Raw genomic sequence first — 56,050 nt, forward strand, 5'->3', positions numbered from 1 at the left:
CGATTTCGAGATGCCGATGAAGCTGTTCATGATGCCCCAGACGGTGCCGAACAGACCGACGAAGGGCGAGGTCGCGCCGATGGTCGCAAGCAGGCCCATGCCGACGCGAATGCGGCGGCCTTCGGCACGCACGATCTCGGCAAAGCTCGATGCCGCGCGTTCCTTGATGCCGGCGTCGCTGGAGATGCCGGCCGACAGCCGCCCTTCCCGCATCGCCGCGGCGATCAGGGTCGACAGCACGCTGCCCTTGGCGCCGAGCGCGAACTGCGCTTCAGCAAGCGAGCGCACATCGCTGATCTTGGCGAGCGCGGCGCGCAACTTGCGCTGCACGACGGTAAGCTCGATCATCTTGGCGATGAACACCGTCCAGGTCACCAGCGATGCAAAGGCAAGACCGATCATCACCGCCTTCACGACGATGTCGGCATTCCAGAACATCACCCAGGGCGACAGTTCCTTCAGTCCGGCGATGGTCGCCGATTTCTTGCCGTCGCCCTCGGCGGGCGCTGCACTGACGTCTTGAGTTCCCTGCGAGGCAACCGACGCGGCGGCGGAGGGTGACTGCGCCGGCGTCGCCGCCTCTGCCGGTGGTTGCGGCGCGGCGGGAGCAGTCTGTTGCGCGACAGGCGCAGATGGAGCGGGAGCGGCGGGCGCCATCTGCTGCTGCGCCGACGACGGTGCTGCAAACGAGACCAGCGTCAGCACGGAGAGTGCAAGGAGTGTCGCGCGGGTAGTTAGGATGTTCATACTTCGGCCCAGTGGCGTATCAAGTTGTGATAGATGCCGGTCAATTTGACCGTTTCGGGATCGTCTCGCCCAAGCCGCTCCACCAAGGCCTGGATAGCGGTGTCCAGATCGAAGATCAGACTGCGAGCGTGCGCCTCCCGTACCATGCTCTGGAGCCAGAAGAAAGACGCAACCCGCGCGCCCCGCGTCACCGGCGTGACCAGATGCAAACTAGAAGCAGGATAAAGAACGAGGTCGCCGGCCGGCAGCTTCACTTCATGCGAGCCGTAGAGATCTTCGATGACGAGCTCGCCGCCATCATATTCATCCGGCTCCGATAAAAACAGCGTGACCGAGAGGTCGGTGCGTATCCGCAAGCCGGTGAGATGGTCTCCCCTCACCGCGTTGTCGACATGCAGACCGAAATGATGACCGTCGGTGGCGACGTAACGGTTGAACAAAGGTGGAAAGATTCTAAGTGGGATCGCCGCCGAGATGAAGCGCGCACTGGCCGAAAGCGCCGACAGCACGCGGCTGCCGAGTTGGCGTGCAACCTCGCTATCCGGCGGCAACTGCTCGTTGCGCTTCACCAGCGCCGATGCGGCGCCTGCCGTCGAACGTCCATCCTCCCAGGCGCTGGCATCCATGATGCGACGGAAGTCAGCCACATCGGTCTTGCTCAGCACATTCGGAACGCAAATCAGCATGCCCTGTCGTTTCAGAACCGTGCCGATACGACGAGATAGGCGGCGCGACCTGGCGCCTCGAGCACGAACGGAGCCGGGCTCTGATACAACGCGTCGTAATAAAGCTTGTTGAAGATGTTGTTCACGAACAGTTTGACTCTCCAGTTCTTGTTGAGCTTCGCCTCCGCGAACGCATCGAAGCGCCAGTAGCTCGGCAATTGCGTGCCCTGGTTCGCCGCGAGGAACGTGCCGCCATAGATTTTGGAACGGTAGACCGCCTGCCCACCGATCTCCCACATGTCCGTGAGCTGGTACTTCGTCAGCAGGCTGAACGATTGATGCGCGACGTTGGCGAGCGGCAGGCCGACATTGGTGGTGTAGAGAATCGTGTTCGCGGGCGGAACGAGCGATTTCGTCACCTCGGACTGCATCAGCACCAGTCCGCCGAACACGCTCCATTTGTCCGTGATCTTGCCGCCAAGGCCGAGGTCGATGCCGCGGATGCGGTAGGCAGCGCCGGCACTGATGCAGGGCACGGTGCCGCTTGTGTTCGCGGGATAGGGACAGGATGCGGTGGCGGTCGCCGGCGTGATATTGACCGATTCACGCGCGTTATCCTTTTCGGTCTGGAATAGCGCCGCCGTCACCAGCAAGTGCCGATCGAACAACTCCCATTTGGTGCCGAGTTCGATCGCCGTGTTCTTCTCGGGACCGAAGATCTGATTAGTGTTACCGTTCAGCACCGGCGAGAGGCCGCCATACGCTGTGCTGGTCCCGTCGAACTCCGCGCCGACAGGATTCGAAGAGGTGGCGTAGGCCGCATAGACACTCGCGATCGGAAGCGGCTTGAGCAGGATGCCCAAATTGAAGTTCGGCAGACCGAACTCGCCCGACTGCGTCCCGAACACGTTGGGCACGCCGTTCACCGTGCCGAAGCCGCTCGTGTTGATCTTGTAATCATCGTAGCGGATGCCGCCGTTGAGGATGACGAGATCGTGGTAGTTGACGGTGTCGAGCAGGTAGCCGCTGGTAGTGTCGATTCCGATCTTGGTTGGGAGACCCGCAAGCGTCGGGGTCGTGCCGAACGGCAGGAATGTGTATTGCGGGTTGAACACGCTGACACCCGTGACCGAGCCCGTGCCCGAGAACGGCGCGCCAATGGCTTCCGAACTCAAGCCGGTATACTTGTCGATGCTGGAGCGCTCCTGCGACACTTCAACACCGACGAGCGCCGTATGGCGCCAGCCGCCAGTGTCGAATTTGTAGGTGGCCTCGGTCTGGTTGGCCAGCGTATCGGTGGTCTGATAGCGGCTCTGCGGATTGGCCGACAACGTCGAGAAAATGAGCGGATTCCTGAGGACCGGCGCCTCAGGCAGCGTGCCGATGTAATTCAACAGCGAGCGCGAGGCCCTGGTCTTGTTGCTGAGCGTAAGATCCGGCGTGACCTGCACCTCGGCGTTGATGGTGCCGATATCCTGCTTCACCTGCGAGAAGTCGCGATCGGTGAAGCCGTACCAATTGTTGCGGTTGACGCCGAAATCCGGGAACGGGCCGCCTGCCTTGCTCGCGGTGCTCGGCCGGAAATAGGGCACGCCGAAATCCGGCAGGCCGTGAATATCGGTGTGAATGTAGCCTGCAGTCACCTTCACCGCATCGATCGGCGTCCACTTCGCCGCAACGAACCCGCCGCCGCGGTCATCGGACACGTAGTCACGGCCGGCAACGCCCGCGTCCTGGAACAGGCCGCCCGCGCGCACGGCAAGCGTCGGGCTGATCACCTGGTTGACGTCGAGCGTGACGCGCTTGGTGCGATCGGTGCCGAACGTCGTATCCATGTTGTAGAAGCTGCCCTCCGTCGTCGCCTGCTTGGTGACGATGTTGATGGCGCCGCCGGTGGTGCCTCGGCCGGCAAATGAAGAGCCGGGGCCGCGCAGGATTTCGACCTGCTCGGTGAAGAAGTTCTCGCGGACGCTGACGCCGGCGTCGCGCACGCTATCGATGAATATGTCGTTGCGTGCATCAAAGCCGCGGATGAAGAAGCGGTCGCCGAAGGCGTTGCCGCCCTCGCCCGTGCCGAGCGTGACACCGGCGGTGCTCAGCACGGCCTGCCGCAACGTGGTGGCGTTCTTGTCGTCCAGCACTTGCCTGGAGAGCACCGTGATCGTCTTCGGCGTATTCAGGATCGGCTCGGGAAACTTTCCTGACGCCTGCACGCGATCGACCTTGTAAGGCGCGGCAGGATCCGCATAGGGATCGCGATCGGCATTGAGCCCACCGGCGTTGGGATAAGGCACGGCCGCAACCCGCGTCTGCTGCGTGCGACGCGACGCGCGCCTGAGTGCGGTGCGGGCGCGGACCTGATCCGGTGTCGGCTTGGTGTTGGCCGTCCGCGGCCGCGCCACGGGCGCTTCCACGTTCACCGGCGGCAAATCGGGCTGTTGCGCTTCGGCGCCGGAAAACGATGCGACCGCGATCAGGCCCGCAACCGTCGACACTTTCTTGCCCGAGTAGCCCTCAAGCCGTTCGCCGGCCGAGTTGATCGCCACCTCGAAACGCAGCGACCTCGGCGTCTTTATGTTGCTCATCACTCGCCCCCGCGATGAATTCTGATTTATGCGCTTTGATACGCGACGATGGGCGGGTGGTATCGGCGACGAAATTTCGGGTCAACGCGAATGCGTCGATCGCTCGTTTGAATCGATCCAGATCAGAACGCTTCTAATCTGATTATTTCAAACTATTCTAATAACGATTCTAAAGAGCAGGAAAACCGCTGCGAAATCAATCACCCACAGTTCGGCGGTAAACGAAGCTTAATCGGCGCTCGGCGGCTTCATCAGCGAGAACAATTCGTCCACCGTCCGCTGTGCGACCTGACGCACGCGATCGGTGTTCTCGCCTGCAATATTGACTCCATTCACCACCGCTTTGATCTCGTCGCGGAAATCGGTGATGAAACGCAGCGGATCCTTCTGCTCGTTGGCAACGCGCGCGATCAATCCCGTGATCAGTATCTGGCAGGCCATCATGCGTCCGTTCAGCTCGTCCATCGCTCACCCCGATTTCGCTCGCGGGCTGCGATATGACCGACATCGAGTCCGGATTCAACCGGGAGAGAAACTCCCTCTCCCGCTTGCGGGCGAGGTGAAGTGCTTTATTTCACCGCAACGTCCGGGCCTTCGCCGAGCGACTTGATGCGATCCTTGAGGTCCCGCAGCGTCTGAAGGCTGGCCTCGATCCGCTGATCGGGAATGTCGCGCAGCACGTCGGTTGCGATCGCATCGCGCAGGCTGTCGAGATCGTCGACCAGCTGCCGGCCGCGATCGGTGAGGAACAGGCGGTTGGCGCGGCGGTCCTTCGGATCAGGCCGGCGCTCGAGCAGCCCGTGCTCGACCAGTCGGTCAAGCAGTCGCACCAGCGAGATTGGCTGCAGTTCGAGCACATCGGCGAGATCGACCTGCGACAGCCCCTCCTGCTCCCGCAGCCGGAACAGCACGATCCATTGCGCGCGCGTGGTGCCACGCGTCTTCGCACGATGGTCGATATAGTTACGCAACAGGCGTGAACTCTCGACAAGCTGCGAAACAAGCTGGCGTTTCAGATCGAGCGACATGTCGGTTTCAACGGACGGATCGAGGCTTCAGGAACGCGCTCCTAAACCTTTCCAAATGTTTAGGATTCTCAAGTGTTAGTGTGTGTACGCATTAAGTGCTGACGCATTATATGGTTTCCCCGGAACGGTTTTAAACACCTATAATTGTCTCCGAACCCATGAGCGCGCATGTCCAAGTCACGAACGATAGGCTGGCTCTTGCTGGTCGCCGCCGTCGGCGCCGCGGGGTATTTTGGCTGGCAGCGCTATGGCGTGGGGCACACCAAAGCTGACGGGCAAAAGACTGCCGCCGTTGCCCGTCCGCCCGTCCCGGTTCGGATTGCACGCGTCGAAACCGCCGATTTCCCGGTCTATTTGACCGGCCTCGGCACCGTGCAGGGCTTCAACACCGTCCAGGTCCGCACCCGCGTCGACGGACAGATCATGAAGATCGCCTTCCAGGAAGGCCAGCTGGTCAACAAGGGCGACGTCCTGGTGGAGATCGATCCGCGCCCGTATCAGGCCGCGCTCGACCAGGCCACGGCCAAGAAGCAGCAGGACGAGGCGAATCTCGCCAATGCCAAGCTCGATCTGCAGCGCTACACCCGGCTCGGCGAGTTCGCCACGCGCCAGCAGACCGACACCCAGCGCTCCATGGTCGCGCAATTGACGGCGCAGATCGCCGCAGACGATGCGGCGATCACGAATGCGCAGACGCAGCTCGATTACGCGACCGTCAAGGCGCCGATCACGGGGATCGCCGGCCTGCGCCAGGTCGATGTCGGGAACATCGTCAATGCCGCGACCCAGACCGGCATCGTTTCGATCGCCCAGATCGAGCCGATCGCGGTGATTTTCACCGCGCCCGAGGACCAACTGCCTGACATCAAGGCGGCGCTGGCGGCCTCCCCGCCGAAGACCATCGCCTACTCCACTGACGGCAAGCGCCTCCTGTCCACCGGCGTTCTCGCGCTGATCAACAACCAGGTCGATACGACCAGCGGAACCATCCGCCTGAAGGCGGTGTTCGAGAACAAGGACCACGCGCTGTGGCCGGGCCAATCGGTATCGACGCGGCTCCTGGTGCGGACGCTGAAGGATGCGACCGTGGTTCCCGACGATGCCGTCCAGCATGGCACGGACGGGCTTTACGCGTATACTGTCAGCCAGGAGAACAAGGCGGAGCTGCACCGGATCAAGGTCAGCTACTCGATCGACGGCAAATCCGTGGTCGATGAGGGGTTATCGCCAGGCCAGCAGGTGATTACCTCAGGCCAATACAAAGTCTCGCCCGGCGTGCTCGTCAGCACCGCGGTCGCGAGCTCGGATGCGACGCAATCCAAGGTGAAGCCGGAATGAGCTACGGCATTTCCGCTCCCTTCATCCGCTACCCCATCGGCACCTCGCTGCTGATGGCGGGCATTCTTTTTGTCGGCCTCGTGGCGTATCCGCTGCTGCCCGTCGCACCGCTGCCGCAGGTCGACTTCCCGACCATCCAGATCACCGCGAATTTGCCCGGCGGCAGCCCGGAAACCATGGCGACCTCGGTGGCGCAGCCGCTGGAACGCCAATTCGCGCAGATCCCCGGCGTCGCCCAGATGACCTCGACGAGCTATCTCGGCACCGCATCGATCACCATCCAGTTCGATCTCAATCGCAGTATCGATGGCGCCGCCAACGACGTACAGGCCGCCATCAACGCGGCGAGCGGCCAATTGCCGAAGAACCTGCCGTCGCCGCCGACCTACCGAAAGGTCAACCCGGCGGACTCCCCGATCATGCTGCTGTCGGCGACCTCGGAGACGCTGCCGCTGACCGAGGTGAGCGATGCCGTCGACGCGCAGCTTGCGCAGCAGATCAGCCAGATCTCCGGCGTGGCCCAGGTCATCATCGGCGGTCAACAGAAGCCGTCGGTACGGGTCCAGATCGATCCGGCCAAGCTGGTGGCAAAGGGCCTGTCGCTGGAGGACGTGCGCGCCGCCATCACCAGCGCCACGGTCGACAGTCCCAAGGGCAATATCGACGGCGACACCCGCGCCTATACGATCTACGCCAACGACCAGCTCCTGAAGGCCGCCCCCTGGAACGACGTCATCATCGCCTACCGCAATGGCGGCCCGTTGCGAATCCGCGATATCGGCCAGGCCGTCGCCGGCCCGGAAGACGCCAAGCAGGCGGCCTGGGCCAACGGCCAGCGCGGCGTGTTCCTGGTCATCTTCAAGCAACCCGGCGCCAACGTCATCGACACCGTCGACAAGATCAAGGCAACCCTGCCGCGGCTGGTCGCCGCGATCCCGCCGGCGATCAAGATCGACGTCATCAGCGACCGCACCACCACGATCCGCGCCGCGGTCGAGGACGTGCAATTCACGCTGCTGCTCACGATCGGGCTGGTCGTGATGGTGATCTTCGTGTTCCTGCGCAGCTTCTGGGCCACGGTCATCCCGACTGTGACCGTGCCGCTCGCCCTGCTCGGCGCCTGTGCACTGATGTGGGTGTTCGGCTACACGCTGGACAACCTGTCCCTGATGGCGCTGACCATCGCCGTGGGTTTCGTGGTCGACGACGCCATCGTGATGCTGGAGAACATCACGCGCTATATCGAGGAAGGCGAGAAGCCGATGGCGGCCGCCTTCAAGGGCGCGAGCGAGATCGGGTTCACGATCGTCTCGATCAGCATCTCGCTGGTCGCGGTGCTGATCCCGCTGCTCCTGATGGGAGGCATCATCGGGCGCCTGTTCCGCGAATTCGCGGTCGTGCTGGCGATGACGATCTTCGTCTCGATGTTCGTGTCGCTGACGCTGACGCCGATGATGGCCTCGCGCTTCCTGCGGGCCCATGGCGAGACCAAGCACGGCCGGTTCTACCAGATGAGCGAGCGTGGCTTCGACGCCATGCTGCGGGGTTATCAAAACGTGCTCGACCTCGCATTGCGCTGGAAGTTCACGACGCTGATGATCTTCTTCGCGACGCTCGGCCTGTCGGTCTACCTGTTTGTGGTCATCCCGAAGGGCTTCTTCCCGCAGCAGGACGTCGGCCTGATCACCGCGACCTCGGAAGCCAACCAGGACATTTCCTTCGTCGACATGAAGCGCAAGCAGGAGGCGCTCGGCAAGATCGTGCTCGCCGACCCTGACGTCGCGACGGTGGCCATGGCCATCGGCGGCAGCGGCCGGGCGGGCAACAACGGCGCCATGTACATCACGCTGAAGCCGCGCGACCAGCGCTCCGCCAACGCGCAGCAGATCATCGCACGCCTGCGGCCGAAGCTCGAGCAGGTCGAAGGTGCCAGATTGTTCATGCAGGCGGCGCAGGACGTCCGCCTCGGCGGCCGGCCGACCCGCACCCAGTTCGAATTCACGCTGCAGGACGCCAATCTCGCCGAGCTGAACGAATGGGCGCCGAAGATTCTCGCGAAGATGCAGACATTGCCGGAACTGCGCGACGTCGCGACCGACCAGCAGACCAACGGCACCACGCTCGAACTGAAGATCAACCGCGACACCGCCTCGCGCTACGGCATCCAGCCGCAGCTCATCGACGACACGCTGTATGACGCGTTCGGCCAGCGTCAGGTGACGCAATATTTCACCCAGCTCAACAGCTATCACGTGATCCTGGAAGTGCTGCCCGAACTGCAGGCCGGTATCGACACGCTGAACAAGATCTATCTGAAGTCACCGCTAACCGGCGAGCAGGTGCCGCTGTCGACCTTTGCGACCTGGACCAGCGTGCCGGTGCGGCCGCTGTCGATCAGCCACCAGGGCCAATTCCCGGCGATCACCATCAGCTTCAATCTGGCGCAGGGCGTGGCGCTGGGACAAGCGACCAATTCGGTGCAGAAGGCGATGGTCGAGATGGGTGCGCCGCCGACGCTGAATTCGAGCTTCCAGGGCACCGCGCAGGCGTTCCAGCAATCGCTGAGCACTGTGCCGCTATTGATCCTCGCCGCGCTCGTGGTCGTCTACCTGATCCTCGGCATCCTCTACGAGAGCTACATCCATCCGATCACCATCCTGTCGACGCTGCCCTCGGCCGGCGTCGGCGCACTCGCGATCCTGATGGCGGCCGGCTTCGACTTCAGCCTGATCGCGCTGATCGGCATCATCCTCTTGATCGGCATCGTCAAGAAGAACGGCATCATGATGGTCGACTTCGCGATCGCGGCCGAGCGCGACGATCACCTGGAGCCCGAGGCCGCGATCCGGCAGGCAGCGCTGCTGCGCTTCCGCCCGATCATGATGACGACGATGGCGGCGCTGCTCGGCGGCGTGCCCTTGATGCTCGGCACCGGCACAGGATCGGAAATCCGCCAGCCGCTCGGCTACGCCATGGTCGGCGGCCTGATCGTGAGCCAGGCGCTGACACTGTTCACGACGCCGGTGGTCTACCTCTATCTCGACAAGCTCTCCAATATGTTCGCGGGCTGGAGCAGCTCGACCGATGAAGAGGACGAGGAGGAGCATCGGCGCGAAGAAGAGCGTTCCGTCAAGGAAGCCGCGGAGTGAGCTGTTCGTAGCCCGTAGGATGGGTAGAGCGAAGCGAAACCCATTGGTTGCCGCCCGCGAAGAAGATGATGGGTTTCGCTTCGCTCTACCCATCCTACAAGGTCGCATCAGCCGCCGAGATATGCCTTCTGCACCTGCGGGTCCTGCGCCAGCGACGCGGCCGTGCCTGACAGCACGCTCCTGCCCACCTGCAGCACGGTGGCGAAGTCGGAAACTTCCAGCGCGAGCTCGATCGATTGCTCCGCAAGCAGGATCGTCAGCCCCTCGCGGTGCAGCCGGCCGAACGTCTCGTACATCGACTCCACCACGGCCGGCGCCAAGCCGAGCGACGGCTCATCCAGCATCAGAAGTTTCGGATCGCTCATCAGCGCGCGGGCGACGGCGAGCATCTGCCGTTCGCCGCCGGACATGGTGCCGGCGCGCTGGCTGCGGCGCTCCTTCAAGCGCGGGAAGATCTCATAGACGCGCTCCAGCAACGTCCTGATGCGCGTCTTGTCTTGCAGCGGCGTGGCGCCAAGCAGAAGGTTGTTCTCGACGCTCTGCTGCACGAACAGCCGCCAGCCTTCCGGCGACAAAGCAAGGCCCTTGCGCACGATCGCGAACGCGCTCTGGCCTGCGATCGCCTCGCCGTTGAAGTGGATGCTGCCGGCATGCACCGGGATCAGGCCAGCGATCGCGTTCAGCGTCGTGGTCTTGCCGCCGCCGTTTGAGCCGAGCAGCGCGACCACGCTGCCCGCGGGCACTTCCAGCGAGACGTCGGAGACGCCGATCAGGTCGCCGTAGCGCACTTCGAGATGTTCGAGGCTCAAGATCGGCCCGGTCATGTCGCCGGCCCGCCCATCAACTCGATCGGGGTGTGGCCGGCGGCAGCCTTGGCGGCGCGGGTGCCGAGATAGGCCGCGATGACGGCCGGGTTGGACGTCACCTCGCGCGGGCTGCCGCGCGCGATCTCCTTGCCCTGGTGGAACACCATCACCCGGCTCGCCAGCGACATGATCACTTCCATGATGTGCTCGACGATCACGAGCGTGATGCCGGAGCGATGGATATCGCGCACCAGCTCGATCGCAAGCTGCACCTCGCGCTGCGTCAGCCCTGCCATCGCCTCGTCGAGCAGGAGCACTTTGGGTTCGGTTGCAAGCGCCCGCGCGATCTCCAGCCGCTTGCGGCCGGGCGTGCCGAGCGAGCGCGCCGGCGCATCCGCAAGCCGCATCATGCCGACCTGCTCCAGCACTGAGCGGGCTTTGGTCTCGGCCTCGAGGCGATGCGGCGTGCGCAGGAAGGCGCCGATCATCACGTTCTCCAGCACCGTCATGCCCTCGAAGGTCTGCGGCACCTGGAAGGTGCGGGCCAAGCCGAGCCGTGCGCGCGCCTCCGGCGACAGCTGCGTGATGTCGTGGTTCTCGAACAGCACTTGGCCCGATGTCAGCGCGAGATCGCCGGTGAGGCAATTGAAGAAGGTGGATTTGCCGGCGCCATTCGGCCCGATCAGGCCGAGGATATCGCCCTGCCCCAGCGTGACGCTGGCCGCATCGACCGCCTTGAAGCTGCCAAAAGCCTTGGTGACCCCGCGCGCTTCAAGAAGCATGGCCGGCCTCTTGCGCGATGCTTTCATCCATCGGCTTGGCCCGCCGCTTCGCCCAGAGACGATTGATCAGCGCCAGGATGCCGCCGGGTTGGAAACGCGCGATCAGCACGATGATGGCGCCATAGACGACGAAAGTCAGGCCGGCGCCCTTGCCGCCCAAGAGGCTGTTGGAGATTTCCTCGAGCGGCACCAGGATTGCAGCGCCGACGAATGGGCCGAACAATAGTCCGGCGCCGCCGAGCGCCGCCATGATCAGGATCTTCACCGAGATCAGGATGCCGAGCCCGGACTCCGGATCGACGAAGCCGAACATCATCGCATAGAGCGCGCCGGCGACGCTGGTGAGCCCTGCGCTCAGCATGTAGGCGTAAAGTTTGATGCGGCTCGCAGGCGCGCCCAGCGAACGCGCCGCGCGCTCGGAATCCTTGATCGCGCGCAGATAGAAACCCATCCTGCTGCGCGTCATCCACCAGGTGATGCCGAGCGTGATGATCAGGACCGCCAGGAACAGATAGTAATAGGGCAGCGCGGAGATGAAGGAGAGATCGAACACGTTGCGCGGCACGGTCGGGCCGCTCAGGCCGACGGCGGCGCCGAGATATTCGGTGTTGGTAACGATCAGCCGCGCGAGCTCGGCGACCGCGATCGTCGCCATGCTGAAATAGTGGCCCGACAGCCGCAGCGTCGGCCGGCCGATCACGGCCGCGATCAGCACGGCAAAGACGATGCCGGCGGGAATTCCGACCAGAGGCGACAGCGCGAAATGCGTATACGCGCCCATCGCGGCGTAGGCCCCGCAGCCGAAGAACACGACGTGGCCGACCGAAATCTGGCCGGCGTAGCCGCCGACGATGTTCCACGCCGAGGCTGCGATCGCATAGAGCAGGACCAGCGCGCCGAGCCGTTGCTGGAACGGCGTCGTGAACACCAGCGGATAAGCGACCACCAGCGCAAGCGCGATCAGGAGCCAGAGCGTGCGCCGCATCACGTCTTGCCCATCAGGCCCTGTGGCCTGAACCAGAGGAAGCCGAGGAACAGCGAGTACACCACGATGTCCTTGTAAACGGCGCCGATCAGATAGCCCGATAGCGACTCGATCACGCCGATCAGCAGCCCCGCGATCAGCGCGCCGGGCACGCTGCCGAAGCCGCCGAGCGAGACCGTGACGAAGGCGACGATGCCGAGCGTCTCGCCGACCGTCGGCACGATGTAGAAGAAGGTTGCGATCAGCGCGCCGGCAAGGCCGGTGGCGCCGGCCGCGATCGCCCAGGCGATCGCCTGCATGCTGTCGGGCCGGATGCCCATGAGCTGCGCGGCCGTCGCATCCTCCGCGACCGCCAGCATCCGCGAGCCGAGCGTGGTGCGCGTCAGCAGAAGATGCAGGGCGAGTGTCACCACCAGCGCGACCACGCCGGCCAGCAGGCGCGAGGCCTGGATGCGGATGCCGAAGATGTCGAAGGTGCCGCCGACGAGGTTTTCCGGCAGTGACAGGAAGTTTGCGCCAAACCACCAGAACACCGAATAGCGGAGCAATAGCGCCAGCCCGAAGGTGCCGAGGATCTGCGCCAGCATCGGCCCCTTCATGATGTCGCGGATCAGGCCGAAATAGACGATGACGCCGAGGGTGGCGAGCAACAGCGTCGCGAGCGGCGCGCCGATGAGCGGCCCGCCGCCGAGCAGCGTGTAGACGACGAACGCGACGTACATGCCGAGCATGACGAAATCGCCATGGGCGAAGTTGACCACGTTCATCATGCCCCAGACCAGCGTCAGCCCGGAGGAGAACAGCGCGTAGACAGCTCCCAGCAAGAGGCCGCCGACGATCACTTGAACAAGCGTGAAGGTCATGGATGTGCGCGTATTGTTCTTGGTTGAATCATTTGGCCGTCAACCCCCTGACCACCTCTCCCGTCGGGAGAGGTCGGCGCGAAGCGCCGGGTGGGGGCATCAGGTCTATCGACAGAGCGTAACCCCTCACCCGATTTGCTTGCGCAAATCGACCTCTCCCGATGGGAGAGGTGAAGAAATTCATCACCAGCCCTTGTAGGGCATGATCGGCGTCTTCTCGGCGCTCGCCTTCGGCCAGACCGAGACGTAGTTCTCGCCGTCCTGGAGCTGGATGATGAGGCCGGACGCCAGGATGTTCTGGCCCTTGTCGTCGAACTTGACGCCCTTGTAGCCCATCATGATCTGATCGGGCTTGAGGTCGGTCGCCTTCAACGCGGCCTGGATCTTGGCCGGTTCCGTCGAGCCGGCGCGGTCGATCGCTTCGCACAGCACGAACAGCGCCTGCATCTGGCGCGCGACGGTGTCGTCCATGTCATCGCCGCTCTTGTCCTTGTACATCTTGGCGATGATCGCGGTCGGCGAGCCCGCGGGACCGACGCTCCAGGACGAGCGGTTGAAGACGCCTTGCGAGATCTTGCCGACCGCCTTGATGAAGGACGGGTCGGAATAGCCGGAGTCGTCGGCGAGCAGCATCGGCGGCTTGTAATCGAGCGCCTGCATCGTTTTGGCGAACAGGATCGCATCCGACGTATAGGAGATCGCGATGACGACGTCGGGCTTCTTCTCCTTGAGCTGCAGCACCTGGCCCTGCACGTCGGTCGCGTTGGTGGCATAGGCGACGTCGAGCGCAACCGCGATACCCTTCTCCTTGAACGCCGTGGTGAGGGTGTTGGCGACGGAAGCGCCGTATTCGGTGTTGTCGTGGAGGATCGCGATATTGTCGGTCTTGGCGCCGGCAGCCTTCATGTCGTTGAGGAATTCGTAATAGACCCGCGCGAAATCGGTCGCGATCGGCGTGACGCGGAAGAACCATTTGAAGCCGCGTTCGGTGAGGTTCGGCGCCACCGACTCGCCGTTGACGAAGGGGATGTTGTATTTCTCGGCAATCGCGCTCGCGGTCAGCGTGATGCCGGACTGATAGGCGCCGGTCAGCGCCACCACCTTCTCTTCCGTGATCAGCCGCAGCGCCTGGTTTTGCCCGGTCGCGGGGCTGCCCTGGTTATCGGCGTAGACGATCTCGACCTTGGCCCCGCCGAGACCTGCGAGGCCGCCATTCTTGGCGAGCGGGAAGTTGCCGAGCTCGGGATGGGGGTTGTTGATGATGTCGAGCGCGACATCGAACGCATGCTTGACGTGAACGCCGATGCTCGCCGCATTGCCGCTCATCGGGAAGATGCCGCCGATCTTGACGGTCTTGCTTTGGGCCGCGGCATTGCCCACCAGCGCGGCCGACATGACGGCAGCCGAAAACAGCCCGATGACATGTGAAAATCTCATCTTCGAACGTCTCCACTATCCCTTGCCCGATGCCGGACTTTTTATGCATGGGAAGCGCACGAGCCGTTGCAGCCCCCGCCCCCAATTTTCTTGGTACACCAGCATCGCATGGCACCCCGACCTCGGCAAGCCAAGCCAGGCGCGAGTCCGCATGCGCATCACGCGAGCCGATCGCGCTATCGCTGCTTCAACGCCAGGCAATTCAGCGCTGCACGTGCGGCGTGCGCATTCGAGCGTGAGGTGGGCACGTCACTGCGGGTGTGACGCCGCGTTAGGCGTGACCGAGCGCTGTCGTTACAGGGTTGCCGCCGATGGCGACGGCCGCCTCGCTTCAAGAATCAAGGAAGCATCGAAATCAACCGCTGCGCCGATCCCTACCTGCGGCCGGCCGCATTTTGCCCGGAAACACGCGCCATACCTGCTTGCCAAGGCCCTGACCGAACAGTAGAAGGACCTCGCAGCGAGGCGACGATTTGCCATGATCCCGCCCGCCGGCAGTTGCCCCGGCTATAGACTTAAGCTATTGATGCCGTTGAGCAATTCTTGGGGAATGGTGTAACGGTAGCACAACAGACTCTGACTCTGTTTGTCTTGGTTCGAATCCAGGTTCCCCAGCCAGACTAGGCAATCCCACCAACAGCTTGATCTGAAACCGGCTTTTCACCGCGGTCTATGGACGGCTCATAGCGCTGTCGCTCCAACGCCATCCATGCCCAGCACCCCTCACCTCCCGCCGCGCACCTGCATCACGAGTGTGCTGAGCCTCGTATTGAGCCCTGCGAGATCGACGCGGCCGATGCCGGCTGTGCCAAGACATTTCTTTCCGCAGCCGCCGCCTACCCCCGCCGGCTTGCCGAAGGTTGCCACCGGGACGCTGCCGGTGACGGGAAATCCGCGCGCGAAGAGCTTGGCGCGGACCGCGAGGCAGTAATTGACCGAGAGATGGGAGAAGCGCGTCTCCCCGTGGCCCGCGCGATATTTCATCGTCGCTCTGCAAAGGTCGCCGCCGGCAAGACGCCATGCCTGCGCAAGGTAGGTCACCCCGTAACGGATGTTGTTTTCGGGCATCGCGAGCTCGGCATTGCTTCCCGTGAAGCCCAACATGCGCGCCGTCGACGGCAGGATCTGCATCAACCCGATTTCGCCGACACCGCCGATTGCGCCGGGGTTGTAACCGCTCTCCACCGCCATCACCGCCTCGGCAATGGCCGGCGCCAGTCCTTGCCGCCCGGCCTCCTTCTCGATCAGCGCGCGGTAGTAGGCCAGCGCGTCGCTGCGGTTCATCGGCGATTGGGGCTTGGCCGGAGCTGAAGCACCAGCCAGCGGTCCGGCAGACGGCGGGCCCGGTGCGGGAGCCGTGTCCGCAGGCATCTCGATCGCGGCGTAACGGATGGCGAAACTCGCATCGTTCGCGGCTGGCTCCGCCCGGCCGGCAGCCGTCATGAACGCGGCGGATAGTACCGCCATCGCCGCCACCAAGCCGCGCCATCGCTGCGATGCCGGTGCCGGCACGTTCAATCCTCCACGCGTGTCTTCGGACGCAACGAGAGCCGCATGCGCAGCGGCTGCGGCATATCGAGCGGCGTGCTGCCGACGCCATCGCCGATCAGAAGCGTGGACAGATCATGCGAGGCGTCGTCGTCGAGGCCTTCCAACTCAATGCGCTGGACTTTGCCATCGGGCATCACCCATACGCGCACGATAATCGACGGGGACGCCGCCCTGGCATCGGAGGCGCGCCTTGCGACTGCGTCATGGAAGCGGAGCGCCGGCGTCGATTCCGTCGCCAAGCGCTCCTGCAATCGAAGCTGCAGGCGCTTGGCGAAGTCCCGCCAGGCCGCCGGCGCTGGGGCCGCGTTCAGCCTGCCATCCACGTCGGTTGCGGCCTTGACCGAGATCAGCTTGGCCCCGAGCAAGACGGCAAGCGCGCCGAGCCAGCGCGCGCCCCGTCGTCGCCACAAGATGCGGCTTCCGCCGGTATGAATAACGGCCTTCATCCGCATCTGGCGCGGTTACTGAACCGTGTGGGGCACGTCAGCCTCGGCGACGCGGTCGCGATCCGCCGCCGGCGCCTGCACAGCCGCGCCCGCAGCCGGCGTATTCGGCGCCTTGGTCTTTGCCAGATTGGCCAGTTCTTCGCGCAGATAGGCCACGAGCTGCTGCACCAGGTGATCCCAGATTTCGATCTGCGCCCGCAGATTGTTCTGCGTCACGCCGCCCGCCACCGAGAAATCGAGCGACAGAGCGAGGAACGGCGGGCTGAGCTGCAGGCGCGCGAACCGGCGGGTCGCATTCCAGCGATTGACCAGGTCAAGCGGCAGTTCGCCCTGCACCTGCAACACGGCGATGAGGGCGACGTCGATGAAGCTCTGCTCGTCGCCGGCGATCCGGTTTCCGGGACGGACGTCGAACGCAAGCCCATTGGTCCCGGAGCGCAGGTAGGAGATGTTGGCGACCGGGTCGGTCAGGGTCTCGACGCGATAGCCGGCGAGCTGAAACAGTTCGCGCAGGCTGTCGAGCGTCAGTTTGGTGATCGTGGCGTCGGACATGGAAAACTCCGTAACAGGTTGTGGGTGAGCGGATCGTCAAATGGCAGCGGAATGCTGCCGGCGTGTGTTGCAGACGTTGCAGTGTTCCGACGACAATCGTTGCGTCATCGGCATCAAAAGGCGGCGCTTGCGGGCAGCACCTGGGATGGCCATTGCGCCGTCCCCAGCGCGCGCTGCTGCGCGATCAGGGCGCGCGCCGCCTGCGCCAGGTCGGGCAGCACCTGGTCGGTCAGGCAGTCGCAGGCGGCGAGGCCGAGGCCGACATGGCGCGTCGTGGTGCGGAACGATGCTGTGGCCGGCCCGCCGGCGTCTTGCGGATCGGGCACCACAAGACCGGAGCGGCCGGCAGCGAGGTCGGCGGCGAAGCGGGCCTCGATCCGCAGCACCGGCGCACGGGCCTCCTCGCCAAGCCGGTCGTTGACCGGCAGATGCGCCAGCGTCAGCCGCGCATCCGCGATCAGCAGCCGCAGATGGCGCAGCATCTCCGCGCCCTGCGTCAGCACATCGTCAAACCGGATCATGCTGCCGAGCAACAGATCGGTTTCGAGCTCGAAATGGACGCGCTGCCCCTCGACCGTGGCCGGCACCACCTTGCGGATCTGCCAATAGGTCACCTCGCCGATGCGCGCGTCATGGCCGTTGAGCTCCAGGCTGCAGCGGATCACCACACGGGTCAGGCCGTCGCCGTCGCGCGCGAGCTGATCGCCGAACTGCAGGCAGACCCGGCACCCGGCCGGCAGCACATGCCGCCGCCAGGTCGCGAGCACGGCGCCGCGATAGCCGCACATCGCAAGCAGCGTCCGCAGCCGACCGGTGGTCAGCCTCCAGTCCGGCGCCGGTTCGGCGATGGGCGGCACGGCAGCCATCGCACAGGCTACCGCGCCGCCGGCGTCGGGCCGCCGATCAGGCTGGAGAGCGCGAGCTCGTTGATGACGGGCGGATTCTGCTTCAGCAGCTCGGCGAGGTAGGCCCGCCGCAGCATCGCCGCCCGCTCGCTGCGCATCTGCTGCACCAGCACCTCGCGCACCTCCGGCAAGGTCCTTGTGTAGGACGCCTTGGTGTCGGTGAGTTTGATGATGTGCCAGCCGTCGTCGAGCTTGATCGGCTCGGCGATCGCGTTCTTGGCGAGCGCCATCACCTGGGTGCGGATTTCCGGCCGAATCTGGGTCTCCGCCAGCCAGCCAAGCTCGCCGCCATTCTTGACCTCGCCGGTCTCGTTGGCGAGCGCGGCGAAGTCGGCGCCGGGGGCCTTCAGCTTGCGCTGGATGTCCTCGACAGTCTTCTTCGCCTTGTCCTCGGCCGCCTTGTCGGCGTCCTTGGCCAGCGGCACGAAGATCTGCGCCAGCTCGAACTGCCGCGGCATCAGGAACGAGGCGCGGTTGGCGTCATAGACCTTCTGCAGGTCGTCCTCGCTCGGAAAGCTCGCCGGCGGGGTCGAGACCTGCTGCAGATAGAGCTCGGCGACCGCGCTCTCGCGCACCCGGTCGAGCTGCTCGGCGATGGCCGGCTGCTGGTCCCACTTCTTGGCCGCGACCTCCTGTAGCACCAGGCGGTTGGCGAGCATCAAGCGCACCGCCTGGCTGAGCAGGTTCGGATCCTGCCCGAACGCGGCGCGCTCGCGCGGCCCGAGCGCGGCGACATAAGCCCGGATCTGGTCGGCCGAGATGTTGGTGCTGCCGACCCGGGCGATCACGTCGTCACCGGCGCCGGATTTGGCGGTGGCCGCGCCCTGCGTCGTCGCCGCCGGCTGCGGAGCCGCGGCGGCGGGGGCCACGGGCTTCGGCTTGGCGACGGCCTGCACCGGACGCTGCGGCGCCGGCGGGGCCGTCTGGGCGGCGGCGGCCAGCGGGAGCGCGGCCAGCGCCGTCGCCATCATCGACACACGGAAGGATCGCATCAGGGGTGCACCGCGGAGGGAGGAGATGTTCATTGTTCTGCCTTCTGGTCGAGGATCTTGTCGCCGCTGTCCTGGATGTTGTTCTGGATTTCCACCCGACGCAGCCCCAGCATCGGCTCATGCGCGACGACGGTGTCGCCGATCGTGACGCGCTTGTACTGCTTCAACAGCTCGCGGCCGGCCTTCAGCATCTGGTCGTTCTTGGCGACGCAGCCCTTGGTCGCGGCCTTGTAGGCGTTGGCCTCGCCCTCGAACTTGGCCCGCGCGGCGTCCTTGTCGCGCGCGACATTGGCCGCCTCTTCATAGGCCGACTTCCATTTCTCCAGCGTCTCGTCGCGCTCGGCGAGGCGCTTGTTGAACTCGTCGACGGCCTCGCGATGCTGCTTCTCGGTCTGGCGGACCTGCGCCTTGGCGGCGTCGACCTGGGCTTTGGCCGCGGCCTTGTCGCGCTCGGCGTCCGCCAGCTTGGCCTGCAGCGCCGTCCGCTGGTCCTCCAGTTGCCGGGTCTGCAGGGTGGCGCTGCGCAGGGCTTCGCGCAGCCGATCGGTCTCGGCATCGGCGTGGGCGGGTTCGAGATGCGAACACACCGCGACGGCGACCGTGAGGAAGGTGAGGATGCGTATCTTCATGATCAGAACTTTGCGTTGAGATCGACCAAGAGGACGTCGACGGCATAGGGCGAGCCGGCGATGCTGTTGGCGCTCAGCCAGCGCATCGACGCCCACACGTTCTCGCTGAGGCCGACATTGGCGCCGAGGAAGTAACCCTTGAGGTTGGTGCCGCCGAGCCCGAAATCGGAATCGGCGAAGGCATCGAGCGTCGCGTCCGACTCCAGGTATTTGTAGCCGACATGCACGTTCCAGTCGGCCAAGTGCTTGATCTCCTTGTTGCCGACGGTGACGCGCGTCATCCAGCCCATGTCGCCGCCGTTGAACGGGCCAAGCACCGACCCGCTCGCGGTACCAGCGCGGTTGTTGATGGCGATGCCGGGGACGTTGGACACAGGCGCAAGCCCGGTGCCGGGGATCGTCAGCGCGCGATTGAACGCTGAGTTCCAGACAAATTCGCCGTCGAGCACGATGTGGAACGGATGGAATTCGCCGAGGTCGAGCGAGGCGCTGGCGACCACCGGGCGGAATTTCTGGACCAATCCGAAATACTGAAACTGAAGGTTCTGGCCCAAATTATTGTGGACGTCGCTGTAGATGTTGCGCAACATCATGTAGGTGTTGCCCTTCTGGGCAAACAGCGGCCGCGACAGATCCGAGCTGCAGCTATCCGAACTCGAGCCGACAAAGCAAGTCTCGGAGAGCTGCCCCTGCACGTTCTCGAAATCGTAATAGGCCACGCCGAAGCGGAACTCAGAGACCGGGTCGAACCGTGCGGCAAAGCCGCCTTGGGCGCCGAACAACCATTTGTCGTGGCTCGGAAGCTTTCCACCACCATTCTCGTAAGACGCGTTGGTACCCGCGTTGAAGTCGGTATTGAAGATCGGAAACGCGCCCAGGACGCCGAACGCCGTAATGGTCGGAATTACCTCCTGCTTGGCCTGCACGGCGAAGCCGTCGAAGCCGAGTTCGCGGTACCAGACCAGATCGGTCGGCGACCAGAACGGATTGTCGAAACGCCCGACCTGCGCCACCACGTCCTGGTTCGGGAGCTGATACTTCAGGAAGCCCCGATCGAGCCAGATCGAATATTTGGAGAAATTCGAGCCGCTGCCGCCCAGCGTCTGGTTGGTCGAGACCGGCGAGTTGCTCTCGCCGGTCGCGATCCGCAGGCCCGCCGCGAAGCCGTTGGTGAGGTCGGCGTCCATGCCGAGGCGGGCGCGCAGCCGCACCTGGTTGCGGTTCTGATAGGTGTTGTACGTCGGGATTTGGTTGAGGTTGTCTGGTCCCAGATTGTAAGGCGAGCCTGAGTTGATCGCGTTGAAGTTGATCAGCCCCGGATCGTTGCCGGTCGGGAAGAAGCTGCCCATATAACGAGCGCGCACGTCGCCGTAGAAGCGGATGCGCTGCGCCCATTCCGGATACGCGCCCGGCGAGGCCCAGTTCTCCTTCTCGGCCTTTGCCATCACTTCCTTCTTGATGTCCTCGCGCAATTGCCGCTTCACGATCTCCGGCACATAGGTGACGTGCCGGGTGCCGGGCGGATTGGCGGCAGCCGCGGCCGCGGTCGCTGCCTTCGCGGCTTCATCCGCCTTGCTGGTGGCGTCCTTGGAGGCCTGGCGCGACACATAGGCTTCGTCCTCGGCCTGCTTGATCAGCGACTGCGCCTCATCCTCGCTCAGCAGCTTGCGCTTCACCATGAGGTTGAGAAGGTTGACCGTCGTATTCGGCGAGGTCGGCTTGGCATCCGACACTTTCGGCCGCTTGGACTCCACCTTCTTCTCAGGCGCACCGGCCTCGTCCGCGGGCTGGCCAAGTGCTGGCGCCACGCAGGACAGCGCAGCCAGCGAGACAGCGAGCAGCAGCGTGCGCCGGCGTGCACCTGGATTAATCTCAAACATTTTGTCCCCAGTCCTCTTGTAGTCCGTTGTGTTTGACAAACGTCGCGTTAGCTCGGCCGACGCGCGGTCACGCGCGTCACCATCGGCATCGGCATGTCTTTCGGCGGCGGTTCGCGCAGCGTCAGACTGCCGAGAATGTCGTTACGTATCAGCGCGTCGAGTTCGGCATCGCCGGTCGACGGCACGAGCTGAACCCGGTTGATGCGGCCGGTGCTGTCGGCCCACAGGCGGATTTGCACCTCCATCACCGCCCTGCGCGTCCTGTTGTTGGCGCGCAGCGCGGATTCGATCTGCGCCTGCACCATCGAGGCGTACCAGCCCCAACGGCTGCCACCGCCGCCCCCACCGCCGTAAGGACTGCCGCCGAGATTGAAGAGATCGCCCGGTCCGGTCGCCTGCGCGTCAAGCGACAGCGGCCCCGGCGGCTCGTCGTTCTTGGCGTCCTTGACCGGCTCGTCCTGCGGCTTCTCGATGGGCTTTTCTTCCTTGAACTCCGGTTCGGCCATCTTCGGCTGCTCGATCATCTTCTGCTCGGGCGGCGGAGGTGGCGGTGGCGGCGGAGGTGGCGGCGTGATGTTGACGATCGTGATCTCGCGGACCTGTCGCGGCGGCGGCAGATCGTCCCCGCCGAACAGCCAGTAGCCTGCCCCGCCGAACAGCAAGGCGATCACCACAAGCGCCGCGCCGTAGCGCATCCCGGGGCTGCGGAATATAGAGCGCTGACGATCTGACGGCTCGTCCGGCAGATTCCAATCGTCCCGAAGCTTGCTCACGATACAACCTCGACCTGCCGCAGACCGCGATCACGCTCAGCGAAATACTGAAAGACGAATTCAACGAGCCTTGTGAACTCTTTCGTCTCCAGCGTCAGCGCTAGTACGGGCGAGGCATCTATCTTGAGATGAAAGGTCTCGTCTTCGGCGTTGAACTCGACATAGGCGTCGCGGTCGATCGACAGACGCGCCCGACGGCCGCGCGAGATCGTCGCCAGAAACGGATCATCCTCCAGCTCTCCGGCCGTGACGCGGCCGCGGAGCTCGTTCGCCAGCTTGACCAGAAGCGCTTCGCCCCGAATGGGAAACGGCAGAACGACAGAACTCACGCAATCCCCTCCCTTCGCGGCATCGGAGGCAAGGTTATCGAGAGCCGGCCCGACCAGCCGCAGCCGGACGAGCGCTCGCTGCAGCGCATCGAGCGCACGCTCATAGGCGCGTTTGCGCCGAATGGGCGTGTGAGGAAGAGGCGTTGGCACCGGGATCGACGATCGCATCACTTCACGAGCGGTTTGGTGGCGAGTCCAACCTGGTTAAGGCCGATGCGGCCCAAGAGGTCGAGCACGTCCATCACGCTTTGGTACTGGGCCTGCGCGTCGCCGCGCAGCACCACGGGGAACTCCGGCGTCAGCGCCTTCTGCTGCACCAGCCGCTGCTCGAGCTCGGGCAGGGTCACCGGAATGGTGTCGAGGAAGATCTTGCCGTCGTTGGCGACCGTGATCGCCTTGGTGGTCTGCGTCGCCAGCGACGGCGCGGCCGAGGCCTTCGGCAGGTTGACCTTCTGGCCCTGCACGGTCGCCGTCGTCATGATGATGAAGATCACCAGCAGCACGTAGGCGAGGTCCAACATCGGGGTGATGTTGATGTCGTCATACGGCTTGGAGTCACTCTGCAGCTGCATCGCCGTTTACTCCGCGGCCATGCGGTGCAGGGTCGGGTCCGGCCGGTCGGCGGAGTAGAACTCCGCCATCTTGGTCACGAACTCGTCGACGAAGACCTGGATGTCGCTGGTCAGGTCCTTGATCTTGGAGATCAGGTAGTTGTAGCCGAACAGCGCCGGGATCGCGACGCCGAGGCCGGCCACGGTGGCGACCAGCGCCGCCGCGATGCCGGGCGCGATCGCGTTGACGTTGACGTCGCCGGAGGCCGCGATCGCCGCGAAGGTGATCATGACGCCGACCACGGTGCCGAGCAGGCCGAGGAACGGACCGCCGGAGATCGCGATGGTCAGGATCACCATCAGCCGGTTCAGCCGCTGGATCTCCTTGACCACGCCGCTGTCGAGCGCGGCGCGGATCGCCGCGATCGAGGCGCCGGACAGCACCGGGGCGGCGCCATTCCGGAAGCGGTGGCGGATCTCCTCCGCGCCGATGTGATAGATGCGATAGAGCGAGGAGGCCTTCATCGCCTTGGCATCGGCCGCCGTCAGCCGGCCGCCGAGGGTGGCGACGTCGGCATCCTCGCCGCGGTCGAGGATGGTGAGATCGTCGGCGACCGCGCGGAAGTGCTTCATGAACACCGCGTTGGCCTTGGCCTGGCGGTTCAGATAGCCGGAGCGGTCGACCATCACCACCCAGCTCAAGGCCGCCATGATCACCAACAGGCCGATCACCACCCAGCCGTCGAGCGTGACCGACTTCAGGATCACCGCGAAGTAGCCCGACAGCCAGCTGCCGGTTTCCTCATCGACGCTGAAGGCGATCAGCTTGGCCTGGTCGGGCCCCTGCCCAACCGCGGCGAACTTGATGAAGCCGGCCGGCCGCGCGATCTTCGCGATCTGCAATTCGTCGACGTCGCCGGCAAAGCCCGCCATCGCCGGGACCGCAACCGGCGCCGCAGCGGCCGCATCGTCCGCAGCCGGAGCCGCGCTGCCGTCCGCAGCGGTCGCAGCAGGGGACTGCGAAGCTGCGGACGGGGCGGCCTGGGCGACCGGAGTTGCACTGGAGGTTGCAGACGTGTCACCTCCGATCAGGGCCACCGTGTTCAGCGCCGGCAACGCGGCGGCGACCGACGCGTAAGGAGTGCCGTCCAGCATCAAGGTCACCTGGCCGTTGCTCGCGACCACCGCCAGATGATGCCAGGTGCTAGCTGCGACCGGCGCCCCGGTGCCGCTGCGCTGCGCGGCGCCGGCCGTCGTCACCTCGACGAACGGCGCGCCATTGTCGAGGCCGATCACCAGCGCATTGCCGGCCGCCGCATCGCGGCGGCTGTAGAGCGCCGCGTTCGGCTGCGCCGCCGCCGGCTTGATCCACGCCGACCAGGTGAACGCGCCACCGGCTGCCTGCGTCAGCGACGGCGAGGCCGGCAGCGTCACCGGGTTCTGCCCGGTCAGCCGCACGCCATTGCCGATGAGCGCGCCTTCCGCCGGCTGGCCGACGCTCTGGGCGTTGTTGGCCCACACCGAGGAATCCAGCGACGGCGTGCCGCGCTCGTTGAAGTGATAGACCAGCAGCGTGTCGGGGTCGTAGGTCGCCTTGGCGTCGGCCGCGGCCAGCGCCTTCTTGTTGCCGTAGTAGAGCCAGATCTCGGCCTTGGCCCCCGGCTGCAGGTTCGGCACCGCGACCCAGAGCAGCGCCTCGCTGAGCAGCCCGTCATATTTCTCGACGTGATACTTCAGCGGCGTCTTGTCATCGCCGGCGACGAACCTGAGGTCGGAGCCGTCGTCCTTGGCGGAGGCGAAGCGGAAGTTGCCGGTGTGCAGCCGCACCAGCACCGGCGTCGATCCGATCGGGTCGGTGATGTTGGCCCCGGCGGCGCTGGCATCGATCGTGATCTTCTTGCGCAGCTGCCACTCATCGTTCCACCAGGCGTTCGCCGGCGCCGCCAGCGCCAGCACCGCCACCACGGCCAGCAACAGCATCGCCGCCGCGTTCGCGGCCGCGCGCCTCGCACCGCTCCCCATGGCCCGCATCTTGTCCCATCCCATCATCATCAGAATTCACCCCAGAGCCGAACGTTGAAGCGCGGGTCGCCCGCGCGCGTATAGGTTTGGCTGACCATCGGAACGGACAGCGCGAACATGCCATTGAAGGCGTTGAACACCTTGAAGCGGGTGCCGACGCCGTAGCTCCACAGGTTGAACGCCGACTGCTGATCCGGCAGCGGCTTCTGGATGCTGACATGCGCGGCGTCGGCAAAGGCGAACAGCCGCCACTCGTTGAAGGTGGTGAAACGCGGCGCGCCCTGGCCGGTCTCGTCCTTCATCTCCTTCTGCAGCATCGCGCCGAGGTCCGGGCTGCGGAGCTCGAGATTGCCGATCACGCCGTCATCGCCGAGCACCTCGGATTCCAGATAGCCGCGCACGGTGTTGAGGCCGCCGGCGCTGAGCTGCTCGCTCGACACCAGAGGGCCGTCGGCGACCTGGGCCTGCACCTTGCCCCATAGCTGGAAATTCTCCGGCAATTCCTGGGTGTGCGCGACGTCGACGTTGAAATGGGTGAAGCTCGGCGAGGCGTAATAGCGCTTGACGTCGAACTCGGTCCAGTCGCTGCCGAACGGCCGCAGGCTGTAGGTGATGCCGGCGTTGAACTGGGTGGTGAAGGTCTCGTTCTGGAACGTCGCGCCGTAGCTGGCGACCACCGGATAATAGGTCACCGGCGAGGCGAAGCTGTCGGTGCCCAATCCCACGGTCTGGTCGAAGTGCTTGTAGTCGACCCCGACCGACAGCGTCTGGAAGAAGTTCTCCCGGCCCGGCAAGGTCATCACCGCGCGGCCGCCGATGATCTCGCCGGGGCCGACGATGTTGGTGCCGCCGACGGTGGCGACGTTGCTGCTCGACTTCACGCCGTAGAGCAAAAAGCTCAGCCATTCGACGTCGGGAATCCGCGCCAGATACGACCCCGAGAACACCTCGGCATCGCCCGGCCGCTGCGGCGCCACCTGATAGGTGAAGCTGGCGGAATGCCCGAGCTGCCACAGATTGTCGTAGTGCACGGTGGCGATGAGGCGGGCCGGCGTGGTGTTCGGCGAGTTGGCGTTGTTGACCTCGACGGTGCCGTGGAGCGGCGCCTTGTCCTCGATGTTGAGGTCGACATCCACCGTGCCCGGCGCGACGCCAGCGCGCAGCGCGGGCGTGACCCGCCGGTCCGGCCATTGGTTGAGCGCGACGATGTCCTTGGTGACATCGTTGAAATTCGGCAGCGTGCCCTCTTTCAGCGAGGCCGCCCGGTCCTTGATCTGCTCGATGTCGAAGTAACGCGAATTCTTGACCCGCAGCCGCCCGACCTTCATCTCCGCCACCTTGAGAATGACGACTCCGCGCAGCGCATTCTGCGTCGGCACCGACACGCTCACGGTCTGAAAGCCCTTGTCGCGATAGGCCTTCTCCAGCGCCGTGCGCGCCTTCTCGACGTCGTCGGCGCTCTTGTTCGGCCCGAGGAACGGATAGATCGCCTCCTCGATCTCGATCTGCGGCAGCTTGTCGGCGCCCTGCACCGCGAAATCATCGATGTCGAAGCGTTGCGCCGGCGCCGCCGCATTGTCCGCATTCGCGGGCTGCTGCGCCGTGGATGCATTCGCCGGCTGCTGCGCCCTTTGCGGCGCCGCGCCTGCCTCACCCCACGTCAGCGCGCAAAGACCGCCGGCGATCACCGACACGACAGGTCTCAGGCCGAGCAACACCGTTCGGGCGGACGCACGTCCGCCACGCTTGTAACCGATCTCAGATTGCACGGGTGCTCGCTCGTCTCCTGGGCACGCACATGACGACACGGCGGAATGCCGCGTTCATGGTGCCTCACTTCAACAGACGATCGAGCCGGAACGAGACTGAATCAAAGTCTTAAGAAATTTTTGCGCGCCTTACGATTCGCGGACAGCGCGTGCGCCGTGCGGATCGCCAGCGAAGCGCGCTGCGCAAACCACGCGGCATCGGGCTTTCCCGGCGTCGTCCCGGTCGTGATGCTATTTCAGATTCAGCAACAGGCGCAGGCGCAGGGGCTGCAGCATTTCCGGTGGCGGCGCCTCCCCGACATTGCCCCGCGTGAGGATCTTCCGCAGATCGGCGTCGGCCTGCGCATTGTTGAGCGGAGGGAAGGTCACCTTTTCGACCGAGCCGTCAGGATTGAGCCAGGCGCGCATCTCGAGCATCTGCGGCGGGCCGTCCTCTTTTCCGCGGTGTTCGCGAAGATAGGCCCGGAAACGATTGCCGACCTCGTCATCCGCTCCCATCCAGTCTTCAAAACGATACCTGACCAGCTTCGCGAATTGAGTCCAGTGCGGCGGCGCCTTGCTCGCCTCGCGATATTCCTGCGACCGCGCTGGCGCGGAAACCAGCGCCGGCGAAAACGTCGCCACGATGGCTGTCGCCGCAACCCAACCGGCTATCTTGGACAAACTCATCTGCCACATCCGTCTCGCCTCAATTCTGCAAACACGTGACCCGCGCCGAGAGCGAGGCCGCTCGGCTGGCGCGCGAGGTCGCGGCGACGATCTGGGACCGGTCATCTTCCACAACACGAACACCCTTGGAGGCGAGGAAGCTCTTGGCGTCCATTGCCCCCACCGCGACCACGCGGCTCGATCCGGTCCTGCGGCTTATGATCCCTTGTACCAGGCCACGACTGTCCAGTACCGGCGCACCGCTGGCGCCGAAGGTGACATCCGTATCTATCTGCAGCGCACCCGACTGGTTGCCTGGGCTACCCGCCACGGTCGCGTTTGCAAATATGCCGCGGTTGGTCGCCAGCTTATCGTAAGCGGAGGCAAACACCATGTCGTTGGTGCTCACGCCGACCGTATTCGGGAAAACCGCCGCCAGCCCCAGGGTCTTCGTCACCTTGATCAGCGCGATATCCGCGCTGGGCGACAAGGCCACGAGTTGCGCCGCTAGCGCCCGGCCTTCCTTGAAGACAATGAACCGCGCGCAATCTTCCGCCGCGTGACGGGCCGTCAACATATGGCCCTTGTCGTCGACAAAAAAGCCGGTGCCGGTCTTTTGGCGGTTAGGCACCGTAGGCTCCTGCGTGCGCGCCAAGGGCGAAACCTCAGACCGCTGCTGATGCGGCGCGAAATTCCCAACAGCCCAGCCGATGTCATGAGCCTCGGCGCGCCAGGCGGCCGCCGTTGTCAACCCCAGCAGTCCGAAACCGACCGCGATGCCTCGGATGACGGTGGCCAACCCGCGACACCGGTGCGCGCCATCCGCATGTCGCGGCTTGATCATTGAATCCTCTTGTCCTGCAATTTGTCTGGCAGACCCGTTTTCGAACAATTTGTCGCGGGGCGCGGAGTCCGTTCAAGACGCTAGCTCAGCAACACGATGCCCCCCGGCAAGCTCCGCGCTGTGGCGCCGAACAGGCCGTGGGCCTGAGCGATGAAGTCGTCGAGGTGATCGAGATGAAACGTGCCCGAAATCATGCGGTGCCCAAGCTGCTCGTCCATAACGACAATCCTGCCCGGCCGGTAGCGATTGATCTCTTGGACCAGACGATTGACCGGCCAGTCGCGAACGATCAGAAGACCCTTTCGCCAGGCGTCCGCCTGTTCCAGATCCGCTTGCGAGGCGCGTCCGAGCCCCATCTCCGCCGAATAGGATATCTGCTGCTCGCCCGAAATGGCGACACGTTGTCCTTTCCATTCGACTTCGACGGCGCCTTCAAGACACGACACCGAGACGGCACGATCGAGACATCTCACATTGAAACTGGCGCGACGCGTCGTGACGCGGCCTCCGGCGGCATCAATGACAAGCGGCGCGGGCGCGTCGCGCTCCGCCTCGACGGCGGCCTCGCCCGAAATCAGCTCGATGCGCGGAGCGCCCTGCTCGGATCGCACGGCGATGCTGGTCTGGGTGTTGAGCGTCAGCGAGACATTGTCGGCCAATGCGATGTTGCGCCGTTCGCCCTTGCCGGTCCGATAGTCCGCCGACAGTTCTTCGAAAGATGGCCATAGCCCCATCGGCGGACGAACGACCACGTATCCGGCGGCCACCGATGCGGCGGCAGCCATCGCGCCCCCGATCAGCGCCCGGCGGCTGAGCCTGTCGCGCGCGTCGCGTTGACTGCGGCGTTCAACATTCACAAGCTCTTGGCTTGCGAGCACGCGCGTCGCCTCGCCGAAACTGCGCCACAGCCTCACGGCATCGCGGAAGGCGGCCTCGTGCTCAGCGGTGCGCTGCCGCCAAAGCGCCAAAGCGGCAGCATCGTCCGACGTCGCCGACCCGGAGTGCAGGCGAATAACCCACGCAAGCGCCTGCCGCAGCAGCGGGTCAAGCTCGGAAGGAATATCGTCGCCTGCGGTCAAGGCCAATCGCTCTTTGTTGATTCTCCCGCCGAATGACTTCGGCGTACTCAGAAATACCGCGTCCTCATGCTCTATAGACGATTGACGCAAAGGAAGACTGAATCGAAAATGCAGCCTATCCGCACTTTCAAGCTCTTTGTCGCTATAGAAAGTGCATCTTTCAAAATTTTTCTTGAAGATTCGCGATCCGCGCCGGCATTCAACCGTGCGCGTTGGAAAAGTGCCGCTGGAGCATGATCCGGAAAAGTGGAAACCGGTTTTCCCTCGCGACAAACGCGAAGCATTTGCGCAGGAAGATCATGCTCAAACAAAGAGACGAGATCATGATCCGATCCGTCCAATCGGATTATGATCTAGACAGCCTGACAAGCACGTCTCTTGCCAAGATGCAAGCTACTCGCTGGCCTTCGCCTTTGGACGCGGCCCGAGACGCCGGAGAACGGTGCGGCCCAGCCGACGGCTGAGATGCTCCATGGCATGCTGCAGGTCGAAATCGACCGTGCGCACATTGATGCCAAACCGATCCGCGATCTCGCGGTGGGGCTGATGATCAAGATGGGCTGCGATAAATACATCGCGCCGCCGGGCGGGCAATTCTGCGAGAGCCTTCTGAAACTCCGTCAGCTCGATGCGCGATTCCGTCACCATTGCCGGGTCCGGACGGTCGTCGGGGATGACGTCCATGATCGCCGCGATTTCCGAGGCGTTCAACAAGTGCCGATCGCTTTTGCGCCGATCCTTGGCGACATTCAGCGCGGTACGAAACAGATAGTCGACGGGGCTATGAATCGGCACCGCATCGGATACTCGATCGACCCGCAGAAACGCTTCGTGCAGCGCCTCGCGCGCGAAATCCGAGGAGCCAAGGCAACGCGTCAGACGCTTGGCCAAGCCCTCGTAATCAGCTGCGACTGTCTCTCGCAGAGATTTACTATTCGAATCAGACACCTACCAGCCCCGCAACGCCACGCCCTGCGTTTCGCAGATCGCGGTCAGTCCCACTATTTTCCCTATCCACCGAGGATGACACTCGCGTGACGGACATCAGTCACTCGCAAGCTGGTCGGCGATGGCGGCAATCGAACCACAGGTGCGGGAATATTAAGATACCGCGGCCATTCGGCCGGAAGCTTGCAACGGCTGCGCCCCGAGAATCGTTTGATCGCCCCGGCATCGAGTAAGATGTCGCCGGAGCTTGAAGCAACCCCTTATATTAGTCGCCTACAGCGCGTGGATCGAGATCATGAAGCGGATCGGGAGCGGCATTTTGGGCGGCGCCTGCTGGCTCAACACCAGGCCACGCAAGCTCTCGGCGATCGAGCTATCCCGATCAAAGTCGCCTGTCGAACCGTCGAGCTCGGCCCTGTCTATGACTCGCGAGGACGGCGTCACCCATAGTTTGACCGCGACCCGATATTCGCCCCGCCTGGTCCGCCCGCCCTTCTTGAGCGCCTTCTGAATGTCCGATTGCAGGAGGCTGATATATTCTCCCAGATTGCGATCGGGAGCGTCGGTCGTACCGCGAACACGTAACGTTCCAAGCGTTATGTCCGCGGAGACTGGGGGATGGATGGGCGGCTCGTCCGGATCCGGCACGGACGCCGGCGCGAGCGTCACGGCATTGGATCGGCTATAGCGAACCCTCAGGTCAGTATCGGCCAGGAGCATCAGCAGCGCGGCCTGCGGCGTGAACTCGCCGTTGACCGACGGCGAACGGAAGCCGGCTGCCGAGGTCGTTTCGAACATCACCTGGACGCCGGCCTGCTGGCTGTACGCCTGCAGCGCGTCGATCAGTGGCTGCGCCGGGATATTGAACGTCATGAGCCCGACCGGCGGCGTCCGCTCGTTTCCGGACGCGACGGTAACCCCGACCAGAATGACAAGTAGCGCCGCGACCTTCGCCAAGGTCCAGGCGCCGAGGCGGGGTAAGTTCATCCTTTGCCGGACTTGCGCCCGGGACGAAGCGATTTGGCCAATAGTTAGCATCACTGACAACTGAGCCGTCTCGCTGGCTACTTCCTCGCAAGGGCCTTCGATTTCGCGCAAGCAGATCCCGGAGGTCGCGCCATCTCTCGGTCCTCACATCGTACCTTCCTATGTCAACCATATGACAGATTGCCTGACGGCGTCACCTGCCCGACCTTGGCACATCAGCCGATACCACCGCGGCCGAACGAGCGCACGCCTCGAGACGATGACGCGGGAAGCAGCTCGGATAGGTTTCGGGAGCCGGCCGAGCTCAGCGGGTAAGGTCACAGAGGATTTACCGTCAGTTTCGAACGCGTGCTTTTGAAAGCGCCGCCCACTTTCCCATTTGCAATGTATAGGAGCTGCGAAGCGCTCCGGCATATCGAACAGATCGAAAGTTGCCTCGCAAAGCAGGCGTCGGCGCAAAGCTGCCGCGCACTTGCACACGATGGTGAGGATCGAAGTATGACACAGATCGCGGTGGCCTACACCAACTCCACAGTCGAAACTGAAGCGGTGCCGGAGGTTGCGTCCCGCCGGCATGCCATTCATCAAATGCTGCTCCCGTTTTCGGTGGCCTATTTGATCGGCGCCTTCGTCACCGATCTCGCTTATTGGCGGACTGCGCTGGTGATGTGGGAGAGATTTTCGGTCTGGCTGATTGCGGCCGGATTGGTGATCGCGGCGCTTGCGGCCATCGCCGCCGTGATCGATCTCCTGATCGACAGGCAGAGGCCGGCCTGGTTTCGCGCACTCACCTATGTCGTCGCGATTGTGCTCTCGATCGTGAATGTCCTCGTTCACAGCCGCGATGGCTACACCGCTGTCGTGCCGACCGGCCTCGCGCTCTCGGGGCTCGTCACGATCCTCCTGCTGTCGCTGTTGGTGGGAGGCTGGGGCTTGATCCATGGCGATCGCGCAGGAGCAGCCGAATGACCAGCTTGTTCAATCTTGCCCGTGCGGCGAACCTGCCGCGCTTTGCCACCATGGCTGTTGCCGCCGCGGCCTTGAGTCTTGCGGGCTGTGACGACAGCGGCGGGAATCCTGCAAGGCAGATCGGCGCCCATCCATACCTGCCCGCGCTACAGCAGTATCTGCTGCCGCCGATCAGGATTGCGCGGCCAGCTCCGTGGGGTGACGAAACGCCGAAGGTGGCGGAAGGGTTGCAGGTCCGTGCATTGGCCACGGGGTTCCAACATCCGCGATCGCTTTACGTACTGCCGAACGGCGACGTGTTGGTGATCGAAAGCAATGGCCCGAAGGCCCCGGTCTTCCGGCCCAAGGATCTCGTCACCGGCTGGGTGCAATGGTTCGCCGGCGCCAAGGCCGAGGATGCAAATCGCATCACGCTGTTGCGCGACACCAATGGCGACGGCATTCCCGATGTGCGCACCGTATTCCTCGACCACCTTAACTCACCATTCGGCGTTGCGCTGGTCGGCCACGATCTCTACGTCGCAAACACCGATGCGATCGTCCGATATCCCTACGAGGATGGACAAACCAGCATCACCGCATCAGGCACCAAGCTGACCGATCTTCCCGGCGGGCCGATCGACCATCACTGGACCAAGACCTTGCTCGCGAGCCCCGATGGCACGAAGCTCTATGTCGGTGTCGGCTCGAACAGCAACATCACCGAGAATGGCATCCAGGCCGAGTACGAGAGAGCCGCGATCTGGGAGATCGACCGCGCGAGCGGCGCCCATCGCATCTTCGCCAGCGGCGTGCGCAATCCCACCGGGCTGCAGTGGGAGCCCGAGACCGGCAAGCTCTGGGCCATCGCCAACGAACGCGATGAGATCGGTCCCGATCTCGTGCCGGACTATTTGACCTCGGTGCAGGATGGCGGCTTTTATGGCTGGCCTTACAGCTACTACGGCCAGCATCTCGATCCGCGCGTCGAGCCGCAACGCCCCGATCTCGTGGCCAAGGCGATCGTGCCGGACTATGCCCTGAGTTCGCATGTGGCACCGCTCGGCCTCGCCATGTACACAGGCAACAACCTTCCAGCGCAATATCATGGAGGTGCATTCGTCGCCGAGCATGGAAGCTGGGACCGAACCCCGCTCAACGGCTACAAGGTGGTGTTCGTGCCGTTTAGCGGCGGCAAGCCATCCGGTCCGGCGCAGGACGTCGTCACGGGATTCCTCAATGCGGACGACCACGCGCGCGGCAGGCCGGTTGGCCTCGCGATCGATCGGGCGGGTGCACTGCTGATCGCCGACGATGTCGGAAACACGGTGTGGCGGGTGTCCGCCACGAGCCCAGCGGCCCAAACCAAGTCGGACACATAAGCGCTAGAGGAGCCCAAGGAGCAAGGCAGAGCCGGGCGTCGTTCGCGACGTCCGGCTCTGCATCATCGGAATGGCGCGCGGCCCGCGAGCAATGGCAAGAGCGAGATCGCACGCATTTGCGAATTCGCACGGCCGCCTCCCCTCCTCGACCAACCTGCGCTTCACAAATAACCGCGGCGTGAACTCGCTTGCCTGCGAGCACAGCAAGCTCACCGATTTGTAAGCAGCATCCTCTCAATCGGACGTGAACTCATTAAACGCCTGTTTAGTGGCTCCGCCGACCACGCCTGGCCTACGTTCAGCTTGCAGCTAACTCGAAGCGAGCGCGTGATCGCCATGAACAGCTCAGTGCACGTTACCGGCCCCGACCGGCTTCGACCTCGGCACGACACAAACTCCGGGCTTCGACCGAAGTGATCTGAAATGTGCGTTTCAGCAAAAACCGTCGCTCTCGAAAGACCGATGCAACGCCTGGCCCTAATGATCGTACTGCCTCGACATAGCGCGGGCCTCGACCAGCACTCGACGCAAAGCGTCGGGCGCAGATAGGAACCTTTACAATGGAACAATACTCTCTATTGGACGCAGAACAGGAACAGCAATTTGCACGCCGTTGGCATGAACTCGGCGATCAGGCCGCGCTGCATGCGCTCGTCAAAAGTCATCTCAGGCTTGCAGCCAAGGTAGCGCGGCATTATCGCGGATATGGTCTCCCGCTCGCCGATATCATCGCCGAAGCCAATGTCGGTCTGGTCGTTGCCGCGCAACGCTTCGAGCCGGACCGTGGCTCGCGGTTTTCGACCTACGCATTATGGTGGATCAAGGCGAGCATTCACGAATACATCCTGCGCTCCTGGTCGCTCGTCAAGATCGGCACCACCGCCGCTCAGAAAAAACTGTTCTTCCGCCTCAGGAGCGAAATCAGGAAAGTCTCGAACAACCAGACCTCGCTCACGCCGGAAATTGCCAATGTGGTCGCCGAGCACCTGGGCGTCACCGCTGCCGACGTGATCGAGATGGACGGCCGGCTGCGCGGCGATTTTTCCCTGAACAAGCCGATGGACGACGATGGACAAACGGCGGAATGGGAGACGATGCTGGTCGATAATTCCCCTGACGCCGAAGTGATACTGGCAGAGCGGGACGAGACGACCCAGCAGACGACCGCACTCTCAGCCGCGCTCAAGGTGCTGACACCGCGGGAGCGACAGGTCTTCGAGGCGCGGCGCCTCACCGACAACCCGCCCACGCTGGCAGAACTCGCGAGCCGGATGGACATTTCGCCCGAGCGCGTGCGGCAGATCGAGAACCACGCCTTTGAAAAAGTGAAGCGCGCAGCGGTCGGCTATCTGAGGACCGATCGATTGACGCCTGATGGCACGACGAGCGTGCCGCCGCCCACGCGACGCGACCGCCTGCAGAGGAACGAGTCGGGTCATGAACGGGTACGCGCGGAATACGAAATGCAGATTTAGAGCATGATCCGGAAAAGTGGATACCGGTTTTTCGAAAAGATCATGCTCAATGCTCTAGAGGCGGACTGAGGATCTCACCTCATTGTCCCCTGCAAGACACGGAGGCTGTGACATGCTCGCGATGATGAAGCGCTTCTCGATCGGTGCCGGTTTGATCCTCTCACTCAATGCACTTTTCTTCGCTCAAGCATTTGCCGCTGCGGCTTCACAGGGCATCTCGACCGCCGGCCCCGCTATGCCCCAATTTCGCCCCGGCGATCTTGTCCGCCTGCGCTCAGGCGGGTCATTGATGACGGTCGACACGGTCAAGGACGATCAGGTCGACTGCTTCTGGACCGACGGCAGCGGCCAGACCAACAACGCGACCTTCCCCGTCCAGGTCCTCCGTAAGTTCTGATGCCAAACAGACATCGTGGGGCGGATTAGGCCGTGTACCCATAAACCCTGCGGCGTGATACAACGAACGCAATGTCCGCTTTGCCCCTATAGCGGCCGAGTTCGTGCGGCAGCGCAATATCGCGATGGGCCAGAAGCTGAAATGGCTCGGTCCTATTTCATCTCGCCCATCGGCGACAATGAAGGATTGTCCTTGTCGCCGCTGGTGAATGGGCCGCTCAGCGGCCCGAGCGATGGATCAATTCCGCCACGTTCGGCAGTATCCTCATTACGACCGCATCGAGTCCGGCTGAGTTTGGATGAAATCCGCTCCTTCGCACATTGGGCTGCGAGTCGTCCCCGCGCACTGTCAAACTTCGGATAGAACAGCATACCGTGTTCGCTGGCGAACTGGAGAACATCGCGACGAACGCCTTGCTATTTCCTCGCCTAGGCAGACGCGAGCCCGCGCTCCAAAGCGCAGCCCGATGAGAGGCTTCGCGGAAGCAACCAGAATCGTTCCGCGGAAAGGCTCTGGACTGTTTCGTCGCTTCGCCCCTCGCAATGACGAGTGGAGAGCGTGCCTCGGGCTATTTCGGCCTCCTGTCAAGCTACTGCGAATTCGAGTGGCATGCCCTTTTCGATTCGAGTCAGGCGATTTGCCAGACCGAACGTGCGGAAGACATCGGCGAGTTGTTCCTGGCTCTCCCGCAAGTGGCCCCAACCTTCGTTGTGAACCGAGACCAGTCTCGAATTCGGAAACGCGTGCGCGGCTTCCAAAGCATCCTCGCTACCCATTGTCATGCGGAAACGCCCTCGCGGCTCCGCGGCACCGGTGTACAGCACGACAACCTTTGGAGAGAAGCGGCGCGCAACGTCCGCGGTGCCATCGAACCAGAGAGTATCGCCGGTGATGTAGATGAGATCACCCGGCTCATTAACCCCGAGGGCAAATCCAACCACGTCGCCAGCGTCGACCCCGATCGGTCCATGGCGTGCCGGTGTCGCCGTCACGAACAGCTTCGTGCTGCGACCCACCTCGAGCGAGCGCGTCTCGAACGGCCTCAGGCCGACGACACTTCCGCCGAGACGCTGCGCCCCCGACTTTGTCGTGTAGGTCACACCGATGCTGGGCAGAAGAGCGCGGCCAGAGTTGTCGAGATTGTCGAAATGATGGTCGTGGCTCAGCAACACGGCGTCGAGCCTGCCAATCTGCTCGATCGAAAGGGCAGGCCCTGCGGTCTTAAGGTGCTTCACAGGGCTATGTGGTCCCTGATACTGCCCGGGCGGGTCAAACGTCGGATCCGTCAGCAGGCGAATGTCGTCAATCTGAATGAGGACAGTCGGGCCGCCGATCAAGGTCAGCGTCATATTCGAGGCAGTCATGGCCACTCCTGGTCGATCGCGCTGTCCGGCCGAATGTCACACGCGGCGGTAACCTTCGGCCAAGCCGTGCACTCCATCAGGCCGACGGCCCCGAAAGACCGGTCTTCTGCACAGGGCCACGATCGAGGTACGGGGTCTTGTCGCGCGTCTTCAGCGCCCAATTCGCGATCTCGTCCTTACGGGCAAACCAGACGGCCGGCTTGCTCTTTGCGTATGTGAAAAAGCGATCAAGGGCGCGCACGCGATTGGCGTGACCGGAGAGGCGGTCATGGACCGCCATCACCATCATCCGACGGCGACTGGCCCCTTCCTCATAAAGCTGATCGAATTCGTCCTTGAGCGACTGCTCATAGGCAGCCGGGTTATAGCCCTCGAATGGGTAAGACACGATGTCGTTCAAATGGAAAGTGTAAGGCACTGTGACGAAATCGCCGCCCCTGACTGGCAGAATGAACGGCTCGTCCATACTGGCTTCGTCCAAATAGTAGGTGAAACCGAGCTCTTTTAGGATATCGAGTGTGTGCGGGCTGTTGCGTACCCAATAGGCGCTCCATCCCTTCGGCGTTTGGCCGGTCGCGCGCTCGATGCTGTTCATGTTGTCGATGATGAACTGCCGCTCATCAGCCGGGCTCAGATCATAGCTCGCCGACCAGGTGCGGCCGTGGGCGGCCGCTTCGTGTCCGCGACGCACGACCTCTTGTGCCAAAGCGGGATCCTTGTCGACCGCTTGCCCGATCATGAAGGCGGTGACCTTGATGCCGTGCTTGTCGAACAGGTTGAGCAAACGCGGCGTGCCCTCGTAGATGCCGTACTGGAACACGCCGTTAGTCGGCATGTCCGGCAAGCCGTCCTTGATCGGTTCGGGGATCACGCCAGGAGCGCCGGAGAGGGGCTGACCGCCGCCTTCGTACATTAAGGAAATGCTGATCGCGAGACGCGCGCCATTGGGCCAGAGCGAGGAATTGTCTGTCATTGTCGCCTCCTTTCCTTCGACCGTTACATTCAGCGTCATTGCAGCAGCCGAGGCGCCGGTGGAGGTCAGAAATTCGCGGCGGTTCATGATGGGCCCTCCAAATCCCGGATCAGAAGTGCTGACGCGTCGCAAGTCATTACGCCTACGGATCGTCGAGGCCCACCAGGGCGTTGATGGAGTCGGCGAACTGCTTCTGGCTCTATCAGCCGTGGCTACCGTGAATAATTTGGCTCATGCAAACATTCGGAGTAGTCTAAAAAAATGACTTTCATAAATACGAGATCTGTATGAATGATCGCTTCACCTCAATGCGGCTGTTCGTGCGGGTCGCACGGAGCGGCAGTTTCTCCGTGGCAGCGCGCGAGATCGGGATTACGCAGCCGACCGCGTCCAGGATCGTGGCGGCGCTGGAGAAGCAAATCGGCGTCGCATTGTTGCTGCGCAGCACGCGGGCTGTGACGCTCACGGAAGCCGGCGCGGATTATCTCGCTCGGTGCGAGGCGATCCTCGCAGCGCTCGATGAAGCCGATCATGCTGCACGGGGCACCGGTGAGTTGCGCGGCACCCTGAGAGTGGCGGCGTCTCCGTCCTTCGCTTCTCGTACGATCATGCCAAAGCTCGCCAAGTTTAGCGATCGGCATCCGAAGCTGCGCATGGAATTTTCACTCGACGATGCTCGGCACAACCTCATCGAAGATTCCGTGGACGTGGCCGTCAGGATAGGCTCCCTCGATGATAGCACCGCTGTAGCGCGCAAGATCGGCACTCTTCACCGGGTTCTCGTCGCCGCCCCGTCGTACCTGGCGCGAGCTGGTGTTCCTTCCGTGCCGGCTGAGATCACCAAGCACACGCTCATTGTGGGACCTGCGGGTGGGTCTTCAGAGGCATGGTCGTTTCGTAAAGCCAGAAAGGCTGTTTCAGTTCGCATCCAAGGACGGTTTGTTATCAGCGCGACGGAAACAGCGTCTGCCGCTGCAGTTGCAGGCTTGGGTATCTGTTCGACCAGCCAGGGAAGCGTTCGGGCTGAGCTGCGGTCGGGAGCACTCGTCAGGATCTTACCAGACTGGGAAGTTGGTTCGGCCGACATCAACGTGATTTTGCCGGCTGGGCGCGCCGCCAAGGCGTCAGCTCGTGCCTTCGCCGAGTTTATCGCGGAGCGAGTTCATGAAATGGAGCGGGACTTTCCCTGGGAAGGAAATTGAAATCGCCGGTATCCGTGACCTCGGGTCACTCGTGAGGAACCTCGACCCCTTTGCGTGATTTTTCTGCGGCCACCATGTCCGTTGTGGGTCATTTTCGACGGATTCAACTGGGGTTGTCGGCAGGTTAATGACGCCGACTGGATTAGAGAGCTTGCCATGAAGAAGGGCGCGTGGGCCAACATCCCGCCGAAAAGCAATCGCAGCGATCCGATCTGCTTCAGCCCCTATCTCTACCGCGCTCGCAACCGGGTCGGGCGGTTCTTCAACAGGATCAAACAATGTCGTCGGGTGGCGACGCGTTACGACAGGCTCGCTGCCAACTCCTTGCCTTCGTTCAACTCGCGTCAATCAGGCTATGGCTGCGCCTTAATGAGTCCGCGTCCTTGCGCCCCACGCTCCGCTATATCTCGAGGACGAAGGCGAGAAACGTAATCCGCCATTCGCTTTCGACCAAACCGGCCGGATTATTTCGAGCTTCACTGTGGAAATCGGCCGGCGCCTATTCCGCAGGACAGGTCGCCGCCCGGGCCTGCGGCCGATCCAGGCGCAGGCTCCACAGCGCCAGGACAAAACCGGCCGAGGTGATCGCCGCCGCGACCAGCGGCAGTGCGGTGAGACCGAGTCCATGATCGATGGTGATCCCGCCGGCCCAGGCGCCGAAAGCATTGCCGAGATTGAAGGCAGCGATGTTGAGGCTCGAGGCGAGCGTTCGTCCGGCTTCGCCTGCGGTCTCGAGCACGCGGAGCTGCAGCGGCGCTACGGTCGCGAACGCCGCGATGCCGAGCAGTCCGACCAGCACGATGGTCAGGACCTTCAGCGGAAGGACAGTAGCCATTGCGACCAGCACGATCGCGAGCGCTGCCAGCGTTCCGATGAGAGCGCGCGGCAGGCCTCGATCGGCCAGCCGTCCGCCGGCGACGTTGCCGATCGACAGCCCGAGCCCGAACACCAAGAGGATCGGCGACACGGCAGCATCGGAAAATCCGGTGACGCGTGTGAGGATCGGCTGGATGTAGGTGAAGACCGTAAACACCCCGGCATAGCCGAGCACCGTCATGGCGAGGCAGAGCTGGACCTGCGGACGAAGCATCACCGCCAGTTCATCTCGGACCTTCACCGCATTGCCGTCCTCGCCCACACTGCCCGGCACGAACAACGCCACGACGGCAAAGGCCCCGACGCCGATCGCGGTGACCGCCCAGAACGCCGCGCGCCATCCGAGCGATAGCCCGATCCAGGCGCCGAACGGCACGCCGAGAATGGTCGCCACCGTGAGGCCGACGAACATCGTCGCGATCGCGGAAGCGCGCTTGTCCTCGGCGACGAGGCTTGTCGCGACCACCGAGCCGACGCCGAAAAACGTGCCGTGTGCCAATGAGGTCAGCACCCGCGCGGCCATCAGCAACCCATAGCTCGGCGCAAGCGCGCAGGCGGCGTTGCCGAGCGTGAAAATGGCCATCAGCGCCAGCAGCACGGCCTTGCGCGGCATCTGCCGCGTCGCCAGCGTCAGGATCGGCGCGCCGACGAACACGCCCAGCGCATAACCCGAAATGAGCAGGCCTGCGGCCGATACCGACACCTGCATGTCGGCAGCGACCTGCAGCAGAAGACCCATGATGACGAATTCAGTGGTACCGATGCCAAAGGCACCGGCGGTGAGCGCAAGGACAGCGATGGGCAAGGACGTGGCTCCGGACTGGAAGGACGGCAAGCCCGGAAATAGCGTTGTGACGTTGCGAGAATTAGAGGGCGACAAGTCCAATCATTTGTGACACCAGTTCAACATGGTTCGATCAGACACCAACCGCTCCGGCGAAATGGAAGTGTTCGTCCGCGTCGTCGATCGCGCCGGCTTTACTGCCGCAGCGCAGAGCCTGCGGCTCACGCCCTCGGGCGTCAGCAAGCTGGTGTCGCGGATGGAGGCACGCCTCGGCGTCAGGCTCATCAACCGCTCCACGCGCAAGCTGCAGCTCACGCCGGAAGGTGAAGCCTTCTATCAACGTGCGGTCCGCATCCTCGCCGAGATCCAGGAAGCCGAACATGAAGCCGCCGCCGGCGCGACGCCGCGAGGCCATCTCACCGTCAACAGCAACATCCCGTTCGGCTCATTGCATATCCTTCCGCTGGTACCGCGCTTCCTTGCCGAGCATCCCGGGATCACGCTCGATATCGTCCTTACCGATACCGTGATCGACCTGATGCAGGAGCGCGCTGATATCGCGATCCGGGCCGGCCCGCTGCAGGTGTCGCGGCTGATCGCGCGCAAGCTCGCGACCAGCCGCATGGTCGTCGTGGCCTCGCCGGACTACCTCGCCAAACATGGCACGCCCAAGACGCCGACCGAGCTCGCCAACCACCGCGGCATCGGCTGGACCTTTCCGCGCACGATCCGCGGCTGGCCATTCCGCAAGGGAGAGCGGATCGAAGAGGTGCTGCCGCCGCCGATGGTCCGTGCCAGCGACGGCGAAGCCGTGCGCCGGCTCGTTTTGGGCGGCGCCGGGCTGGCGCGCCTTGCTTTGTTCCACATCGGTCCGGACATCGAGGCCGGACGATTGGTTCCGGTGCTTCAAACTCTCAATCCCGGCGACCGCGAAGATATTCACGCGGTCTATGTGGGCCATGCCGGCCCCCTTCCCGCCCGCGTGCGCGCCTTCATCGATTTCCTGTCGCGCCACATCCGGCTCAGCGACCCCGCGCTCAAGCGAACGGCCGACGGCAAGTGGAAGCTGGTGAGGAAATCGTAAGGGGGCGGGTTAGCGTCCCACGCTGCGCGATAATCAACGAGCGCGGGAGAAGCGTAGTCCTGCCGTTCGCTCGTACGAATACGCCGTGGTTATTCCGGGGCGCGCGCAGCGCGAGCTATGATGTGCGATTGCACATCAGAGAATCCATCTGGCCACAGGCGCGAGCGGCGAATTGGATTTTCCGGGCTCATCGCTTCGCGATGCCCCGGAATGACGGCTCCGTCATTGCAAGCGTAAGCGAATCATCCGCTGATTTACCAACCTCAGAGAACCCCGACCACCCCGCCGCTCCGCCATCAGCGCTGGCCCCCGCCTTGCTCAAGGACATGCCAAACGCATTGCCGGCGAAAGAGGCGTATCATGGCGGGACAGACATCTTCGGGCGTGGGCCGGTTTGAGGCACTTGATGCAATGCGCGGTATCTGCGCGCTGCTCGTGGTGCTCTTCCACATCCCTATTTACCATGCGCTGAAGGGCACCCAGCCGTTCGTGAACCTGCAATTCTGCGTCGACATGTTCTTTGCCCTGTCCGGCTTCGTGCTCTGTCACGCCTATGGCCAGCGCCTTCAGCATGCCGGCGATGGCGTCCGCTTCATGGCGATGCGGTTCGCGCGGCTCTGGCCGCTGCATATGGTGATGCTGGCGCTGTTCGTAATGATCGAAGTGAGCAAGATCATCTTCGTGCGCACCGACGGTTCGTTCTCGCTGGATTCGGTACCGTTCGGCGCCGGGCACACGCTCTATGAAGCCGTCACCAATATCCTGTTCCTGCAGTCCTTCAACCTGCATGGCGGCCTGACCTGGAACGGCCCCGCCTGGAGCGCGGCGGTCGAGTTCTACGTCTCGATGCTGTTCGCGGTCATCGTCGTGCTGTTCCCGCGCCGGCGGCGCGAGATCTTCCTCGGCCTCTGTCTTGCGGCCGGAATGCATCTCTACGAACGTTCGCCAGGCACGCTGTTCGTTTCCAGCGATTGGGGCATGCTGCGCGCGATGTTCTCCTTCTTCGCGGGATGCCTGGTCTACGACCTGCGCCTCTATTCCAACGGCCGGCTCGACATGCCGAACATATTGGAGGTCTCGTGCGCGGTGCTGGTTGCCGTGTTCGTGTTGGTTACTCCATCCGGCGGACCACAATATCTGTTTCCACTGCTCGCCGCGGTCGTGATCTGCGTGTTCTCGTTCGACCAGGGCAAGATCTCGGCGGTGCTGCGCTCGCCTGCGCTGCAGAAGCTCGGGCTGTGGTCCTATTCGATCTATATGATCCACACCTTCATCTTCCAGATCATGCGGAGCGCCGCCTCCTTCCTCGGCCACAAGCTCCACCTCGAACTGGTGGCATGGCACAATGACGACAAGCTGGTGGTGCTGGGAACACCAACGCTGGCGCTGGTGGCCGCGCTGGTTCTTTCCGTGGTCCTCGTCGTCCCCGTCGCTGCGCTCACCTATCGCTGGATCGAGAAGCCCGCGATGGACATGGCCCGACACGCGCTCTCCGGGACGGCGCGCGCGGAAGCGCCGCTCGGCTTCGGCGCGGCAATATGGCGGCTGTTCAGTGCCGGCGTGATCCGCGCGGCGGCCGGCTTCCGCGCCGTTCGGCTGCGGCTGCCGTAGAGCTAGCGCACGTCTGGCCGCGGATCGGAAACGAAGTTGTCGCGATTGGGCATCTTGATAGCGGCGAGCGTCTTCGCGTCGAGCACGGCGTCCGCCGGAACGAGGCCGTTGAGATTGAGGATGTAGGCGGAGACCGCGTAGACATCCTCATCGCTCAGCGACTGCGGCGCGTTCTGCGGCATGGCGCGGCGGATATAGTCGAACAGTGTCGGAGCATAGGGCCAGTAGCTGCCGACGGTGCGCACCGGTTTTGCGCTCGCGAGCGTGCCCTGTCCGCCGACCAGGCGATCGCCGACACCGCCCTGCCCGTCGGCGCCGTGGCAGGTGGCACATTGTTCGCTGAAGACCACGCGGCCGCGCTCGACGTTGCCGCTGCCGGGCGGCAGGTTCGATCCATCATGGCCGATATCGATGTCCCAGCCCTTGATTTCCGCCGGCGTCGCCGCGCGTCCGATATGGAAAGACTCCTCGGCCTGCGCGGCAGCAGCGAGCCCGGCGATCACGGCGGCCAGCAGCACGACATGCGATCTAAGCCAGCGCATTGCTCACCTCCCCATTCGCGGTAATGCGCCACGGCCAGATCGCGTTGTTGTGGTAGTAATGATTGACGCCGCGAACCGCGAGCAATTCGGCGAGCGTCGGCTGCACATAGTCGGTCTCGTCGATCGCGCGGCTCTGGATCACGGCGGGAGTGCCGTCCCACTGCCAAGGCAGGCGAAAGCGGGTGAGCGCGCGGGTCAGGACCGGCTCCTGAAGTTTGGCCGTCTGCCAGCTCTTGCCGTCATCGACCGAAATCTCGATGCGCTTGATCTTGCCGTGCCCGCTCCAGGCGATGCCGGATATCTCATGGAAGCCGGTGTCGTTCAGTTTCTGTCCACCCGAGGGACGCAGGATGATCGATTTCGCCTCCATGGTGAAGGTGAACTCGCGTGCCGTTCCGTCGGGCATCAGGTCGGTATATTTGGAGGTCTCCTCGCGCGAATAGACAGGCTCCGCGACGGCCTTCAGCCGCCGCAGCCATTTGATGTTCATGTTTCCCTCGAAGCCCGGCAGCAAGAGGCGCAACGGATAGCCCTGCTGAGGGCGCAGCCGCTCGCCGTTCTGGCTGTAGACCAGCATGGCGTCGTCGAGGCATTTCTCGATCGGGATCGATCGCGTCATCGCCGCCGCATCCGCGCCCTCGGCCACCATCCACTTCGCTTCCTTCTGCAGGCCGGCTTCGTCAAGGACGTCCTTCAGCATCACGCCGGTCCACTCGGCGCAGCTCACGAGGCCGACGAGGTCAGACGCGGTCTTGCCATAGGGCTTGGTGTAGACGGGATTGCCGGAACACTCGATGAAATGGATTCGCGACTGCGACGGGAAACGACGGATGTCGTCCATCGTGAAGATCAACGGACGGTCGACCAGGCCATGCAGCATCAGCCTGTGCTGCGCCGGATCGATTGTCGGCACGCCGCCGTGATGACGTTCGTAGAACAGCCCGTTCGGCGTGATGATGCCGTCGAGCTCCTGCAGCGGCGTACGGCCGGAGGTCGAGATATATTGCGGCAGCGTCTTGGAGATGTTCTTGACGACGCCCTTCTCATAGACCGACGGCGTGCCATAGGGCTGATCGCCCATCGGTGCGCCCGGCGCCTTCATCCATTCGGGAATGTTGGGCGGAAGGTTGCTGGTGTCCGCGGTGCCTGGTGTCGCGCCGAGGGCGGCCCCGCCTGCGACCGCCGCACCTGTTTGCAGAAAATGCCGGCGGGATGGTCGTCGTTCGCTGTTGGCGATTGTTTGCTCGCTCATGACGCGCTCCCTTGCCGCTCTCGTTGATCGATCTCAGGCTATCACCGAACGCCAGGAACACGCCTTCACATCTGCAAAATCGCGTGAGCGTCATGGGGGAATTTGCTCCGGGCCGAATCGTTCCGCCGTGTCAGCGCCGATCGTTCGCCTGCAGACGACTATGCGTCCGGCCATAGGCGGCATAGATCACAAGGCCGATCACGAGCCACACCGCGAGCCGGATCCAGGTGTCCATCGGCAGGCTGAGCATCAGGAAGATCGAGGTTGCGGCCGCGGCCGGGCCCACCAGCCAGATCGCCGGCGCCCGGAACGGACGCGGCAGGTCGGGATCGACGACGCGCAGCACCATGGTGCCGATCGAGACCACGGCAAACGCGAACAGCGTGCCGATGCTGACGAGTTCGCCGACCAGCCCGATCGGCAGCAACCCGCCGAGAAGGGCAACGACGATGCCGGAACCGATGGTGGCGACATGAGGCGTCCTGAAACGCGGATGGATGTTTGCGATCGCCGGCGGCAGCAATCCATCATAAGCCATGGCGCGGAAGATCCGGGGCTGCGCCAGCAGCATCACCAGTATCACCGAGGTCAGGCCGAACAGGATGCCGAGCTTGATGACCGGCGACAGCCAGCCGACGCCGGCCGCATCGATCCCGACCGCGATCGGGTCGGGAACGTTCAGCCGGTCGAACGGGACGATGCCGGTCAGCACGAAGCCGACGGCGACATAGAGCGCCGCGCAGATCACGAGCGAGCCGAGAATGCCGATCGGCATGTCGCGCTCCGGCGACTTCGCCTCCTGCGCGGCGGTCGAGACCGCGTCGAAACCGATATAGGCGAAGAACACCACGGCCGCGCCGCGGAACACGCCGGACCAGCCGAAGATGCCGACGCCCGCATTCGGCGGAATGAAGGCCCCTTCGGGATTGCTCGCGGTGACCCAATTGGCGGTCGAGAACGAGGAGATCGTGCAGGCGATGAAGAGCAGGATGACGATCAGCTTCACCGCGACGATGAAATTGTTGAACCGCGCCGACTCCCTGATCCCTGCAACCAGCAGCGCCGTGATGAAGACGATGACGACCATCGCCGGCACGTTGAAGATCGCGCCCGTCGACGACCATGCGTGCGTGGTCGCGTCATAGCTCAGCGGCGCAGACGCGAGCTCCGGCGGGATCGTAAGGCCGAAATCCCTGGCGAAGCTGACGGCATAGCCGGACCACCCGATCGAGACCGCGATAGCACCGACGGCATATTCCAGGATCAGGTCCCAGCCGATGATCCAGGCCACAAATTCGCCGAGCGTCGCATAGGCAAAGGTGTAGGCGCTGCCGCAGACCGGGACGGTCGATGACATCTCCGCATAGCAGAGGCCCGCGAAAGCGCAGGCGACCGCGCCGAACGCGAAGGAAAGCGTCACCGCAGGTCCCGCATTCGCCGCCGCGGCGTGTCCGGTCAGAACGAAGACGCCGGCGCCGATGACGGCGCCGATCCCGAGCGCGACGAGATTGAGCGCCGACAGCGTGCGCCGCAGCGGCGAGGCCCGTGCGTCTCCTTCCACCCCTGCCGCCTCCTGCAGCAGGTCGGCTGTCGATTTCCTGGCCCAGATGTCTGCCAAGAACCGCCTCCTCGCAACTTCGACCCCGGCGGCCGGTCGTACAGGCTAGCATGGTCTCGATAGGCTACGCCGCTCACGCATTCGGCACCACGGGCAGCTTCTCGATCATCCGTATCCCGGGACGGCGTCGCCAATGGATCTCCGACGGCTGAACCGCAAGCTGAAGCTTTGGCCAGCGGGTGAACAGCGCCTTGAGTGCGCAGATCGCCTCGATCCGCGCGAGCTGGTGACCGAGGCAGAAATGGATGCCCGTGCCGAAGGAGATGTGGCGGTTCGGACGCCGCTCGAGATCCATTTGCTCGGGTTGCACGTGCGATGCGGGATCGAAATTGGCCGCCACGATCATGGCCATCACGCGATCGTTCTTCTTCAGGGCGACACCGCCAAGCTCGACATCGTGTCGCACATAGCGCGGCTTCGAGAATTGCACCGGCGAGACGAAGCGCAGGAATTCCTCGATCGCGAGGGCGGCGCGGTTCCAGTCGGCCTCCAGCCAGTCACGCGTCTCGGGGTTCTTCAACAGTTCGAAGACGGATCCGCTGATCAGATGCGTGGTGGTTTCGGAACCCGCGCCGAGCAGTAGCATCACCATCGACACCATTTCGTCCGGCGTGATGCGGCCGCCTTCCCTTTCGACCTGCACCAGTTCGGCAATGAGCCCCTCACCGCCCTCCTTGCGCGCAGCCTGCAGCCGCTCCTCCAGGTAGCGTCGGATCTTCCCCAAGGTGAACAGCATGCGCAGGAAGCCGAAGGTGCTGGTAATCTGCCCTATCGCATTCGCCCAGCCGATGAATTTCGGCCGATCGGCCGCCGGTAGGCCGAGCAGCTCGCAGATGACGGAGAGCGGCAGGATGCGCGCATAGCGCTGCACCAGATCGGCGGGGCTGCCCCATGCGAACAGTTGGTCCGCAAGGCCGTCCGCGATCGCCCGGATGTGCGGCTCCATCCCGAGCACGGCGCGACGGCGGAACGCCTCATCGACGATGCCGCGCAACCGGCTGTGATCCGGCTCGTCCTTCGTCAACATGCTGTTGGCGATCGTCGCGATGGATTTCGGCATCCACCACTGCAGTCCTGCGAGCGCCCCGTCCTCCTTGCGCAGCGTGAAGGTGGAGGAATCCTTCAGCATCTGTGCGGTGGTCTCATAGGTCGTGGTGACCCAGACCTTGCCCACGATCGGAAATCGCGTGGCGACCACAGGCGCTCGGGCTCGCAGCGCCGCAACGGCGGTCGCCGGATCGCGGAAAAATTCTTCGCTGGTAAAGTCGATACGCGGTGCCATCGGCCCCCCTCCACCCTGCCCCGATCAAAGTGGTGCGGCGCGCATGGCTGACGGTATCGCGCTCTGCTGAAGTGGTAAATCGATCGTTAACCGGAGCCACAAACCGAGTTCCAACGAGAAAACCCTGATTTTCCGTACAACTTGGCTCCCTCGCTAATCGCCCAGAGGTAAATCCTCACTCAGATGATGTGGATTTAGCAAATTCGGAACGGCGTCGGTTTAACCCTTTGTCCAGCCCCGCTTCCCATAGTGAGAGCCCACCTCAATCTCACAATATCCCGGGTCCGGAACTGTGACATCCTTTGGACGTGTGATTTCGGTGCGCGGCTCGCAAGCCCGCGTCGGACTCCTGGCAACCAGCCAGATGCCGTTTTCGGAAGTGCGCGCGACCGTCGGCCGCTTCGTCAGCATCCGGAGTGCGTCTTCCGTGATCGTCGCCATGATCACGGAGGTGAGCTGCGAGGACCTGCCGACATCCGACAATTATATCGCAACCGCCTCCGTCGACCTGCTCGGCGAAATCCTCGGCGGCGACCGTCCCAAATTCCAGCGCGGCGTCACCAACTACCCGACCATCGGCGACACCGTAGACCTGATCAGCGCAGAGGAACTGCGTACGATCTATGCGCCGAGCGGCTCGGACCAGATCAATGTCGGCACTCTGCAGCAGGATCGTTCAGTCACCGCCTATGTCGATATCGAGGAAATGCTGTCCAAGCACTTCGCCGTGCTCGGTTCGACCGGCGTCGGCAAGTCCACCGGCGTGTCGCTGCTCCTCAACGAGATCCTGAAGTCGCGGCCGACCCTGCGCATCTTCCTGCTCGACGTGCACAACGAATACGGGCGCTGCTTCGGCGACCGCGCCCAGGTGCTCAACCCGCGCAACCTGAAGCTGCCGTTCTGGCTGTTCAACTTCGAAGAGATCGTCGACGTGCTGTTCGGCGGCCGCCCCGGCGTGCCGGAAGAACTCGACATCCTTGCCGAAGTCATCCCGATGGCGAAGGGCATCTACACCCAATACCAGAACGCCGACCGTATCGGACTGAAGCGCATCGATCCCAAGCAGATCGGCTACACCGTCGACACGCCGGTGCCGTATCGTCTTGTCGACCTGATCGCGCTGATCGACGAGCGCATGGGCAAGCTCGAGAACCGCTCCTCGCGCATCATCTATCACAAGCTGATCTCGCGCATCGAAACCGTCCGCAACGATCCGCGCTACGCCTTCATGTTCGACAACGCCAATGTCGGCGGCGACACCATGGCGGAGGTCATCAGCCACCTGTTCCGCCTGCCCGCCAACGGCAAGCCGATGACAGTGATGCAGCTCGCCGGCTTCCCGGCCGAGGTCATCGATTCCGTCGTGAGCGTGCTCTGCCGGATGGCATTCGATTTCGGGCTGTGGAGCGACGGCGTCTCGCCGCTATTGTTCGTCTGCGAGGAGGCGCACCGCTACGCGTCCGCCGACCGCAATATCGGCTTTGGCCCGACCCGCAAGGCGGTCTCCCGTATCGCCAAGGAAGGCCGCAAATACGGTGTCTATCTCGGCCTCGTCACCCAGCGCCCGGCCGAGCTGGATGCCACCATCATCTCCCAGTGTAACACGCTATTCACGATGCGGCTCGCCAACGACCGCGACCAGGCGCTGTTGCGCTCGGCGGTTTCCGACGCCGCGGCCAACCTGCTGTCGTTCGTGCCCTCGCTCGGCACTCGCGAGGTGTTGGCGTTCGGCGAGGGCGTGGCGCTGCCGACGCGGCTGCGCTTCAAGGAGGTGCCGCCGCATCAGCTTCCGCGCAGCGAAGCCACCATCGCGACCGTGCCGTCGGTTGCCGCCGGCCACGACATGCATTTCGTCTCGGCCGTCCTGGAGCGCTGGCGCGGCGCGACCTCGCACCGCGACGTGCCCAACGACCCCGCGATCAGCGAGCGGCCCGCCGCGCGCAGCACCACGCTGGATGCGCCAATGCTGCAGCCTTCGATGGGACTCGATCCGGACCGCTTCTCGCTCCTGAAGAAGCCATTGCGCTGAGCGCTTTCAGCCGGGCGCTTGCGCTCGCGCCGTCATCGACTATGGTTCCGGCCAAGCTGCATTGCCTTGAGCCGGAACCCGCCCATGACTGAGCCGATCGCAACACGCTTTCCCACGCCTTCCCTCGACAAATTGCCCGAGGATATCCGCGAGCGTATCCTCGCAGTGCAGGAGAAATCCGGTTTCGTGCCGAACGTCTTCCTGGCGTTCGCCTTTCGCCCGGCCGAGTTTCGCGCCTTCTTTGCCTATCACGACGCGCTGATGGAGAAGGACAGTGGCCTCTCCAAGGCCGAGCGGGAAATGATCGTGGTGGCAACGAGCGCCGCCAACCAGTGCCACTACTGCGTAATCGCGCATGGCGCGATCCTGCGTATCCGCGCCAAGAATCCGCTGATCGCCGACCAGATCGCCGTCAACTATCGCAAGGCCGACATCACGCCGCGCCAACGCGCCATGCTGGATTTTGCGATGAAGGTGAGCCGCGAGGCGAGCACGATCTCGGAGACCGCTTTCAGCGCGCTCGAAGCGCACGGGTTCAGTGACGACGACATCTGGGACATCGCGGCGATCGCCGCCTTCTTTGCACTGTCAAACCGGATGGCGAATTTCACCGCGATGCGCCCGAACGAGGAGTTCTACATGATGGGACGGTTGCCGAAATAGCCGGCCACCGAGGTATGCCGCGTGCTTGAATGGAGCGACATCATCCTGCGCCTTGGCGTCGCCACGCTGGCGGGCGCCCTGATCGGCCTCAATCGCGATCTGCGCGGAAAGCCGATCGGCCTGAAGACGCTCGGCATCGTCGGACTGTCCACCGCGACAGTCGTGGTGGTCGCCGTGCAGTTCACCGAAGTTGGCAAGATCACCGATGCGACCAGCCGAGTGATCCAGGGCATCTTGACCGGCATCGGCTTTCTCGGCGCCGGCGTCATCGTCCATGAGAGAGAACACTTCCGCGTCCGTGGATTGACGAGCGCCGCCTGTGCCTTTCTGGCCGCCTGTATCGGGATCGTCTCCGGAGCCGGAGAGTGGCGGATCGTCGCGACGGCCCTGGTGATCGCGCTCGTGCTCCTGACCGTCGGCCGCCGCACTGAGCGATTGCTGCATCGCGCACTGGGCGGCCACGACGATCCCGGTGAGCGGGATACGGCGGTCACGCCACCACGGGGACCGGCAAACGGCTAGTCATCGGACGCTGGACCGCACCAGCCCGGCAGGTAGACCGCGTCCTTGCTCTTTGCCGCCGCGAGCGCCTTCTCCATCGCCGTGTCGAAATCAGCGTCCACAAGCTTGCGGGCGACCCTGCGGCGCAGGAAATCCGCCCACAGGAATTCACTGAATGGCGTGGTATCCTTGGCAAAGCCGCCGGCACGGCGCAGTTCGCCGGCGAGGCTGCGGAACGGATCATCCTTCAGGTCGACCACCGATTTCGGCAGATCGCGAAAATGCCTGCGGTCACCCTTCGCGTCATAGGGAAAGACCCAACGCTTGTTGTCCATCACGCCCCAGAATGCATCGCGCTCGACCATCGTGAGATCGCCGATCACGGTGACAAGCACATCCTTGACGCCCTCATCGTGCAGCGCGCGGGCGAGATGGTGATGGTCGACGACGTAGTGGCGCTCATCGGGCCCGAGCACCACCGGGATCATGTGCTGGCCGAGCATTTCGGCGCGCTTCTTCGCTGACTTGTGCTCGCGCCAACGCTGACGCTTCTCCTTGACCTCCCTCATGCCGACCGTCATCTGAGTCGGGCGCAGGGACATGATCGTAACCGGCTTGAGAATCGGCTCACGCGTATTTGCCATGGTTCAACTCCCTATTGCTGCCGACGGAAACCATCGAGGGCCGGTTCCACTATGGCACGGCGCCACCAGGGATTGAATTCCTTGGTCTCTCGTTTCGATGAGCTGTGAACAGAGGATCCCCCACGACGCGCGAAGGTGCATCGCACACATCGCCGCGATGCCTTGCGCCCATCGCCCCACTGTCAGTTCCATGAAGTGTCGCGGGGATCAGGTTGCGAGAGCGCGCACCAATATTTTACGTGAGGACCGCGCACGGCGTGCTAAACAGGATCACAACTTCTGCGGACGGACGGCAGTGAAAACCCAGCGGCCTATCAGCTCGGACGGTGAGCACGTGGTGCTCAAATTCCGGCCGCGCACCTCCGCCCATCCGCCCGCCCACCACGAGCAACCGCTTGAGGCGGGAAAGCCCGGGCAAGTGGCCCGGGACCTTTCCCATTACGAGCGCCCGCGCGAGGAGCCCGACGACTTCCGCCAGCGCATGCTGGCCAATATCGCGGCCTTCGCTTTCACGGTGGCGCTGACCGCAATCGGCATCTGGTTGGCCGTGAGCATCGCCGACCTGCGCAAAACCCAGGATTGCGTCCTGATGGGCCGGCGCGATTGCGCGCGGATTTCGGTGATGCCGAGGGGCTAGCGCTGGAACCGCAGCCCTATCTGCTGCCCAACAAAGCGGCTCCACAGACAAGGCCAAGCTCCATTGAACTCGCGGCCCCGCTCCGATATACGGGCACTCGAGTCCGCCCGGGGGAACAGGGCATTCCGGGGCAAATCAGCCCGCCGCCTCCCGATCGTCCCGGAATTTATCGCCAATATATCAAAGGCTTAGTGATGTCTTCCACATTCGAGCAGATCGCCAACATTATCGCCGAGACCTGCGATATCCCGCGCGACACGATCAAGCCGGAAAGCCACGCCATCGACGATCTGGGGATCGACAGCCTCGACTTCCTCGACATCGCCTTTGCGATCGACAAGGCGTTCGGGATCAAGATGCCACTTGAGAAGTGGACCCAGGAAGTCAACGACGGCAAGGCCACGACCGAGCAGTACTTCGTGCTGAAGAACCTCGCTGACCGCATCGACGAACTGGTCGCGGCCAAGAACGCAGGCACGGGCACGGCGTCGGGCTCGTAACCGAGCGCCCCATGCAGCTCGAATATTTCACGCTCATCGATCGCATCGTCGACCTCAACATCGGCGACAAGACGATCGTGGTGGAAGCTGACGTTCCGCAGACCAGCACGATCTTCGAAGGCCATTTCCCGGGCTATCCGATCATGCCTGGCGTGCTGCTGACGGAAGCGATGGCGCAGTCGTCCGGCTGGCTGCTGCTCGGCCTGATGAAGTTCGAGCGGATGCCCTTTCTCGCGATGATCAAGGAAGCCAAGATGCGTGGCTTCGTCAACCCGGGCGAGGTACTGACGATCGAGGCCAAGGTCGAGCATGAAGGTTCGGGCTTTGCGGTGACGTCGGCCAAGGTTCGGGTAGGCAAGGAATTGAAATGCAGCGCCGATCTGACGTTCCGCCACATCCCCTTCCCCCATCCCGATCTTCGCGTGCACATGGACGCGATGGCCAAGAAGATCGGCTTTCCGCTGCAGGCGCTGACGCATGACTGAGCGGAAGGAAGTCTGGATCACCGGCATTGGCGTCCTTTCGTCGCTCGGCGAAGGACTGGACGCGCATTGGGATGCGCTCAACGCCAAGCGCATCAACATCGACGACAAGCGGTTCGCGCCCTATATCGTCCATCCGCTCGCCCCGGTCAGTTTCGACGCGCAGATCCCGAAGAAGGGCGACCAGCGCCAGATGGAAGCCTGGCAGCGCATCGGCACCTATGCTGCGGGGATGGCGCTGGATTCGGCCGGCGTCAAAGGCAATCAGGAAATCCTGTCCCGCATGGACATGATCGTCGCGGCCGGCGGCGGCGAGCGCGACCTCGCAGTCGATACGGCGATCCTGAACGCCGATGCGCGTGGCAATTTCAGCCCCGGCTTCCTCAACGAGCGGCTGATGAGCGAGCTGCGCCCGACGCTGTTCCTGGCGCAGCTCTCCAACCTGCTCGCAGGCAATATCGCGATCGTTCATGGCGTCCGCGGCACCTCGCGCACTTTCATGGGCGAGGAAGCCTCCAGCATCGATGCGGCGCGGATTGCGCTGGCGCGCATCGAGGCCGGCCAGAGCGACATTGCGCTGGTCGGGGGCGCCTATAATGGCGAACGCCTCGACCTGCTCGTCCTCTTCGAATTCGGCGACTTCAACCTGACCGGCGAGTTCACTCCGGTCTGGGCCCGCGAGAACAACAGCGGATTCGCGCTTGGTTCCGCCGGCGCGTTCCTGGTGCTGGAATCCCGTGAGCACGCCGAGGCGCGCGGCGCCAAGCCTTATGCCAAGCTCTCCAAGGTGGTCGCCGATCTCGCACAGCGCAAACAGCCGGGCGCGGTGACGAAGTCTCTGGAGGCGCTATGGTCGAAACTCGGCGTCGACGACGATGTCGGCGTGATGGTCACCGGCGCGACCGGCGCCGAGCCCGTCACGTCAGAGGAGCGCGCGTTCCTGCGCCAACACCAGGGCCTTGCCGTGCGCGCCACCGGAACAATGTTCGGCCACACCGTGGAGGCCCAATTCCCGCTCGGCGTTGCCCTGGCGGCGCTCTCGGTCTCACGCGGCGCGCTGTTTCCGCCGAACGATCCGACCGGCTTCGAGGTTGAAAAATCCGATCCGCCGACCCAGATTGTAGTGATGGGAACCGGTCACTGGCAGGGCGAAGGGATGGCCCTGGTTGAGGCCGTCAAGTAGGGCGCATTCGCGCGAGCATCGACGGGGGAAGCATGGCGACACCACGCGATAAGTTTGGCAGGCCGATCGTTGTCGTGACCGGCATGGGCATCGTCACATCGCTCGGCGCCGGCAAGGCCGACAATTGGGCCAAGCTCGTTGCCGGCGAATCCGGCATCAAGACGGTCACCCGTTTTCCGATCGATGGACTGAGGACCACGATGGCGGGAACGGTGGATTTCGTCAGCGTCGATCCGTTCACCTCGACCAGCCTTTCCGAGCGCATCGCCGAAATCGCCACCGACGAAGCGCTGGCGCAATCCGGTATCGGCAGCAAGGGTGACTTTCCAGGCCCGCTCTTCCTCGCAGTTGCGCCGGTCGAGACCGAATGGCCGCAGCGGCTCGAACTCGGGCGCACGATCGACAAGAAGGAATTCGACTACTACGACATGCTGCGCGCGAGCGGTGGCGGCAGGTTCGCGCCCTATCATGATCGCTTCATGTTCGGTTCGGTCGCAAAATACCTCGCCGAGAACTTTGGTACCAAGGGCTCGCCGATCTCGCTGTCGACCGCCTGCGCCTCCGGCGCAACCGCGATCCAGCTCGGCGTCGAGGCGATCCGTCGCGGTGAGGCGGATGCGGCGCTCTGCGTTGCAACCGACGGCTCGGTAAATCCCGAGGCCGTAGTCCGCTTCTCCCTGCTCTCGGCACTGTCGACGCAGAACGATCCGCCGCAGGGTGCCTCCAAGCCCTTCTCCAAGAATCGCGATGGCTTCGTGATGGCCGAAGGCGCCGGCGCGCTGGTGCTGGAGAGCTATGAGGCGGCCACCGCGCGCGGCGCGAGGATCCTGGGTGTCGTCGCCGGCTGCGGCGAACTGACTGATTCGTTCCACCGCACCCGCTCGAGCCCGGACGGCAAGCCGATCATCGGCTGCATGCGCAAGACGCTGGCGGACGCCGGGATGGAGCCGGACCAGATCGACCACATCAACGCGCACGGGACAGCGACGCCCGAGAACGACAAGATGGAATATCTGACGACCTCGGCGGTCTTCGGCGAGCAGATCTCGAAGATTCCGGTGTCGTCGAACAAATCGATGGTCGGCCACACGATCTCCGCGGCCGGTGCGGTCGAGGCGGTATTCTCGCTGCTCACGCTCGAGCATCAGCGGATTCCACCGACCATCAACTATGACGTACCGGATCCGACCATTCATTTCGACGTGGTCGGCAACAAGGCGCGCGACGCCCGTGTCACTGCCGTGATGTCCAATTCGTTCGGCTTTGGCGGGCAGAACGCCTCATTGATCCTGACGCGCGAGCCGGCCTAGAGCATGATCGGAAGAACTGAT

The 56,050-nt window shown here is 63.7% G+C and carries 54 protein-coding genes, 1 tRNA gene and 1 pseudogene (1 of these 56 running past the window's edge); 20 read left to right on the top strand and 36 right to left on the bottom strand.

The annotated features are described in order from the left end of the window. The 5 genes from exbB to AC5ZG5_RS10605 form a co-directional block, all read right to left on the bottom strand. Positions 1-747: the 5' portion of a tonB-system energizer ExbB gene (exbB, locus tag AC5ZG5_RS10585; RefSeq protein ID WP_130227795.1), read on the bottom strand. The gene continues 243 nt to the left of window position 1, outside the view; the window shows 747 of its 990 coding nt (coding positions 1-747); its start codon is at positions 745-747; its stop codon lies beyond the left edge, outside the window. Continuing rightward, a complete protein-coding gene (locus AC5ZG5_RS10590; RefSeq protein ID WP_130227794.1) occupies positions 744-1,433 on the bottom strand; it encodes a Fe2+-dependent dioxygenase in 690 nt (229 codons plus the stop codon). The genes exbB and AC5ZG5_RS10590 overlap by 4 nt, the downstream gene beginning before the upstream one ends. Positions 1,434-1,444: 11 nt before the next feature. Further along, a complete protein-coding gene (locus tag AC5ZG5_RS10595) occupies positions 1,445-3,997 on the bottom strand; it encodes a TonB-dependent receptor (protein WP_456641796.1) in 2,553 nt (850 codons plus the stop codon). A gap of 228 nt (positions 3,998-4,225) precedes the next feature. Continuing rightward, positions 4,226-4,462 (bottom strand): hypothetical protein, encoded by a 237-nt coding sequence (locus tag AC5ZG5_RS10600; RefSeq protein ID WP_130227792.1) that lies wholly within the window; start codon positions 4,460-4,462, stop codon positions 4,226-4,228. A gap of 104 nt (positions 4,463-4,566) precedes the next feature. Further along, positions 4,567-5,025: a MarR family winged helix-turn-helix transcriptional regulator gene (locus tag AC5ZG5_RS10605; RefSeq protein WP_130227791.1), complete on the bottom strand. Its 459-nt coding sequence runs from the start codon at positions 5,023-5,025 to the stop codon at positions 4,567-4,569. Positions 5,026-5,193: 168 nt separating this feature from the next. Here AC5ZG5_RS10605 and AC5ZG5_RS10610 point away from each other — a divergent pair, with 168 nt between their 5' ends. Both AC5ZG5_RS10610 and AC5ZG5_RS10615 read left to right on the top strand, forming a co-directional pair. Then, the gene (locus AC5ZG5_RS10610) at positions 5,194-6,363 is read left to right on the top strand and encodes an efflux RND transporter periplasmic adaptor subunit (protein WP_456641797.1); all 1,170 of its coding nucleotides are present in this window, start codon (positions 5,194-5,196) and stop codon (positions 6,361-6,363) included. Beyond that, a complete protein-coding gene (locus tag AC5ZG5_RS10615) occupies positions 6,360-9,512 on the top strand; it encodes a multidrug efflux RND transporter permease subunit (protein WP_456641798.1) in 3,153 nt (1,050 codons plus the stop codon). The genes AC5ZG5_RS10610 and AC5ZG5_RS10615 overlap by 4 nt, the downstream gene beginning before the upstream one ends. A gap of 107 nt (positions 9,513-9,619) precedes the next feature. Here AC5ZG5_RS10615 and AC5ZG5_RS10620 read toward each other — a convergent pair whose 3' ends face one another. From AC5ZG5_RS10620 to AC5ZG5_RS10640, 5 genes are all read right to left on the bottom strand, one after another. Further along, positions 9,620-10,336, bottom strand: coding sequence for an ABC transporter ATP-binding protein (locus AC5ZG5_RS10620; RefSeq protein WP_456641799.1), 717 nt, complete (start codon positions 10,334-10,336; stop codon positions 9,620-9,622). Beyond that, positions 10,333-11,100, bottom strand: coding sequence for an ABC transporter ATP-binding protein (locus tag AC5ZG5_RS10625; protein WP_456641800.1), 768 nt, complete (start codon positions 11,098-11,100; stop codon positions 10,333-10,335). The genes AC5ZG5_RS10620 and AC5ZG5_RS10625 overlap by 4 nt, the downstream gene beginning before the upstream one ends. Further along, complete coding sequence (locus tag AC5ZG5_RS10630) at positions 11,090-12,085, bottom strand: branched-chain amino acid ABC transporter permease (RefSeq protein WP_456641801.1); 996 nt, start codon at positions 12,083-12,085, stop codon at positions 11,090-11,092. The genes AC5ZG5_RS10625 and AC5ZG5_RS10630 overlap by 11 nt, the downstream gene beginning before the upstream one ends. After that, positions 12,085-12,948, bottom strand: coding sequence for a branched-chain amino acid ABC transporter permease (locus AC5ZG5_RS10635; RefSeq protein WP_130227785.1), 864 nt, complete (start codon positions 12,946-12,948; stop codon positions 12,085-12,087). Before AC5ZG5_RS10635 ends, AC5ZG5_RS10630 begins: the two co-directional genes overlap by 1 nt. Before the next feature lie 183 nt (positions 12,949-13,131). Then, positions 13,132-14,385, bottom strand: coding sequence for an ABC transporter substrate-binding protein (locus AC5ZG5_RS10640; RefSeq protein WP_456641802.1), 1,254 nt, complete (start codon positions 14,383-14,385; stop codon positions 13,132-13,134). A 544-nt stretch (positions 14,386-14,929) separates the two neighbouring features. On the opposite strand from AC5ZG5_RS10640, the gene AC5ZG5_RS10645 reads away from it, so the two are divergent. Further along, positions 14,930-15,003 (top strand) — tRNA-Gln (locus AC5ZG5_RS10645). 105 nt (positions 15,004-15,108) lie between these two features. Here the strand turns inward: AC5ZG5_RS10645 and AC5ZG5_RS10650 are convergent. The 15 genes from AC5ZG5_RS10650 to AC5ZG5_RS10720 form a co-directional block, all read right to left on the bottom strand. Further along, on the bottom strand, positions 15,109-15,864 hold the full coding sequence (locus AC5ZG5_RS10650; protein WP_456641855.1) for a lytic transglycosylase domain-containing protein: 756 nt from the start codon (positions 15,862-15,864) through the stop codon (positions 15,109-15,111). 35 nt (positions 15,865-15,899) lie between these two features. Continuing rightward, the gene (locus AC5ZG5_RS10655; protein ID WP_456641803.1) at positions 15,900-16,346 is read right to left on the bottom strand and encodes a hypothetical protein; all 447 of its coding nucleotides are present in this window, start codon (positions 16,344-16,346) and stop codon (positions 15,900-15,902) included. Positions 16,347-16,397: 51 nt separating this feature from the next. Further along, a complete protein-coding gene (locus tag AC5ZG5_RS10660) occupies positions 16,398-16,934 on the bottom strand; it encodes a YbjN domain-containing protein (protein ID WP_456641804.1) in 537 nt (178 codons plus the stop codon). A 113-nt stretch (positions 16,935-17,047) separates the two neighbouring features. Next, positions 17,048-17,791, bottom strand: a complete 744-nt coding sequence (locus AC5ZG5_RS10665) for a hypothetical protein (RefSeq protein ID WP_456641805.1) — start codon at positions 17,789-17,791, stop codon at positions 17,048-17,050. Between the two features lie 17 nt (positions 17,792-17,808). Next, entirely contained in the window at positions 17,809-18,864 is a 1,056-nt protein-coding gene (locus AC5ZG5_RS10670; RefSeq protein WP_456641806.1) for a peptidylprolyl isomerase, read from the bottom strand. Further along, positions 18,861-19,460, bottom strand: coding sequence for a hypothetical protein (locus AC5ZG5_RS10675; protein ID WP_456641807.1), 600 nt, complete (start codon positions 19,458-19,460; stop codon positions 18,861-18,863). The genes AC5ZG5_RS10670 and AC5ZG5_RS10675 overlap by 4 nt, the downstream gene beginning before the upstream one ends. Before the next feature lie 2 nt (positions 19,461-19,462). After that, complete coding sequence (locus AC5ZG5_RS10680) at positions 19,463-21,340, bottom strand: putative porin (RefSeq protein WP_456641808.1); 1,878 nt, start codon at positions 21,338-21,340, stop codon at positions 19,463-19,465. A 47-nt stretch (positions 21,341-21,387) separates the two neighbouring features. Continuing rightward, positions 21,388-22,113 carry a TonB C-terminal domain-containing protein gene (locus tag AC5ZG5_RS10685; RefSeq protein WP_456641809.1) on the bottom strand — a complete coding sequence of 242 codons (726 nt, stop codon included), beginning with the start codon at positions 22,111-22,113 and terminating at the stop codon, positions 21,388-21,390. Beyond that, on the bottom strand, positions 22,110-22,442 hold the full coding sequence (locus AC5ZG5_RS10690) for a hypothetical protein (protein WP_456641810.1): 333 nt from the start codon (positions 22,440-22,442) through the stop codon (positions 22,110-22,112). Before AC5ZG5_RS10690 ends, AC5ZG5_RS10685 begins: the two co-directional genes overlap by 4 nt. Before the next feature lie 167 nt (positions 22,443-22,609). Then, positions 22,610-23,014 (bottom strand): ExbD/TolR family protein, encoded by a 405-nt coding sequence (locus AC5ZG5_RS10695; RefSeq protein ID WP_027584694.1) that lies wholly within the window; start codon positions 23,012-23,014, stop codon positions 22,610-22,612. Between the two features lie 6 nt (positions 23,015-23,020). Then, positions 23,021-25,045 (bottom strand): DUF2341 domain-containing protein, encoded by a 2,025-nt coding sequence (locus AC5ZG5_RS10700; RefSeq protein ID WP_456641811.1) that lies wholly within the window; start codon positions 25,043-25,045, stop codon positions 23,021-23,023. Next, positions 25,045-26,784, bottom strand: coding sequence for a ShlB/FhaC/HecB family hemolysin secretion/activation protein (locus AC5ZG5_RS10705; protein ID WP_456641812.1), 1,740 nt, complete (start codon positions 26,782-26,784; stop codon positions 25,045-25,047). Before AC5ZG5_RS10705 ends, AC5ZG5_RS10700 begins: the two co-directional genes overlap by 1 nt. Positions 26,785-27,015: 231 nt before the next feature. Beyond that, on the bottom strand, positions 27,016-27,453 hold the full coding sequence (locus tag AC5ZG5_RS10710) for a hypothetical protein (protein ID WP_456641813.1): 438 nt from the start codon (positions 27,451-27,453) through the stop codon (positions 27,016-27,018). Positions 27,454-27,472: 19 nt separating this feature from the next. Further along, complete coding sequence (locus tag AC5ZG5_RS10715) at positions 27,473-28,231, bottom strand: S1 family peptidase (RefSeq protein WP_456641814.1); 759 nt, start codon at positions 28,229-28,231, stop codon at positions 27,473-27,475. A gap of 125 nt (positions 28,232-28,356) precedes the next feature. After that, positions 28,357-29,355 carry a FecR family protein gene (locus tag AC5ZG5_RS10720; RefSeq protein WP_456641815.1) on the bottom strand — a complete coding sequence of 333 codons (999 nt, stop codon included), beginning with the start codon at positions 29,353-29,355 and terminating at the stop codon, positions 28,357-28,359. Between the two features lie 172 nt (positions 29,356-29,527). On the opposite strand from AC5ZG5_RS10720, the gene AC5ZG5_RS10725 reads away from it, so the two are divergent. After that, entirely contained in the window at positions 29,528-29,707 is a 180-nt protein-coding gene (locus AC5ZG5_RS10725; protein WP_456641816.1) for a hypothetical protein, read from the top strand. A 41-nt stretch (positions 29,708-29,748) separates the two neighbouring features. Here the strand turns inward: AC5ZG5_RS10725 and AC5ZG5_RS10730 are convergent, their stop codons facing one another. Together AC5ZG5_RS10730 and AC5ZG5_RS10735 are read right to left on the bottom strand one after the other, a co-directional pair. Continuing rightward, the gene (locus tag AC5ZG5_RS10730; protein ID WP_456641817.1) at positions 29,749-30,303 is read right to left on the bottom strand and encodes an RNA polymerase sigma factor; all 555 of its coding nucleotides are present in this window, start codon (positions 30,301-30,303) and stop codon (positions 29,749-29,751) included. A gap of 273 nt (positions 30,304-30,576) precedes the next feature. Beyond that, positions 30,577-31,290 carry an STN domain-containing protein gene (locus tag AC5ZG5_RS10735; RefSeq protein WP_456641818.1) on the bottom strand — a complete coding sequence of 238 codons (714 nt, stop codon included), beginning with the start codon at positions 31,288-31,290 and terminating at the stop codon, positions 30,577-30,579. Between the two features lie 498 nt (positions 31,291-31,788). On the opposite strand from AC5ZG5_RS10735, the gene AC5ZG5_RS10740 reads away from it, so the two are divergent. The 4 genes from AC5ZG5_RS10740 (at position 31,789) to AC5ZG5_RS10755 (ending at position 35,492) form a co-directional block, all read left to right on the top strand. Next, positions 31,789-32,259, top strand: a complete 471-nt coding sequence (locus AC5ZG5_RS10740; protein ID WP_456641819.1) for a DUF2231 domain-containing protein — start codon at positions 31,789-31,791, stop codon at positions 32,257-32,259. A gap of 50 nt (positions 32,260-32,309) precedes the next feature. Then, positions 32,310-33,620 (top strand): PQQ-dependent sugar dehydrogenase, encoded by a 1,311-nt coding sequence (locus AC5ZG5_RS10745; RefSeq protein WP_456641856.1) that lies wholly within the window; start codon positions 32,310-32,312, stop codon positions 33,618-33,620. A 560-nt stretch (positions 33,621-34,180) separates the two neighbouring features. Further along, positions 34,181-35,095 carry an RNA polymerase factor sigma-32 gene (locus AC5ZG5_RS10750; RefSeq protein WP_456641820.1) on the top strand — a complete coding sequence of 305 codons (915 nt, stop codon included), beginning with the start codon at positions 34,181-34,183 and terminating at the stop codon, positions 35,093-35,095. 112 nt (positions 35,096-35,207) lie between these two features. Next, positions 35,208-35,492, top strand: coding sequence for a DUF2158 domain-containing protein (locus AC5ZG5_RS10755; protein WP_456641821.1), 285 nt, complete (start codon positions 35,208-35,210; stop codon positions 35,490-35,492). A 152-nt stretch (positions 35,493-35,644) separates the two neighbouring features. On the opposite strand, the gene AC5ZG5_RS10760 is transcribed toward AC5ZG5_RS10755, so the two are convergent. From AC5ZG5_RS10760 to AC5ZG5_RS10770, 3 genes are all read right to left on the bottom strand, one after another. Continuing rightward, positions 35,645-35,863 carry a hypothetical protein gene (locus AC5ZG5_RS10760; RefSeq protein WP_456641822.1) on the bottom strand — a complete coding sequence of 73 codons (219 nt, stop codon included), beginning with the start codon at positions 35,861-35,863 and terminating at the stop codon, positions 35,645-35,647. Between the two features lie 213 nt (positions 35,864-36,076). Continuing rightward, entirely contained in the window at positions 36,077-36,856 is a 780-nt protein-coding gene (locus tag AC5ZG5_RS10765) for an MBL fold metallo-hydrolase (RefSeq protein WP_456641857.1), read from the bottom strand. Positions 36,857-36,932: 76 nt separating this feature from the next. Further along, entirely contained in the window at positions 36,933-37,916 is a 984-nt protein-coding gene (locus AC5ZG5_RS10770) for a polysaccharide deacetylase family protein (protein ID WP_456641823.1), read from the bottom strand. A 200-nt stretch (positions 37,917-38,116) separates the two neighbouring features. Between AC5ZG5_RS10770 and AC5ZG5_RS10775 the strand changes: the two genes are divergently transcribed. Further along, positions 38,117-39,031, top strand: coding sequence for a LysR family transcriptional regulator (locus tag AC5ZG5_RS10775; protein WP_456641824.1), 915 nt, complete (start codon positions 38,117-38,119; stop codon positions 39,029-39,031). A 129-nt stretch (positions 39,032-39,160) separates the two neighbouring features. Further along, positions 39,161-39,393 (top strand): annotated as a pseudogene (locus AC5ZG5_RS10780) (IS5/IS1182 family transposase); the annotation flags it as partial. A 137-nt stretch (positions 39,394-39,530) separates the two neighbouring features. Here the strand turns inward: AC5ZG5_RS10780 and AC5ZG5_RS10785 are convergent. Continuing rightward, positions 39,531-40,712, bottom strand: a complete 1,182-nt coding sequence (locus tag AC5ZG5_RS10785) for an MFS transporter (protein ID WP_456641825.1) — start codon at positions 40,710-40,712, stop codon at positions 39,531-39,533. 103 nt (positions 40,713-40,815) lie between these two features. On the opposite strand from AC5ZG5_RS10785, the gene AC5ZG5_RS10790 reads away from it, so the two are divergent. Continuing rightward, the gene (locus tag AC5ZG5_RS10790) at positions 40,816-41,775 is read left to right on the top strand and encodes a LysR family transcriptional regulator (RefSeq protein WP_456641826.1); all 960 of its coding nucleotides are present in this window, start codon (positions 40,816-40,818) and stop codon (positions 41,773-41,775) included. A 360-nt stretch (positions 41,776-42,135) separates the two neighbouring features. Next, positions 42,136-43,386, top strand: coding sequence for an acyltransferase family protein (locus tag AC5ZG5_RS10795; RefSeq protein WP_456641827.1), 1,251 nt, complete (start codon positions 42,136-42,138; stop codon positions 43,384-43,386). A gap of 2 nt (positions 43,387-43,388) precedes the next feature. On the opposite strand, the gene AC5ZG5_RS10800 is transcribed toward AC5ZG5_RS10795, so the two are convergent. From AC5ZG5_RS10800 to AC5ZG5_RS10815, 4 genes are all read right to left on the bottom strand, one after another. Next, the gene (locus AC5ZG5_RS10800; RefSeq protein WP_456641828.1) at positions 43,389-43,928 is read right to left on the bottom strand and encodes a c-type cytochrome; all 540 of its coding nucleotides are present in this window, start codon (positions 43,926-43,928) and stop codon (positions 43,389-43,391) included. Further along, positions 43,915-45,180, bottom strand: a complete 1,266-nt coding sequence (gene soxC, locus AC5ZG5_RS10805; protein WP_456641829.1) for a sulfite dehydrogenase — start codon at positions 45,178-45,180, stop codon at positions 43,915-43,917. Before soxC ends, AC5ZG5_RS10800 begins: the two co-directional genes overlap by 14 nt. Positions 45,181-45,310: 130 nt before the next feature. Beyond that, positions 45,311-46,798, bottom strand: a complete 1,488-nt coding sequence (locus AC5ZG5_RS10810; protein ID WP_456641830.1) for an amino acid permease — start codon at positions 46,796-46,798, stop codon at positions 45,311-45,313. 73 nt (positions 46,799-46,871) lie between these two features. Continuing rightward, complete coding sequence (locus AC5ZG5_RS10815; RefSeq protein ID WP_456641831.1) at positions 46,872-48,080, bottom strand: cytochrome P450; 1,209 nt, start codon at positions 48,078-48,080, stop codon at positions 46,872-46,874. A 292-nt stretch (positions 48,081-48,372) separates the two neighbouring features. Between AC5ZG5_RS10815 and AC5ZG5_RS10820 the strand changes: the two genes are divergently transcribed. From AC5ZG5_RS10820 to AC5ZG5_RS10830, 3 genes are all read left to right on the top strand, one after another. Beyond that, complete coding sequence (locus tag AC5ZG5_RS10820; RefSeq protein WP_028166489.1) at positions 48,373-50,109, top strand: ATP-binding protein; 1,737 nt, start codon at positions 48,373-48,375, stop codon at positions 50,107-50,109. Positions 50,110-50,193: 84 nt separating this feature from the next. Further along, a complete protein-coding gene (locus AC5ZG5_RS10825; RefSeq protein WP_456641832.1) occupies positions 50,194-50,772 on the top strand; it encodes a peroxidase-related enzyme in 579 nt (192 codons plus the stop codon). A 21-nt stretch (positions 50,773-50,793) separates the two neighbouring features. Then, complete coding sequence (locus AC5ZG5_RS10830; RefSeq protein WP_130226331.1) at positions 50,794-51,294, top strand: MgtC/SapB family protein; 501 nt, start codon at positions 50,794-50,796, stop codon at positions 51,292-51,294. Here AC5ZG5_RS10830 and AC5ZG5_RS10835 read toward each other — a convergent pair. Continuing rightward, positions 51,291-51,917 (bottom strand): ParB-like protein, encoded by a 627-nt coding sequence (locus AC5ZG5_RS10835; protein WP_130226332.1) that lies wholly within the window; start codon positions 51,915-51,917, stop codon positions 51,291-51,293. The two genes, AC5ZG5_RS10830 and AC5ZG5_RS10835, sit on opposite strands and share 4 nt — an antisense overlap. A gap of 295 nt (positions 51,918-52,212) precedes the next feature. On the opposite strand from AC5ZG5_RS10835, the gene AC5ZG5_RS10840 reads away from it, so the two are divergent. The 5 genes from AC5ZG5_RS10840 to AC5ZG5_RS10860 all read left to right on the top strand — a co-directional run bounded on the left by AC5ZG5_RS10840 (position 52,213) and on the right by AC5ZG5_RS10860 (position 56,029). Continuing rightward, positions 52,213-52,554: a hypothetical protein gene (locus AC5ZG5_RS10840; RefSeq protein WP_456641833.1), complete on the top strand. Its 342-nt coding sequence runs from the start codon at positions 52,213-52,215 to the stop codon at positions 52,552-52,554. Between the two features lie 194 nt (positions 52,555-52,748). After that, on the top strand, positions 52,749-53,054 hold the full coding sequence (locus AC5ZG5_RS10845) for an acyl carrier protein (protein ID WP_027583603.1): 306 nt from the start codon (positions 52,749-52,751) through the stop codon (positions 53,052-53,054). An 11-nt stretch (positions 53,055-53,065) separates the two neighbouring features. Continuing rightward, entirely contained in the window at positions 53,066-53,539 is a 474-nt protein-coding gene (locus tag AC5ZG5_RS10850) for a 3-hydroxyacyl-ACP dehydratase FabZ family protein (protein WP_028166494.1), read from the top strand. Then, complete coding sequence (locus AC5ZG5_RS10855) at positions 53,532-54,719, top strand: beta-ketoacyl-ACP synthase (protein WP_456641834.1); 1,188 nt, start codon at positions 53,532-53,534, stop codon at positions 54,717-54,719. The genes AC5ZG5_RS10850 and AC5ZG5_RS10855 overlap by 8 nt, the downstream gene beginning before the upstream one ends. 32 nt (positions 54,720-54,751) lie before the next feature. Beyond that, positions 54,752-56,029: a beta-ketoacyl-ACP synthase gene (locus tag AC5ZG5_RS10860; protein ID WP_456641835.1), complete on the top strand. Its 1,278-nt coding sequence runs from the start codon at positions 54,752-54,754 to the stop codon at positions 56,027-56,029. Positions 56,030-56,050 lie beyond the last annotated feature (21 nt).

The organism is Bradyrhizobium sp. Ses1, assembly GCF_059512365.1.

What these genes read in the sequence shown, in the direction of transcription:
- AC5ZG5_RS10590 (WP_130227794.1), bottom strand. Translation starts at nt 1,433, where the DNA reads ATGCTGATTTGCGTTCCGAATGTGCTGAGCAAGACCGATGTGGCTGAC.
- AC5ZG5_RS10595 (WP_456641796.1), bottom strand. Translation starts at nt 3,997, where the DNA reads ATGAGCAACATAAAGACGCCGAGGTCGCTGCGTTTCGAGGTGGCGATC.
- AC5ZG5_RS10600 (WP_130227792.1), bottom strand. Translation starts at nt 4,462, where the DNA reads ATGGACGAGCTGAACGGACGCATGATGGCCTGCCAGATACTGATCACG.
- AC5ZG5_RS10605 (WP_130227791.1), bottom strand. Translation starts at nt 5,025, where the DNA reads ATGTCGCTCGATCTGAAACGCCAGCTTGTTTCGCAGCTTGTCGAGAGT.
- AC5ZG5_RS10610 (WP_456641797.1), top strand. Translation starts at nt 5,194, where the DNA reads ATGTCCAAGTCACGAACGATAGGCTGGCTCTTGCTGGTCGCCGCCGTC.
- AC5ZG5_RS10615 (WP_456641798.1), top strand. Translation starts at nt 6,360, where the DNA reads ATGAGCTACGGCATTTCCGCTCCCTTCATCCGCTACCCCATCGGCACC.
- AC5ZG5_RS10620 (WP_456641799.1), bottom strand. Translation starts at nt 10,336, where the DNA reads ATGACCGGGCCGATCTTGAGCCTCGAACATCTCGAAGTGCGCTACGGC.
- AC5ZG5_RS10625 (WP_456641800.1), bottom strand. Translation starts at nt 11,100, where the DNA reads ATGCTTCTTGAAGCGCGCGGGGTCACCAAGGCTTTTGGCAGCTTCAAG.
- AC5ZG5_RS10630 (WP_456641801.1), bottom strand. Translation starts at nt 12,085, where the DNA reads ATGCGGCGCACGCTCTGGCTCCTGATCGCGCTTGCGCTGGTGGTCGCT.
- AC5ZG5_RS10635 (WP_130227785.1), bottom strand. Translation starts at nt 12,948, where the DNA reads ATGACCTTCACGCTTGTTCAAGTGATCGTCGGCGGCCTCTTGCTGGGA.
- AC5ZG5_RS10640 (WP_456641802.1), bottom strand. Translation starts at nt 14,385, where the DNA reads ATGAGATTTTCACATGTCATCGGGCTGTTTTCGGCTGCCGTCATGTCG.
- AC5ZG5_RS10660 (WP_456641804.1), bottom strand. Translation starts at nt 16,934, where the DNA reads ATGTCCGACGCCACGATCACCAAACTGACGCTCGACAGCCTGCGCGAA.
- AC5ZG5_RS10670 (WP_456641806.1), bottom strand. Translation starts at nt 18,864, where the DNA reads ATGAACATCTCCTCCCTCCGCGGTGCACCCCTGATGCGATCCTTCCGT.
- AC5ZG5_RS10675 (WP_456641807.1), bottom strand. Translation starts at nt 19,460, where the DNA reads ATGAAGATACGCATCCTCACCTTCCTCACGGTCGCCGTCGCGGTGTGT.
- AC5ZG5_RS10680 (WP_456641808.1), bottom strand. Translation starts at nt 21,340, where the DNA reads ATGTTTGAGATTAATCCAGGTGCACGCCGGCGCACGCTGCTGCTCGCT.
- AC5ZG5_RS10695 (WP_027584694.1), bottom strand. Translation starts at nt 23,014, where the DNA reads ATGCAGCTGCAGAGTGACTCCAAGCCGTATGACGACATCAACATCACC.
- AC5ZG5_RS10700 (WP_456641811.1), bottom strand. Translation starts at nt 25,045, where the DNA reads ATGATGATGGGATGGGACAAGATGCGGGCCATGGGGAGCGGTGCGAGG.
- AC5ZG5_RS10710 (WP_456641813.1), bottom strand. Translation starts at nt 27,453, where the DNA reads ATGAGTTTGTCCAAGATAGCCGGTTGGGTTGCGGCGACAGCCATCGTG.
- AC5ZG5_RS10735 (WP_456641818.1), bottom strand. Translation starts at nt 31,290, where the DNA reads ATGAACTTACCCCGCCTCGGCGCCTGGACCTTGGCGAAGGTCGCGGCG.
- AC5ZG5_RS10740 (WP_456641819.1), top strand. Translation starts at nt 31,789, where the DNA reads ATGACACAGATCGCGGTGGCCTACACCAACTCCACAGTCGAAACTGAA.
- AC5ZG5_RS10745 (WP_456641856.1), top strand. Translation starts at nt 32,310, where the DNA reads ATGGCTGTTGCCGCCGCGGCCTTGAGTCTTGCGGGCTGTGACGACAGC.
- AC5ZG5_RS10750 (WP_456641820.1), top strand. Translation starts at nt 34,181, where the DNA reads ATGGAACAATACTCTCTATTGGACGCAGAACAGGAACAGCAATTTGCA.
- AC5ZG5_RS10755 (WP_456641821.1), top strand. Translation starts at nt 35,208, where the DNA reads ATGCTCGCGATGATGAAGCGCTTCTCGATCGGTGCCGGTTTGATCCTC.
- AC5ZG5_RS10760 (WP_456641822.1), bottom strand. Translation starts at nt 35,863, where the DNA reads ATGCTGTTCTATCCGAAGTTTGACAGTGCGCGGGGACGACTCGCAGCC.
- AC5ZG5_RS10765 (WP_456641857.1), bottom strand. Translation starts at nt 36,856, where the DNA reads ATGACTGCCTCGAATATGACGCTGACCTTGATCGGCGGCCCGACTGTC.
- AC5ZG5_RS10770 (WP_456641823.1), bottom strand. Translation starts at nt 37,916, where the DNA reads ATGAACCGCCGCGAATTTCTGACCTCCACCGGCGCCTCGGCTGCTGCA.
- AC5ZG5_RS10775 (WP_456641824.1), top strand. Translation starts at nt 38,117, where the DNA reads ATGAATGATCGCTTCACCTCAATGCGGCTGTTCGTGCGGGTCGCACGG.
- AC5ZG5_RS10790 (WP_456641826.1), top strand. Translation starts at nt 40,816, where the DNA reads ATGGTTCGATCAGACACCAACCGCTCCGGCGAAATGGAAGTGTTCGTC.
- AC5ZG5_RS10795 (WP_456641827.1), top strand. Translation starts at nt 42,136, where the DNA reads ATGGCGGGACAGACATCTTCGGGCGTGGGCCGGTTTGAGGCACTTGAT.
- AC5ZG5_RS10800 (WP_456641828.1), bottom strand. Translation starts at nt 43,928, where the DNA reads ATGCGCTGGCTTAGATCGCATGTCGTGCTGCTGGCCGCCGTGATCGCC.
- soxC (WP_456641829.1), bottom strand. Translation starts at nt 45,180, where the DNA reads ATGAGCGAGCAAACAATCGCCAACAGCGAACGACGACCATCCCGCCGG.
- AC5ZG5_RS10815 (WP_456641831.1), bottom strand. Translation starts at nt 48,080, where the DNA reads ATGGCACCGCGTATCGACTTTACCAGCGAAGAATTTTTCCGCGATCCG.
- AC5ZG5_RS10825 (WP_456641832.1), top strand. Translation starts at nt 50,194, where the DNA reads ATGACTGAGCCGATCGCAACACGCTTTCCCACGCCTTCCCTCGACAAA.
- AC5ZG5_RS10835 (WP_130226332.1), bottom strand. Translation starts at nt 51,917, where the DNA reads ATGGCAAATACGCGTGAGCCGATTCTCAAGCCGGTTACGATCATGTCC.
- AC5ZG5_RS10845 (WP_027583603.1), top strand. Translation starts at nt 52,749, where the DNA reads ATGTCTTCCACATTCGAGCAGATCGCCAACATTATCGCCGAGACCTGC.
- AC5ZG5_RS10850 (WP_028166494.1), top strand. Translation starts at nt 53,066, where the DNA reads ATGCAGCTCGAATATTTCACGCTCATCGATCGCATCGTCGACCTCAAC.
- AC5ZG5_RS10855 (WP_456641834.1), top strand. Translation starts at nt 53,532, where the DNA reads ATGACTGAGCGGAAGGAAGTCTGGATCACCGGCATTGGCGTCCTTTCG.
- AC5ZG5_RS10860 (WP_456641835.1), top strand. Translation starts at nt 54,752, where the DNA reads ATGGCGACACCACGCGATAAGTTTGGCAGGCCGATCGTTGTCGTGACC.